The organism is Pandoraea sp. CB10b_02 (assembly GCF_002216225.1).
GTDB classification, from domain to species: Bacteria; Pseudomonadota; Gammaproteobacteria; order Burkholderiales; family Burkholderiaceae; genus Pandoraea; species Pandoraea nosoerga.
Map to the genome: position 1 here is coordinate 169,637 of NZ_NJGW02000004.1, position 56,226 is coordinate 225,862.

Sequence of the window (56,226 nt, forward strand, 5' to 3'; positions counted from 1 at the left end):
TTACCGGCTGGGTCGACGTCGACCTGACCGAAAAGGGGGTTTCCGAAGCCCGCGAGGCCGGCAAGCTGCTCGCCGAAGCCGGCTACCGGTTCGACCTGGCGTACACGTCGGTTCTCAAGCGCGCGATCCGCACGCTGTGGCACGTGCAGGACGCCATGGACCTGATGTGGATCCCCGTGGTGCATAGCTGGCGTCTGAACGAGCGTCACTACGGCGCGCTCGCCGGCCTGAACAAGGCCGAGACCGCCGCGAAGTACGGCGACGAGCAGGTGCACGTCTGGCGCCGCAGCTACGACACGCCACCGCCGCCGCTGGCCGCCGATGACGAGCGCAGTGCGTTCAACGACCCGCGCTACGCCAAGCTCAAGCGCGAGGAGATTCCGCTCACCGAGTGTCTCAAGGACACGGTGGCACGCGTGCTGCCGCTCTGGAACGAGTCGATCGCCCCGGCGGTGCGCGCCGGCAAGCAGGTGCTCGTGGCCGCGCACGGCAACTCGCTGCGTGCGCTCATCAAGCATCTGGACAATATCTCGGACGACGACATCGCCGGCCTGAACATTCCGAACGGCACGCCGCTCGTGTACGAACTCGACGCCGACCTCAGGCCGATCCGTCATTACTACCTCGGCGACCAGGAGAAAATCGCCGGCGCACTGGCCGCCGTGGCCGCGCAAGGCAAGTCGAAGTAATATCCGCAAATATCCGCAGGCGGCGCCGGCCGGCGCCGCCCGGAAGCGCATCGGGATACCGCGCCATACCGGCATACCGCGATGTGCCCGCTCCGTCGCGTGCATCGCGGCGCTCACACTCTTATCGTCCTCGCCGCACCTTCCGTCCCGGCGAAGGGTGGCGCAGGGCAACGAATAGCGACGGGGGGCGCGCGACGTGTAAGGCAACGCATAAGGCGACGTATAAGGCGACGTATAAGAGGCGGCCCATAAAACCGTCTATGCGCCGACGCAAAGGAGGCGACGCCGAAAGAGGTGACGTAAAAGGCGCATCGGATGGCACTTTTCGGCGAACCACTCGGGAAAAGTCTCTGTCGAATGGGCAATGTCCGCCCCGCGGGCAAACGGTTATACTTCGCCAAAGTGCGCGCGCCCGTTGGCGGGCGCCCCGAAAAATCCGGAATTTCCACGCCTATATGCGCCAAACCCTCAAACACATTGGCCTGATCGTGCTGGGCCTCGCGACCGGTGCGGCTGCCACCCTCGCGTTCTCGCAGGCTTCCGCGCAAAGCGCTACCACGCCGCTGCCGCTCGAACAGCTCCGGCTGCTGGCCGAAGTGTTCGGTCAGATCAAGCGCGAGTACGTGCAGCCGGTCGACGACAAGAAGCTGCTCACCGCCGCGATCAAGGGCATGGTGTCCAGCCTCGATCCGCACTCGTCCTATCTCGACAAGGACGAGTACAAGGAACTGCAGGAGCAGACGCGGGGCCGCTTCGCGGGTCTGGGCATCGAGATCTCGCAGGAAGACGGTCTCGTGAAGGTGATCTCGCCGATCGAGGACAGCCCCGCGTTCAAGGCCGGCCTGAAGCCGGGCGATCTCATCACGCGCATCGACGACAAGCCGGTGCGCGGCATGACGCTCGATCAGGCGGTCAAGCGCATGCGCGGCGCGCCGGGCAGCAAGGTTACGCTGACGATCTTCCGCAAGTCCGACGAGCGCACCTTCCCCGTGTCGATCGTGCGCGCGGAGATTCGCGTCCAGAGCGTGAAGGGCAAGATGCTCGAGCCGGGCATTGCATACGTGCGCATCACCAGCTTCCAGGAACGCACCGTGCCGGACCTGGCCAAGAAGCTGCAGGAGCTGTCGAAAGACGCCCCGCTCAAGGGTCTCGTGCTCGATCTGCGCAACAACGGCGGCGGCATTCTGCAATCGGCCGTGGGCGTGTCCGCAGCCTTCCTGAAGGAAGGCGCCACGGTGGTCACCACGAACGGCCAGATCGAAGACGCCAAGCAGAAGTACACGGCCACGTTCGACAACTACCGTCTGTCCGCGAGCCCGGAAGACCCCCTCAAGGGCGAGGCCGCGTTCTGGAAGACGGTGCCGATGGTGGTGCTCGTGAACGCCTACTCGGCGTCGGCCTCGGAGATCGTGGCCGGTGCGCTGCAAGACTCGAAGCGCGCGCTGATCATGGGCAAGACCACGTTCGGCAAAGGCTCGGTGCAGACGGTGCGTCAGCTTTCGCCGGACACCGCGCTGCGCCTGACCACGGCGTACTACTACACGCCGAGCGGCCGCTCGATCCAGTCCATCGGCATCAAGCCGGATGTGCCGGTCGACCAGAATCCGAAGGGCGATCCGGACGACGTGCTGGTCACGCGCGAGATCGATTACCAGAACCATCTGCACAACACGCAAACGCCTGACGAGCAGAAGGAAATCGACGCCCGCGAAGCGCGCCGCCTGGAAGAGTTGCGCCGCCTCGAGGAAGAGAACGCGAAGAAGACGCCGGAAGAGCGCAAGAAGGAACGCGAAGAACGCCTGCCGGACCTGGGCAGCGCCGACGACTTCATGCTCCAGCAGGCGATCCATCAGCTCAAGGGCGAGCCGGTGCAGCGCACCAAGTCGCGCCTGGAGGCCAATGCCGGCCCGCTGCCGAAGGACGCCGCGAAGGCTGCAACGCCCGCCGCCGGCGCCAAGACCGATCCCAAGACCGATACGGTCGTGCCGGCCAAGCCGTCGGACAAGAAATAAGCAACGGCTTTACACTACGAACCGTGCCCGCGAAAGCCGGCACGGTTTTTTTATTCCTTACGTGTTGCGATGAACGACGATCAGCTCCTGCGTTACTCCCGTCATATCCTGCTCGACGAACTCGGCATCGAGGGTCAGGAGCGTCTGCTTGCGTCGCATGCCGTGATCGTGGGGGCCGGCGGCCTGGGCTCGCCCGCCGCGCTCTATCTGGCGGCCTCGGGCGTCGGGCGCATCACGCTGATCGACGATGACGACGTCGATCTCACGAACCTGCAGCGTCAGATCCTTCACGACACGCAAAGCGTGGGGCAGCCCAAGGTGGTGTCGGGCCGGCAGCGCATCGCGCAGATCAATCCGGGCGTGGTGGTCGATACGATCAACGAGCGCGTGGACGAAGCGCGTCTTTCCGCACTCGCGCGCAACGCCACCGTGGTGCTCGATGGCTCGGACAATTTCACCACGCGTCATGCGGTGAACCGCGCCTGCGTGGCCGCCGGCGTACCGCTGGTGTCCGGCGCCGCGCTGCGCTTGGACGGGCAGATCAGCGTGTTCGATGTGCGCGATGCGGCGTCGCCGTGCTATGAGTGCATTTTTCCGGCCGACGAGCCGTTCCCGGAGCAGGCGTGCGCGACGATGGGCGTGCTTGCCCCGCTCGTGGGCATCATCGGCAGCATGCAGGCGGCAGAGGCGATCAAGCTGATCGCCGGCGTCGGCACGCCGCTGGTCGGCCGTCTGCTGATGCTCGACGGGCGCAGGATGAGCTGGCACACCATGCATTGCGCCCGTAACCCGGAGTGCAAGGTCTGCGGGCAGCGGCATTGACGCCCTGCGTCATGCCGCGCTGAGGCGCCACCGGCACTTGCCTGCCCCGGCCACCGCACGCGGCCTCGATGTCAGGCCACCGCCAGCCTCGCCAGTGCAGCCTGCATCTCTTCGGGCTCGGTCGCCGCGAGCAGTTCCTGGACGGGGCGCTCCAGATCGGGCAGATGCGCCCGCAGAATCTCCTGCTTGACCTGCAGCAACTGGCTGGGATGCATCGAGAACTCCCGCAACCCCATGCCGAGCAGCAAACGCGTCGCCGTCGGGTCTCCGGCCATCTCGCCGCAGACGGCCACCGGTACGCCGAACGCATGTGCCTCGCGGATCGTCATGGCGATCAGGCGCAGCACGGCCGGGTGCAGCGGATCGTAGAGATGGGCGACCGCGTTGTCCGCGCGGTCGATCGCCAGCGTGTACTGGATGAGATCGTTCGTGCCGATCGAGAGGAAGTCGAGCCGTTTGAGGAACATCGGCACGGTGAGCGCCGCGGCCGGCACCTCGATCATCGCGCCGAGCTTCACGCCGGGATCGTAGAGCAGGCCGGCCGCATCGAGCTGCGACTTGGCTTCGCGCACGAGCTCGAGCGTCTGATCGATTTCCTGCGCGTGCGCGAGCATCGGGAACAGAATCCGCACCTGCCCGAACGCCGACGCGCGCAGTATCGCCCGCAACTGCGTGAGGAACATGCGCGGCTCCGACAGGCTCCAGCGAATCGCCCGCAGTCCGAGCGCGGGGTTCGGCGCGGTCTCGTAAGTCTCGTGGCTGTCGAGCGGCTTGTCGGCCCCGACGTCGATCGTGCGGATGGTAAGCGGCAGCCCATGCATTGCCTCCACGGCACGCTTGTAGGCCTCGAACTGCGCTTCCTCCTCCGGCGCCTCCTCCTCGTTCATGAAGAGGAACTCGGTGCGGAACAGCCCCACGCCAACGGCGCCCGCTTCCACGGCCGCCTTGGCGTCTTCCGGCAATTCGATGTTGGCGAGCAGCTCGATGGGGGTGCCGTCGATGGTCTGCGCCGGCGAGTGCTTCAGCCGCTGCAGGCGACGCTCTTCGAGCGCGCGCTCGCTTTGGCGGTAGCTGTACTCCTCGAGCACGATCGGCGCCGGATCGACGATGACGATGCCGTGATCGCCGTCGATGATGATCACGTCGTCCTGCTTGACGAGCAGGCTGGCCTGCGCCACGCCGACCGCGGCCGGAATGCCCAGGCTGCGCGCCACGATGGCCGTGTGCGACGTCTTGCCGCCGAGATCGGTGACGAACCCCTTGAACGTCTGCGACTTGAACTGCAGCATGTCGGCCGGCGCGATGTCGCGCGCCACGACGATCATGTCGTCGCGCGGGGTCTGCGCCACCACGTGACGAATGCCGGGTGCGCCGGCGAGCGCCTTGAGCACGCGCTCGGTCACCTGCTCGATGTCCGCGCGGCGCTCGCGCAGATATTCGTCGTCGATGTCTTCGAAGCGGGCGACGAGCACCTCGAGTTGCGTGGTCAGCGCCCATTCCGCGTTGTAGCGACGCTCGCGAATCAGCTTGATGACGGCGTCGGCGAGCAGCGTGTCGTTCAGTATCAGCGAGTGAACGTCGAGAAACGCGCCCATCTCGCCCGGCGCATCGTGCGGCAGTTCGGCCTTGAGCGTGTCCAGTTCGTGCTGGACGGTCGCCTGAGCGCCGTGAAAACGTGCGATTTCGTCGTCGATCTGCGAAGGATCGAGCAGATAGTGCGGCACATCGAGGGCGGCGGGCGCGAGCAAATAGGCGCGTCCGATGGCGATGCCGCGAGAGACGGGAATGCCGTGCAGGGTGAAAGACAAGTGAGTCTCCCGGTTCAGAGGCGAATGTTGCGGCCTGAATCTACGTTCGGGGCGGTGAGCTGCGGAGCGTCGGTGACGCTATCTCGATGACGTCATCCTTGCGATCCGCCCGTCGCAGCACGCCTGCAAAGCGCTGCCGGGCACCGCGTCGCCGTCTTTTATTCCCCTTCGCCGAACTTGTTGGCGATGAGGGCCAGAATCTCGTTCATGGCTTGTTCTTCGTCAGGGCCTTCGGTTTCCACCTCGACCTTGGAACCGATCCCGGCGGCCAGCATCATGACGCCCATGATGCTCTTGGCATTGATACGCCGACCGTTCCGGGTCAGCCAGACCTCACTCTGAAATTTTGCCGCGAGCTGTGTGAGCTTTGCCGATGCCCGGGCGTGCAAGCCCAACTTGTTTACGATCGTCGTTTCTTGTTGAAGCATGTTTCAGTGTGACGTAGTGTGTGTGGTCGCCGGCGCACCCGCGCCGACTTCGAGAATACCTTTAGATCCGCCCGAAAGCACTTTCTCCGTCAACGTTTCCAGCGGCACGGAGCGATAGCACACCGCCTTGATGAGCATTGACAGGTTCACCCCGGCCACCACCCTCACCCTCGGTGCGACGAGCTGCGCCGCGACGTTCGATGGTGTCGCGCCAAACAGGTCGGTGAGCACGAGCACGCCGTTCTCCTCCTGCAACTGGGCAACGCGCTCGCGCGCGCTTTCGACGAGAGCCGCCGTGTCCTGGTCGGGAACGACGTCGATCGCGCCGATACGCGAAGGACAGCCGCCGTAGATATGCGAAACACACTCGCGAAGGGCCGATGCGAGCGGTGCGTGGGCAATGATCAGAATTCCAGCCATGATGCTAGGCACGCCGAGCGCCGCGAGTGTCCGGGATACGAACACAACGACGAACGCGAGCCTGTCGATTTTGGGATTCTTATTTTAGCAGGCGCGCAAAAACCCCGAATTTTCATCAAGTTAGAGGCAGTCCTCAGGGGAATTCAGACGCTTCTCCCGCCGCCCCGCCCCTGCCGCCTGCTCAGACCGCCAGTTCCAGCGCGTCGATGAACATCTTCGGCACGTCGAAGCCGGTTTGCTCGGTGATTTCCTGGAAACACGTCGGGCTGGTGACGTTCACTTCAGTGAGGTAATCGCCGATGACGTCCAGCCCCACGAGCAGCAGACCGCGCTGCCAGAGGATCGGCGCGAGCGTCTCGGCGATCTGGCGATCGCGCGCCGACAGGTCGCGCGCTTGCCCGAGGCCGCCGGCGGCCAGGTTGCCGCGCACTTCGTTGCCCTGTGGAATCCGCGCGAGCGAGTGCGGCACCACCTTGCCGCCGATCACGAGCACGCGTTTGTCGCCGAGCTTGATGTCCGGGATGAAGCGTTGCGCCATCACCGAACGCGCGCCGTTCTCGCCGAGCATCTCGATGACCGAGCCGAGGTTGCGGCCGTCTGGCCCGATACGAAACACGCCGGTGCCGCCCATGCCGTCGAGCGGCTTGTAGATCACGTCGCCATGCTCGGCATGAAAGGCGCGCAGTCGCGCGGCGTCGCGCGTGACCAGCGTCGGCGCGACAAACTGTCCGAACTCGGCAATCGCGAGTTTCTCGGAGTGGTCGCGAATTGCGCTGGGCTTGTTGAACACTCGTGCGCCGGCGCGCTCGGCGATTTCGAGCAGCCACGTCGAGTTGATGTACTCGATGTCGAACGGCGGGTCTTTGCGCATGAGCACGGCGTCGAACTCCGTGAGCGCGGCAATGCGCGTGTCGACGACCTCGTACCAGGCCTGCGCGTCACCGGTCAGGCGGATCTCCCGCACGCGCGCGTCGACCGTCGCGCCATGCCAGGCCATTTCATGGGGCTCGCACGCAAAGAGGCGGTGGCCGCGGCGCGCGGCTTCGCGCATCATCGAGAACGTGGTGTCCTTGTAGATCTTGAAGTGGTCGAGCGGGTCGGCGATAAAGAGAATCTGCATCGATCGGCGGGAAATCTTTGGGGTTCGGATGCACACACCGCATGCTGCGGCAACAGGCGTCTATTCTAGCCGAGGCGCCGCGCTGCCGCTCTGGACGGCTCCGCGCGGCTCCGGACGCGCCACCACGGTCGCCGCTCCGCGCAAACCCGCCAGCAGCGCCGCGTCGCGCACGGGGTCCAGACGCGCGCGCATGAGCGCCAGATGCGTCTTGAGCGTCTGCACCCCGATGGCGCACGCCTCGCGGGTCTGCGCGCGCGACTGCCCCGCCAGCAGGCGCATGGCGATCTCGCGCTGAACTGGCGTGAGCGCCGTCTCCCACAGACGTTGCAGCAAGCGCAGCGCAGGGGGCACGGCCAGATGCAGGACAATGCGCGCGCGGTCGGTGACGCCGCCGCCCATGCCGCACAGGTGCGTCGCATGCAGATGCAGCGTGCCGCCGGGTACGGGAACGCTCGCGAACGCCTGCGCACCGGGGGCGCCCGCGCCGGCCGTGCGCACCGCCAGCTCGTCGGCGAGCGCCTGACAGGCCTGCAGAACCACACAAGCATCCGGCCAGGCCCCGCCCGGCGTGAGGCGCCAGACCCGGCGCACGAGCGTGAGCGCCGCCGGATCGGCCCACTGCGGCTGCCGTCCATGCCAGACCAGCATGCCCGCCGCGTTGCCGCCGGACATTGGCGCGTCGTCTTGGCCTAGCACGGGGATCGGCGCGCAGCACGCCGCAGGCGCCGGAAGGCATGGGCGTGCGGGAAGCGAGGTGAACTCGGCCGCGGCGTCCTCGAACGCCGAGACTTCGCGGGTGCTAAAGCGTGGCCGGTCCCCGCGGCGCGCCACGAGCAGCCGCAGCGCCTCGACGGGCGCAGCGCGGGCGCCGGGCTCGCCATCCTGCGCGCCGGCGACCGACGTTGCGTCGCGTCTGGCCGGCAGCAGGCAGACATCGAGCAAATCGCCGCCGGGAAAGCAACGCTCGAGCTCCGGCGGCCGCCCGAGCAACGCCCCCGTCCCATGCGCGTTCCCGTGCGCGCGTCTGGCGTGGCCGCAAGCAAGACCGCAGTGCGCCAGCGTGCGTTGCAGGTCCGCCACCGGGGGCAGCGTCCAGCCGCTCGCGGCGAGCCGCTCGCACGCCGCGAACGGGGCCTGCGGCGCATAACAGCAAGTGAGGTCGGGCGTCTCGCCCGCGCCATCCGGCGCATGACGCCAGAGCGCGGCCACGCTGTCGGCGTCGAGCCCGACGCGCAGCGTCTCGAGCCAAAGCGGCAGGTAGCCGAGTATCGGCACCGGCAGCTGATGTAGTTGGCGAAGGCAGGTGCGCAAGTCCCGCGGCATCCCTGGATGTCTCCCTGTCGGCAAATTCGCAAGGAAATTTCCTATTCCATGCAAACATCTGCGGACATCCCCCATTTGGGGGATGTCCGGTGCGCCGAACGCCCGCATCATCGCCCCATGGCTGATGCGAACCGCACGACGGACCGGCACGGTACACGATCCGAACAGTGCAGGGGAGGCTCAGAAAACCCGTTTGCGGGGAGGCCCGTCAGGGAGTCCCCGATTTCCGGTCGTTGCATGAGGCGACCGGCAAATGTGACGCCCGGCTAGTCGGGGGGCCGGCCGGGCGTCTTTTTCTTTCCTTCTTCCGTTGTCTCGCTTCTCGCGCCAGCTCGTCGGACGCATCGCAGACAGCAGCCAATCGCCCGCGGGCGCACTCCAAATCCGGAAACTTCCCAAAGCAACGCGGAAACCGATAACGCGGTGAACCCATCGCCCTCGCTGGCCCGCTGCCCCGACGTCAATACGTTTCCGGATCCGGATCGGTGCGCTCGAGTTCAACCGACGCCGCAAGCAGGGCAAGGCGCGCCACCACACCGTACATGTAGAACCGGTTCGGCGGCGCAGCCCCGGGCTTGGCGTGGACGTCGGGCAGTGCGGTGTGCTCGAAGGCGAGCGGCACGAAGTGCATGCCGGGCGCGTTCAGGTTCTCGTCGGTGCCGCGTCCGGTATGCACCCGATAGAAACCACCGACCACGTAACGGTCGATCATGTAGACCACGGGCTCGGCCACAGCCTCATTGATGCGCTCGAACGTATAGACGCCCTCCTGCACGATTACGTCGTGCACTTCGAGCCCTTCCTTCACCACACTCATCTTGGTGCGTTCGCGCCGGTTCAGGTTTTTGATCTCGGCGGCGTCATGCACCATCATCACGCCCATGCCGTAAGTCCCGGCATCGGCCTTGATCACGACGAACGGCTTGTCGGTGATGCCGTATTCGCGGTACTTCTTGTTGATCTTCTTGAGCACGGCATCGACGGTGTCGGCAAGTTTCTCCTCACCGACGCGCTCGTCGAAGTCGATCCCTTCGCACTTCGCGAAATACGGATTGAGCATCCACTGATCGACGTCGATCATCTTGGCGAACTTCTTGACGATGTCGTCGTATGCCGAGAAGTGCTGGCTCTTGCGACGCACGGCCCAGCCCGCATGCAGCGGCGGCAGCAGGTACTGTTCGTGCAGTCCCTCCAGAATCGGTGGAATGCCGGCGGACAAGTCGTTGTTGAGCAGGATCGAGCACGGATCGAAGTTCTTGAGGCCGAGCCGGCGCGGCGAACGCTCCAGCGGCTCGATCACCACGTGCTGGCCGTCGGGCAACTCGATGGTCGTCGGCTCGGTGATGTCGTCCGACAGGCTGCCCAGACGAACGTTGAGCCCGGCATGGCGCATAATCGTCGACAGCCGCGCGATGTTCTGCAGGTAGAACGAATTGCGCGTATGCCGTTCGGGAATCAGCAACAGATTCTTGGCGTCCGGGCAAATCTTCTCGATGGCGGCCATGGCGGCCTGCACGGCGAGCGGCAGCACTTCGGGCGCCAGATTGTTGAAGCCGCCGGGAAACAGATTGGTGTCGACGGGAGCGAGCTTGAAGCCGGCGTTGCGCAGGTCGACCGAACAGTAGAACGGCGGCGTGTGTTCCTGCCATTCGAGCCGGAACCAGCGCTCGATGGCGGGCGTCGCATCGAGAATCTTCTTTTCCAGGTCGAGCAGCGGGCCCTTCAGGGCCGTGACGAGATGCGGAACCATGCTTCTCTCATATCCAGATGGAATATCGATTGTAGAGCATCCGCCCGGCGCCCCCGCCGTTTGCCATGCCCTGCGAAGGGGCACAAGGAGCGCCAGAGACGCAGGAGACGCGGCCGGCGCGCCGTGCGGCCGCGCACCGGGGTTTCCCGCGCCGACCGGCGATCGATGGGGGCGCGGCGCAATGCCGCGATGAGAAAAGATGGGGATGGCGCCGCCGTTCGCAAGCCATGTGTGCGGAAAACCGGCGCAGGCCAGGGCAAACCGGCGAAAACCAGTGCAACGCCGCGGCAACCGACGAAGCACCGGCACCGGGCCGGGCCACGCCCGGGGCAAAAAAACGGGCACCCGCAGGGTGCCCGCACAATGCCGGGCCGGCTGTCCGACCGGTAACCGGCAACTCCTCTCGCTCGGACGGCAAACCGTCAGGGGTTCGCCGCCAAGTCATGACCGCCGGGCTCCTCCATCGTTTCCGAACGTCGCGGGGACTTCGGAGGCCGGCTAAACGAAGCAATGAGACCGATGCAAGCGTGAGGTTCGTCCGTCGTCAGTGGCGTCGTCAATTGTGATAGGCCGATTCGCCGTGCGAGGTAATGTCCAGACCCTCGCGCTCCTCGTCTTCCGGCACGCGCAGGCCGAGCACGATATCGGCAATCTTGAAGGCGATGAACGCCACCACGCCCGACCACACCAGCGTGGTAATCACGCCCTGGAACTGAATCCAGACCTGAGCGGCGATCGAGTAGTCCGGCGCGACCTTGTTGGCGACGTAGTCGTAGATGCCCGTGCCGCCAAGCGACGGCGCGGCGAACACCCCCGTCAGAATCGCGCCGAGCATACCGCCCACGCCGTGCACGCCGAATACGTCGAGCGCATCATCGGCCTTGAGCAGGCGCTTCAGACCATTCACGCCCCACAGGCACACCAGCCCCGCGATCAGACCGAGCACGATCGAGCCCATCGGGCCGACGAAACCGGCCGCCGGCGTGACCGCCACCAGGCCGGCCACCGCGCCCGAGGCGCCGCCGAGCATCGACGGCTTGCCCTTCGCGATCCATTCCCCCGAGGTCCACGACAGCGTGGCCGCGGCGGTCGCGAGCAGCGTGTTGACGAAAGCCAGTGCAGCGCCGCCGTTGGCTTCGAGGCCCGAGCCGGCGTTGAAGCCGAACCAGCCGAACCACAGCAGCGAGGCGCCGATCATGGTCATGGTGAGCGAGTGCGGCTTGAACGCCTCCTTGCCGAAACCAACGCGCTTGCCGACCATGTACGCACCGACCAGACCCGCAATCGCGGCATTGATGTGCACCACCGTGCCGCCCGCGTAATCGAGCGCGCCCTTCTGGAACAGCCAGCCGGCGTGTGCCGTGGCGGCGTCCGCGGCGGCCTGATCGGTATAGGCGTCCGGACCCGGCCAGAACCACACCATGTGCGCCATCGGCAGATACGAGAACGTGAACCAGATCACGGTAAAGAGCAGTACCGCCGAGAACCTGGCGCGTTCGGCAAAGGCGCCGACGATCAGCGCACAGGTGATCGCGGCGAACGCGGCCTGGAACGCCATGTACGCGTACTCCGGCACGTTCACGCCCTTGCTGAAGGTGGCGGCGACCGAGTCAGGCGTCATTCCCTTGAGGAACAAACGATCGAAGCCGCCGAAGAACGCCCCGCCCTCGGTAAACGCGATGCTGTAACCGTAGATCGACCAGAGCACCACCACCAGCGAGAAGATGATGAAGCACTGCATCAGCACCGAGAGCATGTTCTTCGAGCGGACCAGACCGCCGTAGAACAGGCCCAGACCGGGCAGTGTCATGAGAATCACAAAGGCGGTGCAGGTGAGCAGCCAGGCGGTGTCGCCCTTGTTGGGCGGCACGGGCGCAGCGGCGGCAGCGGCAGGCGCTGCGGCGGCCGGCGCGGGTGCAGCCGCCGGGGTGGCCGGGGTGGCAGCCGGCGCCGCGGCAGGTGAAGCCGCGTCGGAAGCGGCGGCCGGCGCCGAGGCGTCCTGAGCGAACGCCGCCGTCGAAGCGAGGCCGGCGGTTCCCGCGACGCCCAGCAAGGCCGCGGCAAGCAGGAGTTTGGCAAGCAGTGTTTTCATGATTGTTGTCTCTTATGGATGACCTTTTACAGCGCGTCTTCGCCGGTCTCTCCCGTCCGGATACGAACCACGTGCTCGACGTTGGACACGAAAATCTTGCCGTCGCCGATCTTGCCGGTGCGGGCGGCCTGCTCGATGGCGTCGATCGCCTGGTCGAGCAGGGCGTCGCCGATTACCGCCTCGATCTTCACCTTCGGCAGAAAATCGACGACATACTCTGCCCCGCGGTACAGCTCGGTGTGGCCTTTCTGGCGACCGAAGCCCTTGACTTCGGTCACCGTGATCCCCGCCACGCCGATGTTCGAGAGGGCTTCGCGCACCTCGTCGAGCTTGAAGGGTTTCACAATTGCGGTAATCAGCTTCATGGTGAGTCGCTCCTTAGAATGTCTTCGACAACCCTACGACGACCGTCGCCTTGGAAAGCACTTTGCCGGAGTTGGCGGCCGTGTAGTACTTTTCGTCGGCGTTCGTATCGACATAGGAGACCGACACGGTGAAGTTCTTGCCGAGGTCCTTGGACAGGCCGATCTTCCAGTCGGTGTAGCTTGCGGCGCTGAAGTTGTGTACCCACTGATGGCCCACATGACCCACGGCCGAGATGCCCCAGAAGCCGGTGTCATAGGTGGCCGTCAGGTCGAGGTAGCCGCTGTTGGACGTATCCTGGCCGTCCGGACTCACGAGACCGAACAGACGCGTCATCGCATGCGAGTACTTCAGCGATACGGTTTTCCAGCCCACGGCGGCATACAGCTCGAACGTGTGCGGGCGCGGGAAATAGGTGCCCGACGGATAGCTGCCAGGGTAGTAGTACTGCAGGCCGCCGATGTCGATCGTCCAGTCGGGAATGATTTCCTTCTTCCAGCCGCCGTAGAAGTCCATCTCGATAGGCGCGCTCACGGCGGAATTGCCGTCGGAAATCCAGCTGATGTTCGACGCCCACACGCCTGCGTAGAGGCCCGATTCGTGGGCGACGTCGAAGCCGCCCTGCACCGCCGGACGCTTCGCCGTCTGCGAAATGCCGCGGAAGCGGTAGTCCGAGAACAGGCCGATGTTGGCGGTGACGGTAAACGGCTCGGCGGCCGCTGCGGCAGCAGGCGCGGCGGATGCGGCAGGCTCCGCGGCTTGCGCGAACGCACCGGCCGAGACGGTCATCGCCCCAAAAAGCACACAGCCTGCCATCGCGGTTGACACTTTGTTCATCACTTTCCCCTGAGTTGTAGTCGAGTCTTGGTACAGCGTGCGGCAGCTTCCGGGACTGGTAGAGCAACTCCCGTGCCAGGCGCGCGTGACGCATCCGCTGCGAGGCGCACGATACGAATTTCGGGATAAAAAATGAGCAAAATTGCAGGTGTGCCGGGACGGGCCGACAGCGCGGCGAGGCCGCCCCCGGGTGCGGACGAATGCAGGACGGCGATGTCAAAGCCTTGCCGGACAAGGAAAGGCCGATGGCGCCACGGGCGCCCGCGCTGGCTGGACGCAGGAAACGGTGATAGAGTTGCGCCAACATTGCGGTCCGCACCCGATGCACCAGCTTGCGACGGCCAGACCGGCGCGAGGAAGCACGCTGACGGTGCAAGCACCACGTTGGTGCGATGAAACGAGAGAGGAAGGCTTATGAAACCGAACGAGATCCTGCAAGACATGCAAGCCAAGGTGAGCGAGCTGCTCAAGCAATCGCCCGCCAAGGATATCGAGCGCAACGTCAAAAGCCTGCTCAACTCGGGCTTCAACCGGCTCGACCTGGTAACGCGCGAGGAATTCGACGTTCAGGCCCAGGTGCTCGCGCGCACGCGCGAGAAGCTAGAAGCACTGGAAAAGCGCGTGGCCGAACTCGAAGGCCTGCGCAGCGAAGCGCAGGACTGACGAAAGCAAAAGGGGCGCTGCGGCGCCCCTTGTCATTAATGGCGAACGTTCGTAATGCCGCGCCTCGCTGGCGCGCCGCCTCGCCGCCCGCCTCCCTTTGAAGGCTCGGGGCCCGGCGCCTCCTCCCTCCATCGCGCGCTCTGTCCTATCCGCCCATCGGAATCTGCTTAGGCCCGGGCGGACGACGCCGAAAACGCCGCGCCGCGAATCCGAAATTCGCGCGTTTCTCCCGATAGGCTGTTGCGCACAAGCGTCTGCCGCGACGAAGATAAATCGCAAGCACGCCCCGCCAGGTGCCGCCGCACGAGAAGGAGGAATCACATGTCATTGGCCACCGTCAGCAGCCGCGCGCTCACCGGAGTGAGCGCACGGGCCGTTACCGTCGAGGTGCACCTCGCGAACGGGCTGCCCGGCCTGTCGCTCGTCGGGTTGCCGGACACCGAGGTGAAGGAAAGCCGGGAACGCGTGCGCTGCGCGCTGCAGAACAGCCGGTTCGAATTTCCTGCACGGCGCATCACGATCAATCTGGCGCCGGCCGACCTGCCAAAGGCGTCGGGGTGCTTCGATCTGCCCATTGCGCTCGGCATTCTTGCGGCGAGCGGGCAGTTGCCCGAGGCGGGGCTGCGCAAGCACGAGTTCGCGGGCGAGTTGTCGCTCACGGGCGAACTCCGTCCCATACGCGGCGGCCTCGCGATGGCGGCCGCCATCGCGGCCGAACCGTCCGAACGCGCGCTGGTGCTTCCCCTCGCCTGCGCGAGCGAAGCGGCGCTCGTGGAGAACGCGACGGTGTATGGTGCGCGCACGTTGCTCGATGTATGTGCGCACCTCGCCGAACCCGACGTTGCCGTACCGCTGTCGCGCGCTGCCGCCCCGCATGCGGCACGCGCCCGCCCGCGATCCTCGTCCTGCGCTTCCCGCTCGTTCGACGACGAAGCGCCGGAAGAAACGCGCGAGGCATCCGACATGCCCGACATGCCCGACATGCTCGACATCAAGGGGCAGGAGCCCGCCAAACGGGCGCTGGAAGTTGCGGCCGCCGGCGGACACCATGTGCTGTTCTACGGCCCGCCCGGCACCGGCAAGTCAATGCTCGCCACGCGGCTCGCCGGCCTGTTGCCCGACCTGAGCCCGGCACACGCGGTGGAAGTCGCCACACTGGCGAGTCTGAGCCCGCATGGCTTCGATATGCGTCAATGGGGGCTGCGCCCGTTCCGCGCGCCGCATCATACGGCCTCGGCCGCGGCGCTCGTCGGCGGCGGGACCGTACCGCGTCCGGGCGAAATCAGTCTCGCGCATCGCGGTGTGCTGTTTCTGGACGAGCTGCCGGAATTCCAGCGCCGCGTGCTTGAAGTGCTGCGCGAGCCGCTGGAACTGGGGCATGTCACGATCTCGCGCGCCGGCGGGCAGGCGACATTCCCCGCCGCGTTCCAACTGGTCGCCGCCATGAATCCGTGCCCTTGCGGTGACCTCGGCCATCCGTCGCGCACTTGCCGATGCACGGGAGAGGCAGTGGCGCGCTATCGCAACCGTCTCTCGGGGCCGCTGCTCGACCGCATCGACTTGCATGTGGAAGTGCCGGCTCAGGCGGCCGAGACCTTTGCGGCGCCGGCCGGTGGCGAATGCAGCAATGTCATCGCGCAGCGGGTGCGGCGCGCGCGTGAGCGCCAGCTATCGCGCCAGGGGCGGCTCAATTGCGGTTTGGCGAGCCGCGCACTGGAGTCGACGTGCGCGTTGCACGCCGCGGCGCGCGACATGTTGCATGTCGCAGTCAATCAGCACCATTGGTCGGCGCGAACCTATCACCGTGTGCTGCGCGTGGCGCGCACCGTTGCCGATCTTGCCGACAGCGACATGATCGGCGCCGAACACGTCGCCGAAGCCGTGCAGTATCGGGAGGCCCCGCTGGCATGAAGAAGAGTGATGAGTCGAATGACCGGGGCGATGATGGAGCCGAATGATGGGGCCGAATGATGGAGCCAAATGATGGCGTGCCGCGGGCGCCGCGGCTGCGCGTGGCATGCGGACATCCGCGACATGCGGGACATGCCCAACCTACGCCGCACGCGAGAGAGCTCGCGCGCGAAGCCGCGTCACTCCAGCGTAAACGAATCGAGGAACTGATCGACCTGATCCTTTGGAGGCGCCTGCGTCGCGAGCACGACGACCTGATAGACGTGATTGCCTCGGCCCACGAAGCGAGCGGCAACGTATCGCTCGGTCTTGTCGCTCACGGTCCCATGAGCGGAGACGGCGAGCCCGGGGACGGCGGGAGCGTCGCCCGCCTGGCGCACCATGACCTGCGCTGGCGCTGCGGCCGCATCGCTCACGTTGGCGAGCAGGCCGAGCCGCAGTTCGTCGAGGACTGTCTGGCGCAGCGTGGCGTCATCGTGAGGCAGCGTAACCACGCCGACGGCGAACAGCGCGGCGTCGACGCGCGCCGCTTGCATCCGCATGGGCAGCGGCCCCGAGGCGAACTTGACGTCGCGTGCCTCCTGCGTCGGTTTCGCCGGATAGGTCACGGCATAGGCGCCGTCCTTGTCGTGCACCTCGCGCCAGTCGTAGCGGGGAGAGCAGGCCGCGAGCACCAGCGTCGCGGCAAACAGGAGGCAGACACGGACAACGCGAGTCATGGACGGGCAAGAATGGAAAACAGGGAAGCGATCATTATCCGCCATGTGTTGCGCCATGGAAAACGCGCCGACGCGGTTCCCGGTATCATCGACGCCATATGATGAAGCGTCCCTCCGTCCTCTCGTCGCCCCCGCCGGCGGCCATCGCGCTTCGCCCGCGAGGGCGATGGGCGCGCCAATGGCCGCGCGCCGGCAAATTTGCCGCAGCGGCGACGCTCGGCGTCGCCCGGACTGCCATCCTCACGCGCGCGCTGATCACCCGCCTTGCCGCAGTCTTCGCGGCCCCGGCCTGCCTTGCTACCGCCCTTGCTACCGCCCTTACTGCTACCCTCACTGCCACCCTCAATGCCACCCTTACCGCTGCCCTTGCCGCAACCCTGACCGTGGGTTTTACCGCGGTTGCCGCGGCCGCGCCCGCCGTCTCGGGGCCCGCCGAGCGCAAGACTGGCGCGTGGCGGCAGGCCGCCATCCCGCTCGCCACAGACTTTGCGGCGCACGCCCGCCGCGCGTCCGCGCTCGACGCGCCGCTCATCGTGCTCGTCTCGCTGCGCGACTGCGTCTACTGCGGCCCGATCCGTCAACGCGAGCTCGCACCGCTCGTGCGTAGCGGCAAGTATGAAGTGCGCGAGATCGGCATGGACAGCAGCGCCGCGGTGCGCGACTTCGACGGCGGCGTGACGACCGGCGCCGCCTGGGCGCGCGCCCACGGCGTCAAGGTTTCACCGACGGTTTTGTTCCTCGATACCAACGGGCGCCCCGTCGCGGACCCTTTGATCGGCGCGGGCCTCCCGGATTTTTACGGCGCATACCTCGACGAGGCCATCGCCCGCGGGCGCGCGCGTTTGCACGCCGGGAGCAGCGCCACCGCGCGCGGAGATTCAGAGTAGAATCGTCGTCACGAACTGAACCACACTCCCCTCACGGCTGTGTCATGAGCGCATCGACTTCCCGTAAATCGCCTCTGAGCAAGATTCTCGCCGCCGCGATCATTGCGGCCGTGGCGGTCGCCGCCTACTTCACGTTCGCCGGACAGAAACGCGCCCCCGAGGCGACATTTACGCTGCTCTCCGGTCAGAAGCTCGCCCCTGCCGATCTGAAGGGCAAGGTGTACCTGGTCAACTTCTGGGCGACGAGCTGCACCACGTGCATGAAAGAAATGCCGACGATGGTGAAGACTTACGAGAAATACAAGGGGCAGGGCCTGGAATTCGTGGCGGTCGCAATGAGCTACGACCCGCCCATGTACGTGATGAACTACGCGCAGTCGCGTCAACTGCCGTTCAGGGTCGCGATGGATTCCGACGGCAGCGTCGCCAGGCAGTACGGCAACGTGCAGCTCACGCCGACGACGTTCGTGGTGGATCGCGACGGCAAGGTGCTCAAGCAGTACGTCGGCGAGCCGGAGTACGCCGAGCTCGACAAGCTCATCGAGAAAGCGCTGGCGAAGCAGGCCTGACGCCCTTCCCGTCAGCGCCGACCATCAGTACCCTTCGATTAGCGCCCTTCGGGGCGCTTCGTGCTTCTAACGCGCCTCCTGCACTTCCTGCACTTCCTGCACTTCCTGCACTTCCTGCACTTCCTGCATTTCCCGCGCTCCCCTCGCTTCCCGCGGGCGCCGATCAGCGGCCGCCCTCCGCCCCGTCGCCATGCCCTCGCGTATGCAAGCCATAGCGCTTGAGTTTTTCGTAGAGCGTAGCCTTGGGCACGTGCAGCGCCTCGGCCGTGGCGGCCACGTTGCCCTTGCTGTGCTCGAGCGCTTCTTGCAGCACCGCGCGCTCGAAACGCTCGACCTGCTCCTTGAGCGGCAGCGGCGCGACTGATTCGCCGTCGGGCGCACTCGCCACCCCGAGCACCAGACGGTCGGCCGCATTGCGCAGCTCGCGCACGTTGCCCGGCCAGTCGGCCTGCATCAGCTCCTGACGCAGGCGATCGGACACCACCGGCGCCGGACGCCCGTAGCGCACCGCCGCATCGAGCATGAAATGCTCGAACAGGGGCAGGATGTCCTCGCGACGCTCACGCAGCGGCGGCAAGGCGAGCGTCACCACATTCAGGCGGTAATACAGGTCGCGGCGGAACGTGCCCTCGCGCACCAGCGCCTCCAGGTCGCCCTTGGCCGCGGCCACCACGCGGCAATCCACCCGAATCGACTGGTTCGACCCCAGACGCTCGAGCACGCCGTCCTGCAACACGCGCAGCAGCTTTACCTGCAGCGCCGCCGGCATGCTCTCGATCTCGTCGAGGAAAAGCGTCCCGCCCGAGGCATGCTCGAGCTTGCCGATGCGGCGCTTGGCCGCGCCCGTGAACGCGCCGACTTCGTGACCGAACATCTCGCTCTCGAAGATCGTTTCGGGCAGCGCGCCGCAGTTCAGCGCGACGAACGGCGCGTCGCGGCGGCGCGAGAGCTCATGCAGGCTGCGCGCCACCAGTTCCTTGCCGGTGCCGGTGTCGCCGTTGATCAGCACCGGCGCGTCGGTCATCGCAACGTTGGCGATGAGCGTGCGCAGCGTCTCCATCGACGGGCTGCGGCCAATGATGCGCGACGCGCGTCCGCCCTGTTCCGCCAGCTCGCGCCGCAGCGCCTGGTTCTCGAGCATGAGCTTACGTGTCTCGAGCGCGCGCTTGGCCGACTCGATCAGGCGATCCGGCGCGAAAGGCTTTTCGATGAAATCGTAGGCGCCGTCGCGAATCGCCTGCACGGCCATCGAAATATCGCCGTGACCGGTCACGAGAATGACGGGCACCTCCGGCGCATGCTGACGCAGATGAGCGAGCAGTTCCAGCCCGCTCATGCCCACGAGGCGAATATCGGACACGACGATACCCGGGAAGTCCGGCGTGATGCGCTCGCGCGCGGCTTCGGCCGAGGCGAGCCCGAAGGCGTCCAGGCCAGCGAGTTGCAGGCTTTGCAGCGTCGCGCGCCGCACGAGTTCGTCGTCTTCGACGAAGAGGATCTGGAGGTTCTTGTACATCATGCGATTGTCGCGCCGGCGTGTTGCACGCGGCGCAGCGTCACGAGAAATTCCGCACCACCGCCGGGAACGTTGCGGGCCACGAGTTGCCCGCCGTTCTCCTGCGCGATGGACGACGAGATGGCCAGTCCGAGCCCCATGCCCTGACCGCCCTCCTTGGTACTGAAAAACGGCTCGAACAGGCGCGGCATGTGCGCCTGCGCGATGCCCGGCCCGTTATCGCGCACGTAGATGCGCACCCACGCCTCGCTGGCGTCCACGTCGATCCATATCGACGGCGACGCCGGCGCGCCGGCGCCGCTCGAGACCGCGTCGATGGCGTTGCCAACCAGGTTGATCAGCACCTGTTCGAGCCGCAGCCCTTCGCAGGCGACCTGCACCTCTTCCAGGCCGTCGGCGAACGTGGTCGTCAGCTGGATGCCCTCCAGGCGTGCGCGCAGCAGCATCGTCGTATTGTCGAGCGCGCGTCGCACCGACGCCTCCATGTCGCCGCGCCGCGAGCGTCCCGCAAAGAGCCGCAACTGGCCGGTGATCTTGCCCATGCGGTCGGTGAGCGAGGCAATCGCTTCGAGATTTTCGCGCGCCGCCGCGTACTCGCCGCGCTCGAGCAGCACGCGCGTATTGTCGGAGAACGTGCGCAGCGCCGAGAGCGGCTGATTGAGTTCATGCGTGATGCCCGCGGCCATCTGGCCGAGCGCCACGAGTTTGGACGCCTGAACAAGCTCGCTTTGCGTCTCGCGCAGCTCGTGCTCGGTACGCGCACGTTCCTGCACTTCCGTTTGCAAACGCTCGTTGGCCGCCTGCAGATCCGCGGTGCGCTCGGCCACGCGCTCGCCCAGTTCGGCATACGCCGCCTGCAGCAGTTCGCGGCTCTTGAGCATATCGCGCACGCGCTGTCGACGCTGGTTCCATGCAATGCCGAGCAGGCACGTAAAGGCCGCCAGACATGCCGCCGCCACGGCCGCGATGCGCGCGTTCGCGATGACCTGATCGAGCGGCGCGAAGTACATGAGCGTCCAGTCGGGCTCGCCCAGCTTGCGCTGCACGGCGAGAAAGCGCCGGGTCCTGCCCGCGCCGCGTCCGTCGCGCACGGTCACGACTTCGCCGTCGGCGTCGAGCCGCTCGTCCTCGGTCCAGGCGAGCGGTGTGATGTGCTGGTTGTAGTACTGGCGCGTGCTCTCGAGCGCAGCCTTCACGTCGGGCGCGAGCGGCGCGAGCGAGCGATATTGCCAGCGCGGCTCGGACGACAGGAACACCACGCCATGATCGTCTGCCACGACGACCGGCTCGGAGGCGTCCGCGCCCGCGCGCTGGAACCATTCGAGATTCAGTTTGACGACCACCACCCCGAGAATCTGACCGTCCACCACGATCGGCTGCGAGACGAAATACCCCGGCTCGCCGGAAGTGGTTCCCACGCCGTAGAAGCGGCCGAGCGCCCCCTTCATGGCGTCGATGAAATACGGGCGGAAGCGGTATTCCTGGCCGACGAAAGTGGCCTTTTCGCGCCAGTTGCTGGCGGCCAGCGCAAGCCCGGTCGCGTCGATGACATACGCGGCCGAAGCCTTGGCGCGCTGATTCACGTCGAACAGATAATCGTTGGCCCGCTGCACGACGGCGCGATCGGCCGGATGCCGCAGCAGATCATGGACATACGGATGCAGTGAGAGCAGGTACGGCAGGAATTCGTAGCGATCGACGGTGCTGCGCAGGCTGCCCGCGTAGCGCTCGACGCGCGCGCCGGCGTTCACGCGCAGGTCGGCCACACCGCGCTGCCAGCTCAGGGCGTATGTCAACCAGCAAAACAGGATGCTCGCCACCAGCATGGCGGCGATCCATGACCCACGGCGCATCGGCAAAGTCCTTTCGAGATCGAGGGGGACTCCGTCGCGCCGGCGGGCCGCACCGCTCGCGTAGGCGGGCGCAGCACCTTCCGGTGCGTCGCGCTGGCGAGGGCGGATCGAGTTGTCTTGCAGCGTGGCCATGGCGTCACAACACCCATCACGACGTCAAAAGGCCACCGGGCGGCGAAGCTCAGGCGCTATTGTGCCTGTGCCGCGCCGCCCGGTGGCGAACGTAATGCGTGCGAACACGCCGGGGGTCCGGCGCGTTCGCCCCGCCCCGGCGGCCGCGACATGCCTTCGTGCCGCACGCGCCGGGGCGGGCCGGGGCATCGGCCGGGCGTCGCCGTGCGTTCCCGCCACGACACCGCTCCGATGTCCCGCAGGCCGTCAGGCCAGTTCCGGTTCCCGCTTGCTCGACATGGCCTCGGCCAGTTTCTTGCGGTCCAGCTCCTTTTCCCAGGCCGACACGACGATCGTGGCAACGCCGTTGCCGCAGATGTTCGTGAGTGCACGGCACTCGCTCATGAAGCGGTCGATACCGAGGATCAGCACCATCCCGGCTACCGGAATGGTCGGGATCACGGCCAGCGTGGCGGCCAGCGTGATGAAGCCCGCGCCGGTCACGCCCGAAGCGCCCTTCGAGGTGAGCATCGCCACGGCGAGCAGCGTGAGCTGCTGGCCCCAGGTCAGGTCGATGTTGGTCGCCTGCGCGATGAACAGCACGGCCATCGTCATGTAGATGTTCGTGCCGTCGAGGTTGAACGAGTAGCCGGTCGGGATCACCAGACCCACCACCGACTTCGAGCAACCGGCCTTCTCCATCTTCTCCATCAGATGCGGCAGCGCGGCCTCCGACGAGCTCGTGCCGAGCACGATCAGCAGCTCTTCCTTGATGTAGGCGAGGAAGCGGAAGATCGAGAAGCCGGTGAATTTGGCGATGAGCCCGAGCACGACGATCACGAACAGGAACGACGTCAGGTAGAACGTGCCCATGAGCTTGGCCAGTGGCACGAGCGAGGCAATGCCGTACTTGCCGATCGTGAACGCCATCGCACCGAAGGCGCCGAGCGGGGCCACCTTGGTGATGATATGCACCACGCGAAAGAGCACGCCCGAGACGCTGTCGATCCAGCTCGTCACCACGCGGCCGCGATCGCCGATCGCGCTCAGCGCGGCGCCGAACAGGATGGCGATCACGAGGATCTGCAGAATCTCACCCTTGGCGAACGCGTCGGTGATCGTGTTCGGAATCAGGTGCAGCAGGAAGTCGACGAACGTATCGCCGTGCGCCGCCTTCTCGGCGTAGCCGGCGATCGCCTTCGGATCGAGCGAGTTGATGTCGACGTTGAAGCCGGCGCCCGGCTTCAGGATGTGCGTCGCGAACAGACCGATGATGAGCGCGAGCGTCGACACGATTTCGAAGTAGATGAGGGCCTTGCCGCCGACGCGGCCGACCTTCTTCATGTCCTCCATGCCGGCGATGCCGGTCACCACCGTACAGAAGATCACCGGGCCGATGATCATCTTGATCAGCTTGATGAACGCATCGCCGAGCGGCTTCATCTGCACCGCGAGGTCGGGCTTGAAGTGCCCGAGCAGCACGCCGATGATGATGGCGATCAGCACCTGCACGTACAGAATGCGATAAAAGGGGGTCTTGGTCTTGGTTTGCATGTTGTTTCCTCTTCAGACGGTGGGGCAAGCCACCGCCCTCGTTGTCAATCCGCGGTGACGCCGCGAATCTCGCTTTGCGCAAAGCGCATTTGCTCCTCCATCACCATCTGGGCCAGCTCCTTCTTCAATTCGTTGAATTCGCTGCCGGCCGTGTCGCGCGGACGAGGCAGTTCGATGGCGACATCCCGCTTGACCGTGCCCGGCCGGTACGTCATCACGACGACCCGGTCGGCCAGATAGATCGACTCCTCGATGCTGTGGGTGACGAAAATGATCGTCTTCCTGAATTCCTCCCAGATACGCAGCAACTCGTCCTGCAGCGTGCGTCGCGTGAGTGCGTCGAGCGCGCCGAACGGCTCGTCCATGAGCATGATCGGGCTGTCGAGCGCGAGCACGCGCGCGATCGCCACGCGCTGGCGCATGCCGCCCGAGAGGTCGCGCGGGAAGCGATCGCGAAACTCGCGCAGGTTGAGCTTGCCGAGCAGCAGATCCACGCGCTCGTTGATCTGCGCGCGTTTCATGCCCTTGATTTCCAGGCCGAACGCAATGTTCTGCGCCACCGTCATCCACGGGAACAGCGCGTACTCCTGGAACACCATGCCGCGATCCGGGCCCGGCTCGGCGGCCGCGTCCGCCCGGCCGTCGATGCGGATTTCGCCCGAGCTCGGCTGCACGAAGCCCGCCAGCGCATTGAGCAGCGTGGACTTGCCGCAGCCCGACGGGCCGAGCAGGCACACGAACTCGCCGGTGCGAATGTTCAGATCGATGTTCTTGAGCGCGTCGATCGTGCCCCCGGGAATGGCGAACTGTTTGTTGACGTTTTGAATTTCGATCAGCATGTCGTTCGCCTCACTTCGTTTCGAGACCACGATGCCACTTGAGCAGGTGGCTGTTGAGGCGGTCCATGCCCAGGTCGATGATCAGTCCGAGCAGACCGATGGTCAGCATGCCGGCGATGATCTTGTCCGACCACATGTACTCGCGCGCTTCCAGAATGCGGTAGCCCAGGCCATTGTTCACGGCAATCATCTCGGCCACGATCACGACGATGAACGCCGTGCCGATGCCGATCCGGATGCCCGAGAGGATGTAGGGCGTGGCGGCCGGCATGATCACGCGGCGAAAGATCGTGAACTGGCTCGCGCCGAGGTTGCGCGCCGCGCGCAGGTAGATGCCGTCGACGTGGCGCACGCCGGCGATGGTGTTCATCAGCACGGGAAAGAACGCCCCGAGCGCGATAAGGAAGAACGCCGGCGGGTTGCCCAGCCCGAACCACAGGATGGCGAGCGGAATGTAGGCGATCGGCGGGATCGGGCGCACGACCTGCACCAGCGGGTTGAAGAGCCCGTAGACGCGCGTGCTCGTGCCCATGAGCAGGCCGAGCGGCAGCGCGATGACGGTGCCGACGAGAAAGCCCATGATCACGCGATAGAGGCTGTTGGCCGCGTCGGTGAGCAGTTCGCTCGAATGCAGCCACGCGCCGAAGCCGTCGGCCATGGCGGCCGTCGGCTTGAGGTACTGCCACCACTTGGTGATGACGGCGAGCGGCGACGGAAGAATGATCGGGTTGATCCACCCGAGGCCCGTGACGATCTGCCAGATCGCCACGACCGCGAGCGGAATCAACACGCCGCGCAGCACGCGCGAGGAGCGCGTGCCGGAAGAAGCGAGCACTGCGGCCATCCGGATGCCCCGCTTACTTGACGTTCAGCTTGGTCTTGGCCTTGGCGAGCAGGTCGAGCTTGACCCAGTCGTCGGCCTTCGGCACCGGATCCTGCAGCTTGCCCACGCCATACTTCTTCATGAGGTCGGTCGTGAGCTGCACGTGCGAGGTGCTCAGGTCGTAGCTGTACGGCGAGTTGCCGATCGCGTCGGTGAAATCCTGCGTGGTGATCTGGTTCTTGAACATGTCCTCACGCACGTACTTCTCGGCCGCCTGCGGGTTCTTGATGAAGTAGTCGGTCGCTTCGACGAACGCGTACATCAGGCGCTGCGCCACGTCCGGCTTCTCCTTGTAGAGCTTCTCGGTGATCACGAGCGCGCGCACCGGCTCGCCGATCGGGGTGTCGTAGGGCTTGAGCACTTCCACGCCGAAACCCTTGTTGATGGCCTGCGAGGCCTGCGGCTCCGACTGGCACATCGCGTCGATGCTGCCGGCGGCGAGCGCCTGGTTCAGATCGGCGAAGGCCATGAACATGATCTGCACATCCTTGCCCGGCTGGTCCGACCACGTCAGGCCGGCCTTGGCCAGCTCAGCGTAGAGAATGAGCTCCTGCGCGCCGCCACGGGCCACGCCCACCTTCTTGCCCTTGAGGTCGGCGACCTTCACGATCGGCAGCCCTTTCTTCGCGACAAGACGCACGCCGCCCTTGGCAAACCCGGCCACGGCGTAGATCGGCGCGCCCTGCGCGCGCCCCGCGATGGCGGCGTCGAGCGCGCTGGCCGACACGTCGATCTGGCCGGCTACGATCGCCGGCATGATGTCCACGCCCTTGGCGAACATCCGCTCTTCGATCTTCAGGCCGTACTTCGGCCCGATCACCTTCATGTACGAGACCGCGCCGTAGTGCGCGAACTTCAGATTCCCCAGACGCACGAGGTCGTCGGCAAACGCGTGCAGCGAAGCCGCACACAGCGCTGCGGCGGCAAGGCATTGCTTGAACATAAGGTCTCCTTTCTCTCTTATTGGAATGGCCCGCCGGAAACGTCGGAAATCTCGGAAACGTCGGATTTTCAGACGCCGCGGTAGCACGCGCGTTAGAAAGCAATACTTATGCCAGACGAACAAGCCTTTGATTTTATTAAGTGAAATTGAGGAAAACCCGATAGTCGGGTATACGGAATTCCGGAAAACTCTCGCACGATCTTTCTGGAATTCCAGAAAACCTGCGAGTCCCGGACAACGGCGAGGTGGGCGGCGGGGTCGCCGGGCAGCCGAGGTTGGGGACTGGATACGCCGACTGCAGGGGTTCCGCGGGTCGCGGATTGAGCGGCGCGGGCGGTGGAGGCTCGAGAGTGCAGGGACAGGCGTTGTTGCGCCGACCCGGCACCGACGCGTGAGGCGAAAGCCGTTGGCCGATGCCGCCGGCACCGGCCAGCATGACCTCAGGCGGACAGCGCCTCGGGCACGGGCGGCTGGTAGCCCAGCGCAGCCGAGATCTCGGCCGCGCACGCCGACAGCCGCGACGAGATGTCGGGCAACAGCGCGCGTGTCATGCGCGATGACGGCCCCGACGCCGAGAGCGATGCGATCACCTCGCCCGAGGCGTCGCGCACCGGCACGGCGACCGAGACGGCTTCCGGCGCCAGTTCGCCAAAGCTCACCGCAACGTCCTGGCGGCGCACGTTGAGCAATTCGGCGGCGAGTTCGTCGCGCTCGATGAGTGTGCCGGCGGTAAAGCGCTTGCGGGGGCGGCCCAGCACTTGCGCACGCACGTCGTCCGAGGCGAATGCGAGCAGCACGCGGCCCGACGCGCCCACGTACAGCGGCCGACGGTTGCCGACCACGCCGTGCACGCGCAACTCGTGCGTGGATTCGACGCGCGCCACGCACAGCGACTCGAGGCCGTCGCGCACGCGAAGTTGAATGTTCTCGTTGAGCGCGCGGTTGAGCGCCTGGAGATGGCGATGCGCCACCTTCACGAGATTGACCTGCTCGTGGCCGGCCACGCCGAGCACCAGCGCCTGGGCGCCGAGCACGTAGGTCACCGGACTGCCTTCGCGCACCACCCAGCGGTGTCGCTCGAGCGTGGCCAGCAGACGAAACGCACGCGACTTGTTCAGGCCCGCGCGCTGCGCCAGTTCCGTCACACCCAGGCCGGGGCACTCCCCGACCAGCGACAGCAGCGTAAGTGCCGTGTCGACCGAAGCGACTGTGTAGTCCATCAAACTTCCTCGCTATGTTGTTCGGCATAGGCGGCGAGCGCCGCCGCGAATTGCCCCAGTTGCGATTGCAGCGTCGAGAAGCCGTCATGCTTTTCGCCGCGCGCCTCATTCAGGTAAAGCGCCTGGTTCAGCTCGATCTGTACGCTGTGGCGCCGCTGCGCAGGCCGTCCGAAGTGGCGCACGATGTCGCCGCCGCGATACGGCGTGTTGTAGGCCACGCGAAACCCCAGCCGCGTGAGCTCCGCGATGATCCAGCGCGAGAACGCCGGATCCGCGCTCGTGCCGTCGGCGTCGCTCACGATCGCGTCCGGGCGCGGCATGCCGGCATCCGGATCGAGCGCGCCGCCGCGCGCGCGCATCGAATGGCAGTCCAGATGCCAGACCGCGCCGTGCCGCCGCCACGCGGTGTCGAGCGCATCGCGCAGCGCCTGGCGGTATGGCAGGTAGTAGTCGTGAATGCGCCGCTCGACTTCGGCGACCGTGAGACGCCGGTCGTAGAGCGGCACATTGGGCGCCGCAAAGCGATGCAGCAGTCCCACGCCACGCTCGCTGTACGCCTGCGGGCGCGCATCGTGCGGCCACAGGCTCGCGAGCAGTTCGGGATCGATGTCGTACACGGCACGATTCGGATCGATGTAAGCGCGCGGGAAGAGCGCGGCGATGAGCGTCGCGCCGTGGTGCGTGGCCGCGAGCCAGAGTTCGTCGACATAGGCGTCGCCGCACGCGAGAATCGCCGCCGTGGGCGCAATGGTGTCGAAATCCGGCGGGAGCACGTGGCCGCTGTGGGGCACGTCGATCACCAGGGGCAAACGTCTGCCCGAGCCACCCCTGCCCTCTTGTGGCCCTTCCACAAAAAATCGGCCCTCGGTGACCTGGCGGGACATGCAGTCTCCTCACGCGCTTCCGGCACTCTCGCTCGCCGTTGGCAAGCCCTCCGTTTTGAACAGCAAAACAGGGTTTCAATATTCTGAAACAACGGTTCGGCGCCGACAAGGCGAGGCGTGTTACAACATATTTCCCGGCGCACGACGCCGCGCTCGGCGACGGTGTGACGAAGTTAGGCGAAGATGCATGAAGTTGCCGGTGCGTTTATCAGCACTTGCCGCCCGCATGCGGGAGCACAAAGGCGTCTCGCGCAACGAACCCGGTGCACGGGCTGTGATGACTCGTAATGGTTTCCTGGCGGCGATCGCCGCGGCGGCGGCCACGCGTCGCGTTTGCTGATGCGTTCTCACAAACAAAAACGCGGACCGTCTTTCGACGGCCCGCGCCTTGTCGTTCTCCGGCGCCCGGGGCGCCTGCGCTCAGATCGCGTCGGCCACACCCGCTTCGTGCGCCTGCACGTCGGCGTGATAGCTCGAGCGCACCATCGCGCCCACGGCGGCGTGCGTGAAGCCCATCTCGTAGGCTTGTGCTTCGAACATCTTGAACGTCTCCGGCGTCACGTAGCGGCGCACCGGCAGATGGTGCTCCGAGGGCTGCAGATACTGGCCGATGGTGAGCATGTCGACGTTGTGTGCGCGCAGATCGCGCATGACCTGCAGAATTTCCTCGTCCGTCTCGCCCAGACCGACCATCAGGCCCGATTTGGTGGCGACGTCCGGGTGCTTCGCCTTGAATTCCTTGAGCAGCGTGAGCGAGTGCTGGTAGTCCGAGCCCGGGCGCGCTTCCTTGTACAGACGCGGCACCGTCTCGAGGTTGTGGTTCATCACGTCCGGCGGGGCGGCGTTCAGGATGCCGAGGGCGCGATCCAGGCGCGCGCGGAAATCCGGCGTGAGGATCTCGATGCGGGTCTGCGGGGAAAGCTCGCGCACATGGCGAATGCAATCGACGAAGTGCTGGGCGCCGCCGTCACGCAGGTCGTCGCGGTCCACGCTCGTGATCACCACGTACTTCAGGCGCATTGCCGCGATGGTCTTCGCGAGATTGAGCGGCTCGTTCGCGTCGAGCGGATCCGGGCGGCCGTGCCCCACGTCGCAGAACGGGCAGCGCCGCGTGCACTTGTCGCCCATGATCATGAAGGTCGCCGTGCCCTTGCCGAAGCACTCGCCGATGTTCGGGCAGCTCGCCTCTTCGCACACCGTGTGCAGGTTGTGCTCGCGCAGGATCTGCTTGATTTCGTAGAAGCGCGACGTATGGGTGGCTGCCTTCACGCGGATCCAGTCCGGCTTCTTCAAACGCTCGACCGGCACGATCTTGATCGGAATACGCGCGGTCTTGGCCTGCGACTTTTGCTTGGCGGTGGCGTCGTAGTCGCCGTCGATCGTGCGAACTTCCTTGCTCGCGGTGTCGTTCTGGGTCACGGTGGTGGTCATGATGGGGCTTTCCAGGCGTCCGTTCAGGCAGCGGCGTTGGCCGCATCAGCCGTATGGGTCGAAGGCGCGGCGTGTGCCGACGCGGTGTGCTGTTCGAGGTGACGGCCGAGTTGCTGCGCCAGTCGCGCGGCCACTTCGTCCCAGCGGGCGGCCACGCCGAGCGTGGCCATGTCTATGGTTTGCAGGCCGGCGTAGCCGCACGGATTGATCCAGTCGAACGGCCGCAGATCCATGGCGACGTTCAGCGATACGCCGTGATAGCTGCATCCGTTGCGGATCTTCAATCCGAGCGCGGCAATCTTCGCGCCGGCATGCGCCGCGGCGGGGCCGCCCGGACTCACATAGATGCCCGGCGCGCCGGCCCGGCGCTCAACGTCGAGATTATACGCTCCAAGGGTGTCGATCACCGCCTGCTCGATCAGCCGCACCATTTCGCGCACGCCAAGCTTGCGGCGGCGCAGGTCCACGAGCAGATAGATCACCACCTGGCCGGGGCCGTGATACGTGATCTGGCCGCCGCGGTCGACCTTGACAAGCGGAATGCCGGTGTCGGCAACGAGCAGATGGGCGGGATCGCCGGCCAATCCCAGCGTATAGACGGGCGGATGCTGGACGATCCAGAGCTGATCCGGGGCGTGCGGGCCACGCGCATCGGTGTACGCGCGCATGGCGTCGAACGATGTGGCGTAGTCTTCGGTGCCGCGCCAGCACACTTCGATCGGGGAGGTCATGAGCGCGATTTTAACGAAAGCCGCGCAGTCTTGCTGACGCCCGCGTGCCTGGGCGGCGCACGACGCGCGCGCCCCCCGGCCGCCGGCGCGAGCCGCAGGCGTACCCCGCGCCGCCGGATCGCAATCATCCCATCATGGGATAGTTTGGCGTCAGGCGCGGCGAGTGGGGTCGGTGGGCGTGACCGGCTTGGCGGCCCCGGCGCCGAGCCCCCTGGCGTACCCGCCGGCGGCCGCAAGGATCATCGCGGCGCCGAGCCATTGCGTCGGGTGCAGCACAATGCCAAAGGCCAGGAAATCGACCGCGACCGCCACCACGGGATAGACGAAACCGAACACGGCAAGGCTCGACGTGGACGCTTTCTGGAACGCGCCATACAGCAGCAGATACATGAACGTCGTATGGAACAACCCCAGCGTGACGATGGCGCCGACCTCGTGCGGGGTCGTGGGCAGTCGGCCAAAATCCGCCATCCACACGAACACCACCGCGCCAATGATCATGTGCAGCGCGGCAATGATCTCTGGCCGGAGCGTGCCCGCGAGTTTCTTCGTGAAAAGCGTGGTCGCGGCATACAGCGATGCGGCCGCGAGCGCGCTCGCAACGCCGAGCAGATAGCGCTCGCCGTGCACGCCGCCCGGCTCGGCCAGGATGACCAGCCCGGCAAACGCCACGCCCAGACAGCCGAGCGTGGCGAGCGACGGGCGCTCGCGCGTGATGACCGCGCTCGCGAGCACCAGCAGGAACGGCTGCACGTTGTAGACGACCGTGGTGATGCCCACCGAGGTCATCCGGTAGGCCGTGAACAGGAAATACCAGTTGCAGACGAGCGTGATCGCCCCCAGGGCGACGTTGACGACCTGCCAGCGCGCCAGGCGCAGCCCGCGCCAGTAGCCGCGATACGCGCACCAGGCGCAGAGGCTCGCCGCGCCGATCAGGCAGCGCCAGAAGACCACGTTGAGCGCCGGTTGCCCCGACATCAACACGAAATAGCCAATCGTGCCGGAGATCACCATCGCGGCAATCATCAACAGACGGCCGAGCCGCTCTTCGGCCTGGGTGTGGCGCAATGGCGCGGGATCGGGAAGGGAAGCCGGGGGGCAAGCTTGGGTCATCGGGGACTTCTCTGGTTTCGTCGCGTTATCGAGCTTTTTCAGACGCGATTATTGCGCGCCTTGTTGTGAATTTCATTGACACATTGACGGTCCCTTGAGCGCGCCTCGGGCGTGCCCCCACGATGCCGGAACGCATCACGCGCCCGCCCGCCGACACCAGGCGTGGAGCGCGCGGTTCCCGCCACGGCAAAGCGGCGTACCGTTAGGCCGCCGCAGTGCACGAGTTCGCTTCGCGTGCCGCGCGCCGCCCGGCGAGCCACTGACGCAGCGCGCGAGCGAGCGTGAAACGATGCGCCACATCGCGCTCGAGCTGCGCCTCGGCGCCCTCGTCCGACGACACCCAGTAACGGCGTCCCGGCTCGACGGCAAGGCGCTGCCCCGGCATCAGCCAGTAGTCGCGCGGATCACCGGCCCGCGTCACCCAGACTGCCGCACCGCGTGCGACCAGCGTATGCTCGTGGTGGAGGTCGAGCGTGACGACTTCGCCCGGACGAATACCGTAGAAGTACTGAACCTTTGTCAAATTGTTTTGCATTTTACGACCCCCACTCAGTGCGAGACAATGACTGAATCATAGGGACTGGCAGGCGCCGCACCAAACGACATATTTTCACGGCCTTGCAAATAAAGCTCACATGGATCTTCGGAGACTTCCCAACCTTAGCGCCTTGCGCGCGTTCGAGGCGGCCGCCCGCCTGGAGAGCTTCTCGCGCGCGGCGGAGGAGTTGTTCGTCACGCACGGCGCGATCAGCCACCAGATTCGCGCGCTCGAACAGGAACTGGGCACGACGCTGTTCGCGCGCAACGGCAAGCGCATCAGCATCACGCCGGCCGGCCGCCAATACGCGCTGTCGATCCGCGCCGCGCTCGGCGACATTGCGCAGGCCACGCGCAAACTGCAGGCCGGCACGCGCAGCGAGCGCCGCCTCGTGCTCACGACAATGCCGTCGTTCGCGAGCCGCTGGCTCACGCCGCGCATCGGCCGCTTCATCGATCGTCATCCGGAACTGGAAGTGGAATTGCGCTGCAGCGCCGAGCTCGTCGACTTCGAGCGTGACGACGTGGACGTCGCACTGCGCATGGGCAAGGGAAACTGGCCCGGCCTGCACATCGAAAAGGTGCTGGAGGACGTTTTCTTCCCCGCCTGCAGCCCCACGTACAACAACGGACGGCTACCGAGAACCGCCGAGGAATTTCGTCGCAGCACGCTGCTGCGTTCGGAGGGCGAACCGTGGGCCCCATGGTTCGCGGCTGCCGGGTTCGATCTGCCCGAACCGTCGCAGGGCATGATGTACCAGGATTCCGGCATGCTTTCGCAAGCGGCCATCGTCGGCCAGGGGGTGGCGCTCGTGCGGCGCTCGCTCGCGGTGGGCGACATCATGGCCGGGCGCCTCGTGCGGCTCTCCGACGTCGACACGCCCTGCGAATGGGACTATTACTTCGTGTGCCCGCCGGGCGTGCTCGAGACGCAGCGCGTGCAGGCGTTCAGGACATGGTTTCTGGAAGAGCTGGCGGCATTCGAGTCGGTCAAGCACATGCAGCGGCGCCCGACTCGCCCGAGCCCTGCAGCGCTCGCCGCGGGCATGGCCGCGACTGCCGGCGAGATGGCCACGGACGCTCAGCTGGGGCTCGATCCGGTCGCGCCGATCGACGACGACGGCGCTCCGACACACGCGTGAAGCGCGGCCGTCATGCGCCGGCGCCATCTTGCCGTTACAGCACGACCTTGACCATCGGATGGCCGGTGAGAGCGCGATAGATGTCGTCGAGATGCGCTTTCGAATGCGCGCGCACGGTAACGGTCAGCCCGAGATATTTGCCCGAGCTCGATGGGCGCATCTCCACGGTCGCCGCATCGAATTCGGAATCGAATTCGCGCAGCAGCGCCACGATGGCGTCGGCAAAACCGTCCTGCGTCGCGCCCATTACCTTGATGGGAAAGTCACACGGAAACTCGAGCAGGCTCTCCTTCCTTTCCGTCGTCATAGGGCCTCCTTGGCGCGTTGATAGGCCGCGTACAGCGCCCGAAAGACGGGGCCCGGCCTGCCGTCGCCCACGGGCTTGCCGTCGAGCGTGACAACGGCGAGCACTTCCTTCGTGGCGGACGTGATGAGCAGTTCGTCGGCGCTGCGCACCTCGGCCTCGGTAACCGGGCGCTCCTCGAAGCGAATGCCGCATTCGCGCGCGAGATCGGCCAGCACGCCGTAGCGAATGCCTTCCAGAATCCGATTATCGCGCTGCGGCGCGAACATTTCACCGCCCTTGATCACCCACACGTTGCTCGACGACGCCTCGCTCAGGTAGCCGTCGCGGAACTGGATCGTCTCCTGCACGTCGTGATCGGCCGCGTACTGGGCCATCAGCACGTTGCCCAGAAGCGAGGTCGATTTGATGTGGCAATTCAGCCAGCGGCGATCTTCGTGCGTGACAGCGCCCACGCCGTGCTCGACCTTCTCGCGGTTGGGCAGCGAGAGCGGCGTGGCGATGCCGAACACGGTCGGCGCGACACCCTTCGGGAAGGTATGCTGGCGCGGCGCCACGCCGCGCGTGACCTGCACGTAGACGCTGTGCGGATCGGCGGCGCACGTCGCCGACAGGCGCGCGAAAAGCGCTTCCCATTCGGCGCGCGTGTACGGATTGGCGATGCGGATCTCCGCTAGGCTTCGCTCCAGCCGGTCGAGGTGCTGTGCCAGACGGAACGGCTTGCCGCGATAGACCGGCACGACTTCGTAGACGCCGTCGCCAAAGAGAAAACCGCGATCGAGAACGGAGATCTTCGCGTCGCTGAGCGGAATCAATTCGCCATTGAGCCAGACAGTGGGGTTGTCCATGTTTGCAAGGTGCGCGTCGAGCGCACGACGAAAGGAAAAAACGCGCCCCACGGGAGCGCGCCTTGCACCGGCGGGCTCGCATGCGAGCCCCGCCGGCAGGTTCGGCCATGCTACGCGCTTTGCGAGCGCGCGTCCCGCCGAAGCGGGAACGTCGCCGGCCGGCGTTACTTCTTCACGAACATCAGGCGCAGCGCGTCCCAGGCGCGGCCGATGAAGCTCGCCTGCGGCACGTCGGCCAGCGCGACGACCGGGAACTCGGCCAGTTGCTTGCCGTCGGCCATCACCTTGACCGTACCGACCTGCGCGCCGTTGGCGATCGGGGCGATCAGCGGTTCGCGCAGTTCGAGCTGCGGCTTGATCTTGTCGGCCATGCCCTTGGGCACGGTGATGAAGGTGTCCTTCTTCACGCCGATCTTCAGCTCGCTTTCCTTGCCCTTCCACACCTTGGGCGTGGCCACGACCTGATTGGCGCCGTACACGCGCAGCGTGTCGAAGTTCTGGTAGCCGTAGTTCAGCGCCGAGAGGCTGTCCTGCACGCGGGCGCGCTCGGTGGGCTCGCCCACCACCACCGAGAGCACACGGCGGTTCACGCCCGGGGCGCCCGGCAGCGGACGCGAGGCCGTCGACACCAGGCAGTAGCCCGCTTCCTTCGTGTGGCCGGTCTTCAGGCCGTCGACCGTCGGATCGAGATACAGCAGGCGGTTGCGGTTCGGCTGGCGGATGTTGTTGTACGTGAAGCTCTTCTCCGAGTAGATCTTGTAGTACTCGGGGAAGTCCTGAATCATCAGCGTCGAGAGCCTGGCGATGTCGGCGACCGTGGTGTAGTGCTGCGGGTCGGTCAGTCCGTCGACGTTCGTGTAGTGCGTGTTCTTCAGCCCCATGCGCTGGGCCGCACGGTTCATCAGTTCGACGAAACCGGCTTGCGAGCCGCCGACGAGTTCGGCGAGGGCGATGGACGCGTCGTTGCCCGATTGGATGATCATGCCATACACGAGGTCGTGCACGGTGACCGGCTTGCCCGCTTCGATGAACGTGCGCGATTCGTCTCGGCCCACCTTGCGAACCGACTCGCCCGGGATGACGGTCTGCTCCATCGAAATGCGCTTGTCGCGCAGCGCTTCGAAGATCAGGTACGAGGTCATGATCTTCGTGAGCGAGGCGGGCTCCACGCGTGCGTCCGGATCGCCGGCGGCGAGCACCTGACCGCTGGTGACGTCGACGATCGTCCACGCCTTGGCCGTCATCGGCGGCGGCGGAATCTGTTGAGCACGTGCGGGAAGCGTTGCGAGCGAGCCGCAAGCGACGAGCGCCGCGGCGACGGCGGCACGGGACAGCGAAGCGTTGAATGTCATTGGCGAAGAGAAAAACGAAGTGAGACTCAGGGGCATCTGCGCTAGATGGAACACCGCGCGACTCGCGCCTCGCGGGCGCGGCACGGTGAAAAAGACAGCGGCACCGGCAGCGCCGGGCCATGTCTGCCGGGTACATAGACCCGGCTCGACCGGACAAGGTTCAGGAGCGGATTATACCCGCGGCCATTTCACGTTCCTGGCCCGCCGGGCCCGCGCCGCCGAAATTGCCGGGATTTCGTGCGGGATGTGTCAATGGCGCCACGCGTCGACCACGATCTGTTTCAGCAGGGGCAACAGGCCGTGGAAAAAGTGTTCGCCGCCCGGGATCACCACGACGGGAAGCTTCTGCGGCCGCGCCCAGTCGAGCACCGATTGCAGCGGCACGGTATCATCCTGCTCGCCGTGAATGACAAGCGTGTCGGCCGGCACCGGGGCCACTTCCCAGTTGCTCGCGGCCGTCCCCACGAAGACCAGGCGTTGTGCCGGCGTGCCCGCCGCTTCGAGCGACTTCGCCACGTGCGAGAGCACGAACGTGCCGAACGAGAAGCCGGCAAGCGCGAGCGGCAGCGTCTCCCAGCCCGGTTGCCGGCGCATCCAGGCGATCACGGCGAGCAGATCGTCACGCTCGCCGATGCCCTTGTCGTGCTCGCCCTCGGACTTGCCCACGCCGCGGAAATTCGGACGCACCACGGCGTAGCCGAGTTGCACGAAGGCGCGAGCGAGCGTCTGTGCGACCTTGTTGTCGAGCGTGCCGCCGAACAGCGGGTGCGGATGCGCGACAAGCGTGATTCCGCGCGGCTCGCCGGCCGGACGGTCGATGGCGATTTCGACGGCGCCGACCGGGCCGTCGATGGTGAAGCGTTCAGTCTGAGCGTTCATGAGCGATGTGAAGCGGCAAGGCGCCGACGCCCGCGCGCCGGCACGTGTTCAGCGAAGGGCTGGCGGTGTTGGATCAGTCGATGAGCAGCCGCTCGACGACTTCGCCGCCCGCCAGGTGCTTCTCGACGATCTCGTCGATGTCGGATTCGTCGAAATACGTGTACCAGGTGCCTTCCGGGTAGACGACCAACGTCGGCCCCAGCTCGCAGCGATCGAGGCATCCCGCCTTGTTGATGCGAACCTTGCCCGGCCCGGCCAAGCCGAGCGCCTTGACCTTCTTCTTGGCGTATTCCTGCATCGACTGCGCGTTGCAGTTCGCACACGAAGGGCGATCGGCGCCCGGCTCGCGCTGGTTCAGGCAGAAAAACACGTGGTGTTGGTAGTACTGCGACGGGGTGGCCATGTCGATGTTTTGAAGAAGTGGCGACGTATGACGTATTGACGTACTGCGGGCCATTCTAACCGACCTGCCCGGCCGGTGCGGGCGGTCGCCACGGCTCGGCGCGGCCATGCCCGACGCGGCGAAAGGAAACGCAGATTCCGGGACGCGCCGGTCGCGGGGCGGTACGCCGGCCCCTGCCGGAACGGCGGATGGCGGGCGGCGGATCAGCCGAGGCGGCGTTGCATCGCCATGAAAAGCGCGCAGAAAGCGGCCAGGCAGGCGAAGCCGAAGAACACGTTCACGCAGGAGAGCACGAGCGCCTGCTGCGACGCGAGGCTGCCCACCCACGCCGAGGCCATGTGCGCGGCCGTCGCCGGGTCCACGCTCGCGCCGAACGCCTGCTGCGCCTGCGACACCGCGGCGTTGTACGCGGGATTGAGCGGCGTCATCGACGGTGTGAGCTGATGCATGAATACGGCCTGCCGGTCCTGCATCAACACCGCCATCGCCGACACGGACAGGGAGCTCACCAACTGGCGCACGATGTTCTTCGTCTGATAACCATGCTGGAAGACGTACTCGTCCATGCCGCGGAACGTGAGTTCCGCGATGGGAATCATGGCGAACACCCCGCCCAGACCGCTCAGCACCATCGGCAGGATTAGCCATTCGCTCGACACGCCCTGATAGCTTCGCGAGAGCAGGAAGGCGTAGCCGAGCAGGCACAGGTAGCCTGCCAGCACGAAGGGCTTGAGGCGGGTGAAGCGCGGGCGCGCCAGCGTGTACATCACGGCGACCGCGAGGCTCGTGACCGACGCCACGGCCTGCAGATAGCCGGTATGTTCCACGCTCCAGTTCAACCCCTGCTGCATGTAGATCGGGAACAGGTACGAGGTCGAATACGAGAAGAAGTAGTACACCGCGTAGCCGCCGAGACCGAGGACATAGGCCGGATTGCGCACTAGCACGCGAAAATCGATCAGCGGCTTGCGATGCGAATACTGGTGCCACATGTAACCGATGGCGCACACGGCGCCGACCAGGCACAGTTCGAGCAGATGCAGCGGGTTCGAGAAGAAGTCGAAGCGTGAGCGCTGCATCATGATTTCGACGAACAGCACGCCGGCGGCGAAGAACACGATGCCGCGCATCTCGAACTCGCCCTCGTCGCGCAGCCGCCCCCGAAAGTCCGGAATCACGAGCCACGAGGCCAGCGCGCCCGCCAGCGCAATCGGCACCACGGCAAAGAACACCGACGACCACTGGAAGTGATCGACGAGGTAGCTCGCGAGCAGCGGGGCCGTGATCTGCCCGCCGAAAAAGCCGTAGGTGAAGAACAGCAGCGCACGCAAGCGCAGTTCGGGAGCGAAGCACAGGTTGATGAGAATCCGGCTCGCCGTGAAGAGCGACCCGGCCCCGAGGCCGAGAATGAAACGTGCGAGCGCCAGTTGGAACGGGTTGTGTGCCATGCCGCAAAGCCAGGCGCCGAACGCCATGAGCGTCAGCGCCCCCGCGAGGAACGTGCGATAGCCCAGGCGCGAGGCGAGCCAGCGTTGCTTGAGAATGACCAGGATGCCGGCAACGGCGTACAACGTGGAGACGAACGCGTATTCCTCGGGCGCGGCGCCCACGCCGCCGGCAATATGCGACGACGCGAACACGAACATGCCGTTTTCCAGCATTTCGATGCCCGTGGCTGCGGCGATGACCGCCATCAGCACACGCTGCCGCGTCTTGTGCGCAAACACCAATCCCCAGGTACTCATCGACTCCTCACGAATGCGAAACGCCCGGGATCTGCCTGCAGATGCCGGGCGGTCACGGCACGCTGAGTGTCAGCGTGCCTTACATGAGAGTGTAGGTTTTTCGGGGCGCCGGACCAACAGGACGGCAACCAATACGCTATTTCCGAATTGGAAACAATGTCCTGCCCGACCCTGCCCGATCCTGCCAGCCGCGGCCCGCTCCCTCCCGTCCTGCCTCGCCGACGGGGCAATGCGTCAGCCGGGCTTGCCGGCGCTGCGAGCGGGCCCGCGATGGCTCGGGTCGAACATGGCGAGCAGATAGATCAGCACGAGGTACGGCCAGGTCCAGGCAAGCCAGCGCGCGAGCACGTTGAAGTGTACGTAACGGCCCTGCCGCCACGACTGGAGCGCGGCCTCGTAGTATGGGTTCGCGGGCAGCAGATTCACGAGAACGAGAAGCACGATCAGCGCGGCGAGCGCGACCGCGCCGCGCAACGCGCGCGGGCCGCGCCCCGCCACGAGCAGCACCAGCGCGCCGATGATGAGCCCGTAAATTGCGCCGACCGTCACCCAGTCGAACGCCTGCGCCGGCGAGAACTGCCATGCGGCGGCCATCGCCTTGATCGCGAATGCGCTCACGAACATCGCGCACAGCAGCGGCGTGCGCGGCGCCGAGCGGCGCATCGCCAGGGTGGCGAGCAAGCCGGCCAGCACCGTACCGCAGGCCGTCACGATCGTCTCCCACAGCGCGTGGCTGGCCACGGCGTCGAGCGCCGAGAGATAGTCCTGCAACTGGCCGAGCCGCGGCACCCAATCGAGCACGAGATCGGTCACGTCGGGGTCCTGCCAGAGCCAGATCTGGCGCACGAGGTCGCCGTCGCCGAAGAGAAACTGCTGCGGGTACGCCTGCGCCCACGGCCACAGCGCGAGCAACACGAGCAGCACGCTGGCGTGACGCTCGAACCAGGCGAAGCGCAGGTGTCGCAGCCAGCCGCGATCGAGCAGCGGGCTGGTGAGCGGCACGGCGATGGCGCCGCCGATCAACGCGCCCAGGGCGTTCGTCGCCAGATCGACGTTCGAGGCAACGCGCGTGGGCAGATAGGTTTGCAGCGCCTCCATGCCGCACGAGAGCACGGCACCGAGCGCCAGCGCGGCGAACACGGCCCGCGCCCCTCGCCACACCGGGTGCAGCGCCAGCACCGTCAACATGCCCAGCGGCAGATACCCGATCACGTTGGTCACCACGTCGAACGTCGTCATCCAGCGCGGCAAGGGTGCGAACAGATAGTCAAACGGCCCGACGGCGGCGCGCTGGAACTCGAACGGATACAGGCTCGCGTATGCGACCAGCAGGATCAGGCACAGCAGGGCCTGACGCGTGAGCGGGGACGCGCGTCGTTGCCAGGGTTTGACATCCAGCTCCGGCATCGGTGGGACCGCCCCTCGGGGCCTAACGCGCCTGCGCCGGCGACGCCGATGACGACGCCGGCACAGCGCGAGACTGCGCCGGCGCACGGGTCGTCGCCGACGGGGCGGGCACGCGGCCTGCCAGCCATTGGATCAGTTGCGTCTGCACGGCGTCGCTCGCTGCGGCGAGCGCGCGTGCGCCGCCCGCCGCGTCGGCGCTTGCGGCAGGCGCCTGTGCGCGCAGCGTCGTTTGCGCGAGCAGCTTCGGTCCATCGAACAGCGTCGCCCGCACCTGCACCACGCCGTGGCTTGCCGACGCGCTGTCGAAATACTGCGAGAACTCTTCGAGCTCCACGCGCAGCGCAGGCGCCGCGGTGGGGTCGCCGGCGGCGAGCACGGCGCGCTCAACGGACAACGCGGCACGCAAACGGTCGCCGAACAACCGTGCCGGCGACGCGAGCCAGCGGCTGTTCGCATACGCGCGCGCCTGATCGCCCTCACTTGACGGCAGCCGATAATAGATTACGTCGGAATCGAGCCAGTTCGGCGCGTTGACCACCACCTTGAGCGGCGACAGGCTCGGAGTGTCCGGGCTCCGTGACGGTCCCGACACTCCCGAGGCCGCCACGTCCGAGGCGGCCGCCGCCGTGGCCGCATGCCCGGTCACTGCAGCAGTCGCCGCCGCGGGAGCCGTCGGCGGTCCGAGGTCGAAGCGCGCGAGGGAGCCTGGCGGCGTCGAACTCGCACACCCGGCCACGAGCACGCTCACACCGGCATAAAACCACCACGCCGCAAGTCTGCGCGCAGCCGTGGCGCCGTAGCGGACCGGCTGCGTCTCGATCGGTTCGGTCATCTCCATTTCCCCTTGCATGACGTTGTCGCACCTCATCGGCCTGCGCCCGCGGGCCACGAAAAGCCCGACTCACCCGGTCCGGGCGGCGGCGGCGAGGTGCCGAAGAGCAACGCTCGCGGATTGCGATTGATGGTCTGCGCGGCCTGGCCAACGGCTTGCGCCGTAAAACGAAGATCGTCGGAGAGCGTGTTGAGTCGCGGCAACGCTTCTTGCTGCAGCGAGCCCTCGAAGGTGTGCATGGTGCCCTCGAACGCCGCGAGACTCGACGCCGCCTGGTCGGCCGCCCGCCCGACGCTGTCCAGGTTGCGCACCAGCGGCCCCTGCGGGTCGGACAATTGCTGGGTCAGACGATGCGTGCCGGCGAGCGTGCCATTGAGTTCGCGCACCGTGTCAGGCAGTTGTTTGGTGACCGGCTCGAGCTGCTGCGCCACGCGATTTACGCTCTGCGCCGCCGTCTTCACGCTGTTGATCGAATCCATCACCGCCTGCCGGTTCTCCGGCGAGAGCAGCTGGTTGACCGACGAGCTCGCTTCCTCGAGCTGACGGACCAGGCTGTTGCCGCGGCGCTGCAACTCGTCGATGAAGCTGGGGCGCAAGCGCAGTTGCGCGACATGCGCCTCGCTCGACGGCAGCAGGGTGCGGTCATGGCCGTCATCGTCGAGCTGCACGAAGGCCAGTCCCGTCACGCCCTGATAGCTGAGCGTGGCAAACGTCGATTTCGTCATCGGCGTGCCTTCGTTGACCAGAATACGGATCAGTATCTGGCCCGGCGTGCGCGGATCGAACTTGATGGAGTCGACCTTGCCCACGGCCAGCCCACGATAGCGCACCACGGATTCCGGGTTCAGGCCGTTCACGTTGGTGTGCGACACGAGCTCGTAAGGCACGCGCACGCGGTTGTCCCGGTTGAACCAGTACACCGCCGCGGCGACGGCCGCGAGCAACACCAGCGTGAACAGGCCCGCCATGAAAGCGTGCGATTTATTTTCCATCGTCGAGTAACTCCGAAATCCTGGCGCGGCGCGCGGCGGGCAAGGCCAGCAACGCGCGTCTGCCGCGCTCACCGAGGAAAAAGCTGTGGATGAACGGGTGATCGACCCGCACCACCTCTTCGACGGGCGCATTGACGAGTACCTTGCGATCGGCAAGCACCGCCACCCGCGTGGCGAGCATCATCACCGTATCGAGGTCGTGCGTGACCATCACCACGGTCAGGCCGAGCGAATGGTGCAGGCCGCGAATCATGTCGACGAACTCGTCGGACGCCTGCGGGTCGAGCCCGGCCGTCGGCTCGTCGAGAAAGAGCAGTTCGGGTTCGAGGGCAATGGCGCGCGCGATGCCCACGCGCTTGATCATCCCGCCGGACAGCTCCGACGGCATGCGGTTGGCCATGCGCCCCGACAGCCCGACCATTTCGAGCTTGTACATCACGACATCGCGAATCAGATCTTCGGACAACGTGTGCAGTTCGCGCAGCGGCTGCGCGATGTTGTCGAACACGGTCATGGCCGAGAACAATGCGCCGCGCTGGAACAGCATGCCCGAGCGGCGTCGCAGCAAATGCGCCGTGCGCCGGTCGATCATCGTGATGTCGTGACCGAAGATGCTGATGTGCCCGTTCGTGGGCGCCTCCAGACCGATGATCTGGCGAATCAGCGTGGTCTTGCCCGAGCCCGATCCGCCCACGAGCGCGATGATTTCGCTTTGCCGCACGGTGAGATCGAGATGGTCATGGATCGTGTGCGTGCCGTAGCATTTGGTCAGGTCGCGCACCTCGATCACGGGCTGCGCCTCTCCGGGCAGCGTCGACGACACCGGCGGGCAACCGGCGGCCGACGCGCGCACGTCGTCACGCAGCGATGCCGCGGAATCCGAGGCGGTCATCGACTCGGGCGAGTGGGGCGCCGTGGACTCGCGCATCAGCCGATCCCCACGTTGCGGAACAGAATCGCGAAGACGGCGTCGGCCAGAATCACCACCGTGATGGCCGTGACGACCGATTGCGTCGTCCCTTCGCCCAGACTCTGCGTGTTCGGCTTGACGCGCATGCCGAAGTGACACGCCACAAGCGCGATCAGCATGCCGAACACGACGCCCTTGCCGAGCCCGATCCATAGGTTGGCGATGCGCACCGCATTGGGCAACGTGGTGAAGAAGTAGTGCAGCCCGATGCCGAGCTCGTACTTCGCGGCGAGCGCACCACCGAGCAGCGCGACGATGTTCGTCCACATCACCAGCAGCGGCATGGCGACGGCCAGCGCGATGACCTTCGGCAGCACGAGCCGCAGCCCGTGCGGGATGTCCATCACGCGCATCGCGTCGAGCTCTTCGGTCACGCGCATGACACCCAGTTGCGCCGTGATTGCCGAGCCCGAACGGCCCGCCACGAGAATGGCCGAAAGCACGGGCCCCAGCTCGCGGATGACGGCCAGTCCGAGGATGTTCACGATGAACGTGCTTGCGCCATACAGCTTCAACTGCTGCGCCGACAGATACGACAGCACGATGCCGATCAGAAACGCGACGAGTGCCGTGATGCCCAGGGCCTTCGTGCCGGCGCTATAGACGGTGGCGGAGATTTCCAGCCACGGCGCGCGCACCGGATGTCGCACGACGCGGCCGAGATCGATGACGAAGCGCCCGAACATCGTAATGCCGTCGCGCAAGTGGCCGCACAGCGAGAACAGCGAATAGCCCAACTGACTGATCGGGTCGACGCGGCGCTTGGGCACGGGGCTTTGCCGCGAACGATCGAATTCCGCGAGGTGATCGAACAAGGCGCGCTGCGTGGGGGTCAGCGCCACACGCTGCGGAAACTTGCGGTTCCAGTAGCGCCACAGCGCTTGCGCACCCACGTGATCGAGGCGCTCGACGCAGGTGAGGTCCCACGCGAGCTCACCGCGTGGCAGCGCGTGCACCAGACGCAGCAGCGTTTTCTTGCGCTGCGAGAGCGCCAGCGCCGTCCACAGGCCGCGCAGCATGACCACCGGGCCTTGCGGCGAGGTGGTGAGCTCCAGAGTGGGCACGGCATCGAGGTCCAAAACAGACGATCTCCTGACAACAAACCCGCCGGAAAATGCGGCGAAATACAGCAAAATACGGCGAAGCGCTGCGCGACGCGGTCATTGTACGGTACAGGTGCGACCCCACGGTGGCAACCCGGCAACGGCTGAAAACGCCCCGGAATCGGCTTAGCGCGCCCTCGGATCATGCCGAAAAGCCGGCATTGACGCAGGGCAGACCGGCGCAGCCTCTGCCTCGCCGCTACAATAGCAGCCATGAATATCGCCTCGCCTTCCTCTCCCATTGCGTCGCCCATTGCGTCGTCCACCGAGCCGGCACACGACACGCCGGCGCGCCGCCTCGACGGTGACCGGATTCGCGCGCGCCTGGCGTCTGCCTGCCGTGGCTGGCAGATCGAAGTCGTCGAGTCCACCGGCTCTACGAACGTCGATCTGCTCGCGCGGCTTCGCGAAGACGCCGCGTGCGCGCCGATCGTGCGCGCCGCCATGATCCAGACGGCGGGACGAGGTCAGCGCGGGCGCGCATGGCAAAGCTCGCCGGGCGACAGTCTCACGTTCTCGCTGGCGTATGTAATGCGCGGCGGTCCCGCAGAACTGGCCGGGCTGTCGCTCGCCACCGGCGTCGCCGTCGTCGAAGGACTCTCCGATTTGCCACTGTCGGCGCCGCAGGCGCTCGGCCTCAAGTGGCCCAACGACGTCCTGCTGCGCGGCGGCAAACTGGCCGGCATTCTCATCGAGACGGTGCCTGCCGGGCCGGGCCGTATCGGAGTCGTGATCGGCATCGGGCTCAACCTGCGCCAAGCCGCGGACGTCGCCACCCGCATCGACCGTGCGGTAGCCGGGACCTGCGCAGTGTCGGTGGGCGAGGCCGCTGCTGCCGTTCCGGCAACGCCGCCCGCCGCCCTGGAATCCGTGTTGCCGGCGCCCGATATGTCCTCCGTGCTCATCGCGCTGGTACAGCGTCTGGCCGATATGCTCGCGCGTTTCGCCGAACACGGCTTCGGGGCGTTTCGCGAAGACTGGGAAGCGATGCATGCCTACCGCGATGCGCCGATTCGGCTGATCGAACACGGACGCGATCTGTTGCACGGCGTTGCACTGGGTGTCGACGAGAGAGGGTTCCTGCGCGTCGCCACGACGGACGGCGAGCGCACGATCGCCAGCGGCGAGGTCTCCGTGCGTTTGCTGGATTCGCCCGCGCGCGACGCATCGGGACCGCGCCAATGACGGCCCGACGGACAACGCCGAACCCTCGGGCGTCCGCGTTGCCGGACGGCAGCGGCGACAGCGCCAGGGCCGCTTCGCTAGCCGCCGGAAACGTGGCAGGCAGCACCAACGGTGCGCCGTGGCTGCTCGTCGACGCGGGCAACAGCCGGATCAAATGGGCGTTGGCGCCGGCCACACGCCCGGCAAATTGGCGGGCGGCGGCGCCGGCATTTCTCGCCAGCGGCGCCGTCGATCACGCCGAGTGGCGCACCCTCGCCACACAGATTCGCGCAGGCTGGGCGGCGATGGCCGCAGGCTCGGGCGGCGACGCACACTTCGCACCCAACACAACACCGCTTGCGCTAGGGCACGGCACTCAGGAGCCTCGGGACGGCGGCTTCGTCTGCCCGGCTCCTGCGGGCGTCTGGCTCACGAACGTGGCCGGCGATGCCGCGGAGCAGGCCGTGCGCATGACGCTGCAGACCCTGTGGGGTATGGCATCGGCCGACTGGTTGCAAGTACTGCGTGCGAGCGACGCGCGCTCGGGCGTGCGCAACGGCTACCGGGAGCCGACGCAGCTCGGCAGCGATCGCTGGGCGAGCCTGATCGGCGCGCATGCGGCCTGGCCCGGCGAGCATCTGCTCATCGTCACCCTGGGCACGGCGACGACCGTCGAAGCGCTGCGCGGCGATGGCGAGTATCTCGGCGGCCTCATCGCGCCGGGCCCCGCATTGATGCTCCAGTCCCTCGCGCAAGGCACGGCGCAGTTGCCCACGCTCGACGCCGCAATGCCATCGGGAGGACAGGACTTCGCGCGCAGCACGTCGGACGCGATTCTGCGCGGCTGCGCGGCCGCACAGGCCGGACTCGTCGAACGCAGCCATGCGCAGTTGCAAGCGCAACTCGGCGCGACGGTGCGCTGCGTGCTCGCCGGCGGCGCCCGCCATGCGCTCGCGCAAACGCTCGCGCTGCCCTTCACCGAACACGATCAGTTGGTGCCCGCCGGACTGTATGAAGTGGCGCTTGGCGCGGGCAGCGCACCTATTGGAACGGCGCCCGCTGCGGGCACCTCGACGCGGGAATTCCACGATGGCGGCCAAGCCCGGGGAGACGCCTGAGATGCTGCGCGCCCTATTGCTGCTGATGTTCATCGCGGCCAACGCAGCACTGGCGGCCGTGCAGTTCGGCTGGTTGAAATGGCGCGACGTGCTGCCCGCCACGGGACGTGAACCGGCGCGGCTCGCAACGCAACTCGAGCCCGGCCGAATCCGGCTGACGGGCGCAGAACTGAGCGCGCCGGAACTGGCGAGCGGGGCTGCCACCACGCCCGACGCGGCCGGAGGTGCAAGCCGGGGCGCGGTTGAGCCGAACAACGCGCCGCCGTCTCCCGCCTCGGCAGCCGCCGCGGCGGCGAGCCAAGCCGTCGCCGCGGCGACGCCGAGCTCGAGCTCCGGCGAAGCGGCGGCAAACCCGTCGGCGTCGCAGCCCGCAGCGGCGACAGCGGCGGCGACAGCGGCGGCGATAGCGACAGCGACAGCCGCGTCGACCTGCCTCGACGTCGGGCCGTTCGCATCGAACGATGCCGCGCAGGCGCGTGGCCTCCTGCTCGCCGCACTCCCGGCCGGCCAAGGCGATATCCAATCCGTCGCACTCGACAAGCGATACTGGGTGCATCTCGATCCGGTGCCCAGCAAGGCCGCCGCGGACAAACAGGTGGCGCAGCTACGCGCGGCCGGTGTCACCGAGTACTTCCTGCTCAATGGCGACGGGCCGAGTCTCGTCGTGTCGCTAGGCCTGTTCAGCGATCGCGAAAGGGCCGCGCGATTGATGTCCACGGCGCAGAAAAAAGGCCTCACGCCGCAATTGAGCGAGAGGCCGAATGCCAGGAGCCGGATCATTTACCGCATTGCCGGCATCAACGCGAACGCGGCGACGCAGGTGCGCGGCGTGGTGTCGCAGCAATGGTCCGCGAGCCTTGTCAGGACATGCCCGGCGCCGGCGGGCAGTCCGCCGGCAGGCGCTCACTGAGCCGCGCCGGACTTGGCGCAGCCCCCGGCTTCCGGGTTGTCAGCCCACGCGTTTGAGCTCGACCACCGGACGCACGACGCCCGTATGGACGCCGCGTGCATTCTTGACGGTGGGCAGCGCCCACGGGGCCAAACCCGTCGTTTCCGGGGATTCGACGAGGCCGAGCGCCTTTAGCACGGCAACGGCAGCGGTATAGAGCGCCCGCATGTTGCCGTCGACGACCTTGATCGCAATCCCGATCCCGGCCGAGCGCACACCGATGGTCTGCACGCCGTCCGCGCCAATCTTGGCCACCCAGTCGCCCGGCGCCATGCGCATGAAGGCGAGATCGTTGCGCGCCGTGCCGGAGACCATCTCGGGTTGCTGCGTCATGGCAGCAAAAAGCGTCGAGAGGGCCGCATCGTCGCTTGCGGCCAATCGTGCATAAGCGCCAGCGAGCTTCTCGAGCGGCAGCGCATAGTTCGGCGCCGAGCAGCCGTCGATACCGAGCGGCAGCGCGTCGCCGGGCACGCCGACCACATCGCCCACACGCGCGCGAATCGCCTGCTGCAGCGCATGCGCGGGATCGAGGTAAGTGTCGAGCGGCAAGCCGTGCTGCGCGCAATACGCGAGAAAGCCGGCGTGCTTGCCGGAACAGTTGTGATGCAGCGCCGTCGGCTTCAGATCCGCCGGCGCGCGCTTGCCCGTCGCCGAATAGAACGTGGGCGTATGGCAGCCGCATTGCAGGTGATGCTCGTCGCATCCTGCCTTACTTAGCAAGCGCTTGACGCCATCGACGTGAAAAGGCTCTCCCGAGTGACTGGCGCACAACAACGCCAGCTCGCCCTGGGTGAGACCAAAGTGCGCAACACCGCCGCCTTCGACAAAGGGCAACGCCTGGAAGGGCTTGAGTGTGGAGCGCGAAAACGTAAGGAACGACGGATCGCCGGCGGCATAGCGCAGCCGCCCTTGCGCGTCGACCACGGCTACCGAGCCGTAATGCACGCATTCGACGGTCTCGATGCCGTTCGCCCCGCGGGTGACTTCGACAAGCGGTGCGAGGTTCATGATTGGGCCCGCACTTTCTTGAGGAGCGACGTCGTCGAGCGTTGATGCTCGAACGGAATCGCCAGCGCCTTGCCGCCCCAGCTGCGCACGAGCGCCGACTCCGGCAGCTTGTCCATGTCGTAGTCGCCGCCCTTGACGAGAATGTCCGGGCGCACTGCGGCGATCAGCGCCTCGGGCGTCGATTCACCGAATTTCACGACGTAGTCCACGCTCTGGAGCGCCGCGAGCAGTGCGGCACGGTCGTCTTCGTTATTGATGGGACGGTCGTCTCCCTTGCCGAGGGTGCGCACCGACGCGTCGGTGTTCACCGCCACGACGAGGCATGCGCCGAGCGTGCGCGCCTGCGCGAGATAGGTGACGTGGCCGCGATGCAGGATGTCGAACACGCCGTTGGTGAACACGAGCGGGCGCGGCAGCGTCGGGGCCAGCGTCACGAGGTCGTCGCGCGAGAGCACCTTGGCCTCGAAATCGGGGGGAGGAATGACTTGGGAAGAGGACATAACGATCAGTCGAAGTGAACGCGCTATTGTCCCACGCGACGCGGCGCGCGCCAAAATCCGTTGGCGGCGGCAAGACAAAAGGGGCCGAAGCCCCTTTTGTCTCTGTTCGCGTCACCGCGCGCCGCTCGCGCCCCTGCGCGTCCTTGGCGTTCTTCGCGTCAGTATGCGGTTCGGTGCGAACCCTCGCGTCGGAGGCCGGCGTATTACGACGACGTTGCAACCGCCGGCGAAGCCACAGCCGCCAGACGGCCGGTGATTTCCTTGCGGTAGCGATTGAGGTCCTGCGCGGTGGCGAACGTGCGCTCGAACAGCAGCGACATGTTGTGCAGAATGCGCTCGACCACCTTCTTCTCCCAGCTGTCGTCGAACTTGATCTGCTCGTCGAGCCAGTGCTCGAGCCACTCCGGCTCCGGCAAACGCGACTGCACCGTATCGTTGGGGAACAGATCCTTGTTCACGTGCAGGTTGGTCGGGTGCAGCGGCTTTTCCGTGCGGCGCGCCGACGCCATCAGCACGCCGATCTTGGCGAACGCGGCGCGTGCGTTGTCGCCAAAGCTCGTGAGCGCCTTCTTCATGTAGCGCAGGTAGGCGCCGCCATGACGCGCTTCGTCGCGCGAGATGATTTCGTAGATGGCCTTGATCACCGGCTCGGTGTGCCATTCGGCGGCACGGCGATACCAGTGGTTCAGGCGGATTTCGCCGCAGAAGTGCAGCATCAGCGTCTCGAGCGGCGGCGCCGGGTCGAACGGGAAGCGCACCGCGTGCAGCTCGGCTTCGGTGGGCACCAGTTCCGGGCGGAAGCGCCGCAGGTATTCCATGAGCACCAGCGAATGCTTCTGCTCTTCGAAAAACCACACACTCATGAACGCCGAGAAATCGCTGTCGTCACGGTTATCACGCAGGAACATCTCGGTAGCCGGCAGCGCCGCCCATTCCGTGATGGCATTCATCTTGATGGTGCGTGCCTGATCGTCGGTCAGTTGGCTGGCGTCGAACTTATCCCACGGAATGTCCTTCTCCATGTTCCAACGCACTGCCTCCAGCGACTTGTACAACTCGGGATACAACATTTCGTTCATTTCAATTACCCCCAAGGTCGCGAGACCTTACACCAGGACTCAAGATAGTATTGTGAAAGTTTACGCCGAATTTCGACAGACAAAACAGTGAGCGCGACGCGGACGGCCCCCGCCGTCCGGCTTCACGTCTTGAACCCTGTCGTCGCAGAAGGACGACGAATTTAACGCCTCGAAACTTAACGCTTCGAATTTAACGCCTGTCACGTGGCCGCATCCTGGCGATCTGGCTTAGAGCGACCCCACTAAAATATGGGCAAACTCTTGAATCATAACATAAAAGCCTTTAAAAACCGCGAACGCTGACAGCCACGTGACGGTAATGCGTCGTAACGTTGACGATAGTCAATTTGTCACGCAAAGCGCCTAAGCTCAAGGGGGACGGGCTCCCCGGCATGCCCCGCCGGCACTGCGTCCCAGCGCCGCTGCAACCGCCTTCCACGAGCCTTCGCGCGGGGCGGCCTGGGCAGCGCGTCAGGGTATTTCCTTGTACGACGGGCCTGCCGGACGGCGTCCGATGGTCTACGCTCAAACCAGTCGTTCCGTGACTGCGATGCGCCACCCGATGCGGGCGCCCGGCGACGTGATGTCGTTCACCTCGTCTTGAGGATAGTTCTCAGTCGCAATTACGCAACAAGTTATTCCGGCGGGCGCCATGGACGAACGACCCGCGCGCCGCCAACGAGCCTACCAACTCGACGGAATCCTTGACCGATAAGGAGCCGATAAGGAGCCGATAAGGAACCGATAAGGAACCGATAAGGAACCGATAAGGAGCCGAGCATGGCCACTCGTCCCGCAATCGCCCCCGCCAGTCCCTCTGCTGGCCTCTGCACCGGTCCCTCCGCCACGCCGGGCGCCTGCGGCTCGCCCGGCGCGTTTGCTCTGGCCGCCCGGCTCGCCGCCGGCCTGCGCCTTTTCTGCGTCCTGGCCGCCGTATGCGCCTCGTCGGCCGCACTGGCATTCGACGCCGGTCAACTCGCGTCGCGGGAAATCCCCGCCGCACACCTGATCGGCCAGGGATCGTTCACGCGCATGGGCTTTCACCTGTACGACGCCGCCCTCTTCTCCGGCAGCGAGCGCATCGGCGCGAACTGGAGCGCTCACCCGCTGGTCCTCGATTTGCGCTACGCGCGCAGTTTCAAATCGCACACGCTCGTGCAGCGCACCCTCGTCGAGATGACGAAGCTGCAAGTCGCAACCGACGCAGAACGCCAGCACTGGGCGGAGCAGCTCTCGCGCATCCTGCCGGACGTATCGGCAGGCCAGCACCTCACCGGCGTATTCCTGCCGGGCGACGGCACGCGCTTCTTCTCGGATGGCAAGCTCATCGGCCAGATCGCGGGCGACGCCTTCGGGCGGGCGTTCTTCGCCATCTGGCTCGACCCGCGCACCAGCGCGCCCGACCTACGCGCGGAACTCGTCAGCAACTCGCGCTGACGCACGGGCGCCCCAGCCGCTGCCCGGGCGTCGCGAGCGACAGGAGACCGGCGCCGGCGATACGGTGTCGCGTGCGCGCCACGCGCTGCCCCGGCGCGGTGCATGCACCACGCCCGGCTGGTAAGTTACGAAAAACCGCAGCGCTGCCGCGCTCACGAGGCGTGCCGGCGTCACCCTATCGAGGACCGCACCGAGGACCGCACCGAGGACCGCACCGACGACCGAATCGCTCCGCCCATCGACCCGCGCTGCCACAGCGCCCACGCGAACGTGCCTATGGAAATCGACCATGCTGCCGCGCTCACGCGCCTGACGCGTTACTTCGAAACGCTCACCCGGCAAAGCGTCGGGAATCTGGGGGAGTTCTACGCGCCCAACGTCTATCTGAAGACGCCGCTCCACGAGGTACGCAGCGCGGCCGAGGTCGCCGCGCTGCTCACGCACCTGTTCGAACGCGTCGACGTACCACGCTTCGAGATCACCGCGACACTGTCGCAGCACAACCAGGCGTTGCTCGTCTGGAATCTCCATTTCCATCTGAAGCGCTGGCTTGAGGACGAGCAGGTCGTCCATGGCGCGTCGCATCTGCGGCTGGCCGTCGACGGACGCGTGGCCTATCAACGCGATTACTGGGACGCCACCGAAGACCTGTACCTCAAGCTGCCTGTCGTGGGCCGGCTCCTGCGCTGGGCGCGGCAACGCTTTCTGCCCTGAGCCGCCCATCCGCTGTCTCTTCGCCGCCACTTCGGCGTCACTTCGCCGCCACTTCGCCGCCACTCCGCCGCCACTTCGCCATCACTTCCTCACTTCGCGGTGCGCCACCGATTCGCATTCTGGCGACGGCCCGAAACCATCATTCGCGAGAGGGCAGTTTTCTTCAATACGCGGCGCCCGCCGCGCTCTACAGTCGGAACCTCGCATTACCGTCATTTCGCACTGAGGATTCCGATGACTCTGTCCTATTCGATGGCCGCGTTTGCGCTGGCCGCTTCGATCACCCCTGGCCCGGTCAACGTCGTGGCGTTGGGCGCGGGCGCGCGCTACGGGCTCGTGCCCAGCCTGCGTCATGTGACGGGCGCGACGGTGGCGTTCGTCCTGCTGCTCGTGGCGGTCGGCTTCGGGCTTTACGAACTGCTGCAACGCGCGCCCGTGCTGATGCACGCGATTCAGTGGTTCGGCGTGGCCTTCCTGCTCTACATGGCGTACAAGCTCGCGCGTGACGATGGCGAAATCGGCGACGCTGCCGTGCAACGCGGCCCCTCGGTCGTGCATGGCGCCATCATGCAGTGGCTCAATCCGAAGGCATGGCTCGCAGCGTTCGCCGGCATGGGCTTGTACACGGCCGGGGAGCCGGTGCGCATCTGGCAGTTCGCTGCGATTTACTTCGTGGTCTGCTGGCTATCGGTTGGCTGCTGGGCGGCCGCAGGCGCGATGATGCGGCGCCAGATGCGCAGCGCAAAGCGCGTTCGGCGCCTGAACCGCGTCATGGCGGCACTGCTCGCCGCCAGCGCCGTGTATCTGGCGGCCACCCTGTAGGCGGGGCACATGCGGCTCGGTATGGCGAGCGGCGCGGTCCCGAGCGCGCGCCGCTCGATGCGCAACACCCTGAATCGCCGTCCGGGCGTGGCCGTGCGTCAGATGGCGCGTCAAGCGATGAGTCAGGTGGCGAGTCAGGCAGCGCGGGACTCCCGATAGTGCCCCGGTGTGGCCGCGAGCAGTTGTTTGAACGTGCGCTGGAAATGGGCCTGATCCGCAAAGCCGGCGTCGAGCGCCACTTCGGCAATGGCATGGCCGCGCCGCAGCCGTGCGCGCGCGTATTGGATCCGCTGGTTCATCAGGAACGCGTGCGGTGTGAGGCCGTAATGCGCACGAAACGCACGCGTCAGGTACGACGCCGACAACCCGGCCGCGGCGCAAATCTGCGCCAGCGTCAGCGATTCCCGGCAGTGCGCCCGGATGAAGTCGGCGGCGTCGGCAAGCTTTCTGTGCTTGTGCGGATCGTCGCGCACCGGTCGCGGTGCCGGATTGAGCCGCTCGTGCACGTCGATGAAACACTGTTGCACGGCGCTCTCGCGCTCGAGCCTGTCACGCGAGGCATCCGTGCAAATGTCGTAGAGCCGGTTGATGCCTGCGTAGAGTACCGGGTCGCGCGAGGACAACGGATCGAACATGTGCAGGTCCTGCCCATGGCCGAAGCCGATCTCGCGCTGAAAATCGCGCAACCACACCGTGTCGACGAACAGCATGCGGTAGGCCCACGCCTGCTCGCCGATCGGGTTGCAGGCGTGAACGGCGTCGGGGTTCATCACGACGACGCTGCCTGCGCCGACCGTCTCTCTCGCGCGCCCGTTCAGATAAGTGCTGCGCCCGCCCGTCACCACGCCGATGGAAAACGTCTCGTGGCTGTGCAGCGCGTAGCATACGCGACGGCCGTCCACCACTTCCCGCGCCTCGAGAAACGGCAGCGCCGGATCGCGCCAGAAGGTCGACGGATATGGACAGGCCGCCGAGGGTTTCGCGGACTTCACGCGAGCGACGGGCGCCGGTTTCACGGATTGGGAAGATGGGGATCGCATCATGAGGCTCAGGCGGCGTCGCCGCCAACGGCGGGTTTGCTGCCCTCGGCAGCCACGGCTTGTTCGGCATGCGGCGCGCGCGCGGCCAGCGCGGAGTTGGCCGGGAGGTCGTCGCCGCCCACGGCGCCGGCCTCCACGTGCTCGAGTGGGCTGGTGCCGTCGGCTTCGGCGACGAGCCATGCCGCGATGGCGTCGCGCTGCGCATAGGCGTCCGCCTCGCCCAGCGCGATGAGCTCCTGCGTGTAGGACGACTCGAACAGCAGGTAGCTCGCGAACGCCGCGCCGCGCGCCTCGTCGGCACCGATCGCGCCGAGCATGGTGCGCACCGCGCGCGGCATCTGTTGCAGATGCCGCGCCGCAATCGGCTCGAGGCGCTGGCTCGGTGAAATGACGAGTGTCTCAATGGGTTTCCATCCACTCGATTCGCGATCGGCCTCGGACACATGCCGCAGCACGTTGTTGATGTGCTGCAAACGCTCCAGATCCGCCGACAGGCCGTCGATGAACACGCTGGCGAGCGCCTGCCCGCCGATTTGCGCGAGGCTGGGGTAGCCGCCGATGCGCTCGCCGCTGCTGTCCACGCCGTACTGGGCATGCGAGGCGCCCACGATCAGAATGCGCGTCGCGCCCAGGTGAATCGGCGGGCTGAGCGGCGCGATCTGACGCATCGAGCCGTCGCCGAAATACTCGGACTGCCCGTCGAGGTCGAGTTCGACGGCCGGAAAGAGAAACGGTATCGCGCTCGACGCCAGCAGATGGTCGACCGTAAGCGGCACCGCGCGCGCGAGCCGCAGCGAGCGCTTCCAGGCCTGGATCGGCTCGGCGCTCTGGTAGAAGGTGACATGCTTGCCCGACGAGTAGGACAGCGCGGTCACCGACAACGCCGAAAGCGCGCCTGCGGCGAAGACGTCCGGCAGGCGATCCAGGCGGATTGCGTTGCGCAGCATGTCGGCAAGCGGCGACCAGTCGAACAGCGATTTCGGCGAGCGGCGCAGCGCCCAGCCCAGCGAGAGCGCCGCCAGCCAGCGCGCCCCGGTGCCGGCCATGCCGAGCGAGTCGGCGCGAAACACCTGCCCTGCGTGGAATTGCCGCCAGACGGCGTCGAGCTTCATCACGCCGTGCTGGAAGTCGTCGGCGTGAGAGGCCAGCGCTGCCGCGTTGATCGCCCCGGCGGACGTGCCGCAGACGATGGGAAACGGAATCGCGCGCCGCGACGGCAGCACTTCGCGTTGAATCGCCGCAATCGCCGAGAGCACGCCCACTTGATACGCGGCGCGAGCGCCGCCGCCCATCAGGACGAGGCCGGTGCGTTCGCCTGAGATCATGGGCCCCTCCTGTCGTTGCTGCCGTTGTTCTGAGTGCCGATGCGCTCGGCGCTATCGTGTTCCTACCACTTCCATGCTGCTTGCTTGCCGGCGGGTTTGCCCGCCGGCCCGGCCGCCGTGGAGGCTTTGGTTGATGCCCGGGTCGATGCTTTCGTGGCGCTCTTCGCGGGCGCCTTCTTCGCGGCGGGCGAACGCTTGCTCGCGGTCCCGGCCGCTGTCGCCTCCTCGGCCCCGCGCTTTGCCGTCTTGCCGGGCTCGCCGGAGGCCTTGCCGGCGCGCTTGCCTGCCGGCTTGCCGGACGCCTTTGCCGCGGACTTCCGTGCGGACTTCTCTGTGGACTTGGTCGGCGCGGCGGCGGCCTGCGCCGCCTTGGCCGCCGCATCGGACATCTGTGCCGCCGCCGCCTCGGTCATCTGCGCGGCCGAGACGCCGGCGGCCTGCGCCGCTGCCGCGATCTGATCAAACTGCGCGCGCATGGCGTTGAACCACAGCGAGGGATCGAGCGCGGCGTAGGCGTTGCTCGCCTGCGCGAAGGGAGACGGCTTCTCGTCGCTGTCCGGCGGCGCGTCCCCCGCGGCGGCCCCTTCCTGATCCGGACCGGGCTCGGGCTGCGCGCCGGTCGCCGACGCCTCCCGCGCCTCTGACGCGCCCGCGTGCGGCTCCACGTCCTGCGCCGGTTCCGGGGCAGCGAACGGCGAGCGCCAGAAGGTCGCACCGCCGGCGCTCTCCTCGGATGCCGGCGACGCCTGTGCCGTGCTCGCCTCGCCCGCGCCGCTGCCCGCGCCAAAACCTCCGCTGCCGAAGGCGCGCAGCGTCGCATAGGTCGCGCGCTGCACTTCGAAGGCCTGGATGGTCGAGCGCAGCACATTCAGGTTGAGCGTGAGCCACTGCTCGACCGCGCGCATCTCGGCGATGCGGTTTTCGATCTCGTCCGGATCGAGCAACGGCGCCGCGCTCTGCATCAGTTGCGTGAGCGGCGAAGTGAACGTCGCCGGCGGGCTGAAGGCTTCCCACATCTTCTTGAGAATGTCGAAGCCGTTTGGCATGGCACTCGTCGAATCGCTC

At 66.4% G+C, this 56,226-nt stretch carries 53 protein-coding genes and 1 pseudogene (2 of these 54 only partly in view); 15 read left to right on the forward strand and 39 right to left on the reverse strand.

Going from position 1 to position 56,226, the window contains the following annotated elements:
- The 3 genes from gpmA to CDN36_RS05925 form a co-directional block, all read left to right on the forward strand.
- Positions 1 to 689, forward strand: the 3' portion of a protein-coding gene (gpmA, locus tag CDN36_RS05915; protein WP_150553898.1) for a 2,3-diphosphoglycerate-dependent phosphoglycerate mutase. Its footprint begins 58 nt before the window's first position; only the last 689 of its 747 coding nucleotides appear in the window; its start codon lies beyond the left edge, outside the window; the stop codon is at positions 687 to 689.
- A gap of 455 nt (positions 690 to 1,144) precedes the next feature.
- Positions 1,145 to 2,701 carry a S41 family peptidase gene (locus tag CDN36_RS05920; RefSeq protein WP_150553899.1) on the forward strand — a complete coding sequence of 519 codons (1,557 nt, stop codon included), beginning with the start codon at positions 1,145 to 1,147 and terminating at the stop codon, positions 2,699 to 2,701.
- Between the two features lie 69 nt (positions 2,702 to 2,770).
- Positions 2,771 to 3,523, forward strand: a complete 753-nt coding sequence (locus CDN36_RS05925; protein ID WP_150553900.1) for a HesA/MoeB/ThiF family protein — start codon at positions 2,771 to 2,773, stop codon at positions 3,521 to 3,523.
- 71 nt (positions 3,524 to 3,594) lie between these two features.
- Here CDN36_RS05925 and ptsP read toward each other — a convergent pair whose 3' ends face one another.
- The 9 genes from ptsP to CDN36_RS05970 all read right to left on the reverse strand — a co-directional run bounded on the left by ptsP (position 3,595) and on the right by CDN36_RS05970 (position 13,664).
- Entirely contained in the window at positions 3,595 to 5,331 is a 1,737-nt protein-coding gene (gene ptsP, locus CDN36_RS05930; RefSeq protein ID WP_502920341.1) for a phosphoenolpyruvate--protein phosphotransferase, read from the reverse strand.
- Between the two features lie 158 nt (positions 5,332 to 5,489).
- Positions 5,490 to 5,759: an HPr family phosphocarrier protein gene (locus CDN36_RS05935; RefSeq protein ID WP_039407769.1), complete on the reverse strand. Its 270-nt coding sequence runs from the start codon at positions 5,757 to 5,759 to the stop codon at positions 5,490 to 5,492.
- Between the two features lie 3 nt (positions 5,760 to 5,762).
- Entirely contained in the window at positions 5,763 to 6,179 is a 417-nt protein-coding gene (locus CDN36_RS05940) for a PTS sugar transporter subunit IIA (RefSeq protein ID WP_150553902.1), read from the reverse strand.
- Positions 6,180 to 6,360: 181 nt separating this feature from the next.
- Positions 6,361 to 7,299 (reverse strand): glutathione synthase, encoded by a 939-nt coding sequence (gene gshB, locus CDN36_RS05945; RefSeq protein WP_287496230.1) that lies wholly within the window; start codon positions 7,297 to 7,299, stop codon positions 6,361 to 6,363.
- Positions 7,300 to 7,359: 60 nt separating this feature from the next.
- The gene (locus CDN36_RS05950) at positions 7,360 to 8,622 is read right to left on the reverse strand and encodes a helix-turn-helix transcriptional regulator (protein ID WP_287496231.1); all 1,263 of its coding nucleotides are present in this window, start codon (positions 8,620 to 8,622) and stop codon (positions 7,360 to 7,362) included.
- 460 nt (positions 8,623 to 9,082) lie between these two features.
- Positions 9,083 to 10,372, reverse strand: coding sequence for a glutamate--cysteine ligase (gshA, locus tag CDN36_RS05955; protein ID WP_150553905.1), 1,290 nt, complete (start codon positions 10,370 to 10,372; stop codon positions 9,083 to 9,085).
- Between the two features lie 556 nt (positions 10,373 to 10,928).
- A complete protein-coding gene (gene amt / locus CDN36_RS05960; RefSeq protein ID WP_287496232.1) occupies positions 10,929 to 12,464 on the reverse strand; it encodes an ammonium transporter in 1,536 nt (511 codons plus the stop codon).
- Between the two features lie 26 nt (positions 12,465 to 12,490).
- A complete protein-coding gene (locus tag CDN36_RS05965) occupies positions 12,491 to 12,829 on the reverse strand; it encodes a P-II family nitrogen regulator (RefSeq protein WP_010804740.1) in 339 nt (112 codons plus the stop codon).
- A 13-nt stretch (positions 12,830 to 12,842) separates the two neighbouring features.
- The gene (locus CDN36_RS05970) at positions 12,843 to 13,664 is read right to left on the reverse strand and encodes a TorF family putative porin (protein WP_150553907.1); all 822 of its coding nucleotides are present in this window, start codon (positions 13,662 to 13,664) and stop codon (positions 12,843 to 12,845) included.
- A gap of 414 nt (positions 13,665 to 14,078) precedes the next feature.
- On the opposite strand from CDN36_RS05970, the gene CDN36_RS05975 reads away from it, so the two are divergent.
- Positions 14,079 to 14,327: an accessory factor UbiK family protein gene (locus tag CDN36_RS05975; protein WP_039407751.1), complete on the forward strand. Its 249-nt coding sequence runs from the start codon at positions 14,079 to 14,081 to the stop codon at positions 14,325 to 14,327.
- 321 nt (positions 14,328 to 14,648) lie between these two features.
- Complete coding sequence (locus tag CDN36_RS05980) at positions 14,649 to 16,238, forward strand: YifB family Mg chelatase-like AAA ATPase (RefSeq protein ID WP_287496233.1); 1,590 nt, start codon at positions 14,649 to 14,651, stop codon at positions 16,236 to 16,238.
- Between the two features lie 179 nt (positions 16,239 to 16,417).
- On the opposite strand, the gene CDN36_RS05985 is transcribed toward CDN36_RS05980, so the two are convergent.
- Entirely contained in the window at positions 16,418 to 16,957 is a 540-nt protein-coding gene (locus CDN36_RS05985) for a hypothetical protein (protein ID WP_150553910.1), read from the reverse strand.
- Between the two features lie 98 nt (positions 16,958 to 17,055).
- Between CDN36_RS05985 and CDN36_RS05990 the strand changes: the two genes are divergently transcribed.
- On the forward strand, positions 17,056 to 17,844 hold the full coding sequence (locus CDN36_RS05990; protein WP_287496234.1) for a thioredoxin domain-containing protein: 789 nt from the start codon (positions 17,056 to 17,058) through the stop codon (positions 17,842 to 17,844).
- A gap of 44 nt (positions 17,845 to 17,888) precedes the next feature.
- Entirely contained in the window at positions 17,889 to 18,413 is a 525-nt protein-coding gene (locus CDN36_RS05995) for a TlpA family protein disulfide reductase (protein ID WP_150553912.1), read from the forward strand.
- A 163-nt stretch (positions 18,414 to 18,576) separates the two neighbouring features.
- Here CDN36_RS05995 and CDN36_RS06000 read toward each other — a convergent pair whose 3' ends face one another.
- The 8 genes from CDN36_RS06000 to CDN36_RS06035 form a co-directional block, all read right to left on the reverse strand.
- Positions 18,577 to 19,929 (reverse strand): sigma-54-dependent transcriptional regulator, encoded by a 1,353-nt coding sequence (locus CDN36_RS06000; RefSeq protein ID WP_150554162.1) that lies wholly within the window; start codon positions 19,927 to 19,929, stop codon positions 18,577 to 18,579.
- Positions 19,929 to 21,914, reverse strand: a complete 1,986-nt coding sequence (locus tag CDN36_RS06005; protein ID WP_150553913.1) for a sensor histidine kinase — start codon at positions 21,912 to 21,914, stop codon at positions 19,929 to 19,931. The genes CDN36_RS06000 and CDN36_RS06005 overlap by 1 nt, the downstream gene beginning before the upstream one ends.
- Positions 21,915 to 22,160: 246 nt before the next feature.
- Positions 22,161 to 23,447 (reverse strand): dicarboxylate/amino acid:cation symporter, encoded by a 1,287-nt coding sequence (locus CDN36_RS06010; protein ID WP_150553914.1) that lies wholly within the window; start codon positions 23,445 to 23,447, stop codon positions 22,161 to 22,163.
- Positions 23,448 to 23,491: 44 nt separating this feature from the next.
- Positions 23,492 to 24,286 carry an ABC transporter ATP-binding protein gene (locus tag CDN36_RS06015; protein ID WP_150553915.1) on the reverse strand — a complete coding sequence of 265 codons (795 nt, stop codon included), beginning with the start codon at positions 24,284 to 24,286 and terminating at the stop codon, positions 23,492 to 23,494.
- Positions 24,287 to 24,296: 10 nt separating this feature from the next.
- Positions 24,297 to 25,130, reverse strand: coding sequence for an ABC transporter permease (locus tag CDN36_RS06020; protein WP_150553916.1), 834 nt, complete (start codon positions 25,128 to 25,130; stop codon positions 24,297 to 24,299).
- A gap of 13 nt (positions 25,131 to 25,143) precedes the next feature.
- Positions 25,144 to 26,112 carry an ABC transporter substrate-binding protein gene (locus CDN36_RS06025; RefSeq protein WP_150553917.1) on the reverse strand — a complete coding sequence of 323 codons (969 nt, stop codon included), beginning with the start codon at positions 26,110 to 26,112 and terminating at the stop codon, positions 25,144 to 25,146.
- A 440-nt stretch (positions 26,113 to 26,552) separates the two neighbouring features.
- Positions 26,553 to 27,332, reverse strand: a complete 780-nt coding sequence (locus CDN36_RS06030) for an IclR family transcriptional regulator (protein ID WP_150553918.1) — start codon at positions 27,330 to 27,332, stop codon at positions 26,553 to 26,555.
- Positions 27,332 to 28,216: an N-formylglutamate amidohydrolase gene (locus CDN36_RS06035; protein ID WP_150553919.1), complete on the reverse strand. Its 885-nt coding sequence runs from the start codon at positions 28,214 to 28,216 to the stop codon at positions 27,332 to 27,334. Before CDN36_RS06035 ends, CDN36_RS06030 begins: the two co-directional genes overlap by 1 nt.
- A gap of 187 nt (positions 28,217 to 28,403) precedes the next feature.
- Here CDN36_RS06035 and CDN36_RS06040 point away from each other — a divergent pair, with 187 nt between their 5' ends.
- Positions 28,404 to 28,556, forward strand: coding sequence for a hypothetical protein (locus CDN36_RS06040; RefSeq protein ID WP_287496235.1), 153 nt, complete (start codon positions 28,404 to 28,406; stop codon positions 28,554 to 28,556).
- A gap of 80 nt (positions 28,557 to 28,636) precedes the next feature.
- On the opposite strand, the gene lipA is transcribed toward CDN36_RS06040, so the two are convergent.
- The 4 genes from lipA to CDN36_RS06060 form a co-directional block, all read right to left on the reverse strand.
- A complete protein-coding gene (lipA, locus tag CDN36_RS06045) occupies positions 28,637 to 29,647 on the reverse strand; it encodes a lipoyl synthase (protein WP_241013712.1) in 1,011 nt (336 codons plus the stop codon).
- Positions 29,648 to 29,670: 23 nt separating this feature from the next.
- Positions 29,671 to 30,378, reverse strand: coding sequence for a lipoyl(octanoyl) transferase LipB (gene lipB, locus CDN36_RS06050; protein WP_287496236.1), 708 nt, complete (start codon positions 30,376 to 30,378; stop codon positions 29,671 to 29,673).
- 150 nt (positions 30,379 to 30,528) lie between these two features.
- Positions 30,529 to 31,491 (reverse strand): DMT family transporter, encoded by a 963-nt coding sequence (locus tag CDN36_RS06055; RefSeq protein ID WP_287496237.1) that lies wholly within the window; start codon positions 31,489 to 31,491, stop codon positions 30,529 to 30,531.
- 202 nt (positions 31,492 to 31,693) lie between these two features.
- On the reverse strand, positions 31,694 to 32,014 hold the full coding sequence (locus CDN36_RS06060) for a DUF2917 domain-containing protein (protein ID WP_174966234.1): 321 nt from the start codon (positions 32,012 to 32,014) through the stop codon (positions 31,694 to 31,696).
- 112 nt (positions 32,015 to 32,126) lie between these two features.
- Between CDN36_RS06060 and CDN36_RS06065 the strand changes: the two genes are divergently transcribed.
- Entirely contained in the window at positions 32,127 to 33,170 is a 1,044-nt protein-coding gene (locus CDN36_RS06065) for a transcriptional regulator GcvA (protein ID WP_287496238.1), read from the forward strand.
- Positions 33,171 to 33,204: 34 nt separating this feature from the next.
- On the opposite strand, the gene CDN36_RS06070 is transcribed toward CDN36_RS06065, so the two are convergent.
- The 11 genes from CDN36_RS06070 to CDN36_RS06120 form a co-directional block, all read right to left on the reverse strand.
- Positions 33,205 to 33,477, reverse strand: coding sequence for a DUF493 family protein (locus tag CDN36_RS06070; RefSeq protein WP_150553924.1), 273 nt, complete (start codon positions 33,475 to 33,477; stop codon positions 33,205 to 33,207).
- Positions 33,474 to 34,322: a D-amino acid aminotransferase gene (locus tag CDN36_RS06075; protein WP_287496239.1), complete on the reverse strand. Its 849-nt coding sequence runs from the start codon at positions 34,320 to 34,322 to the stop codon at positions 33,474 to 33,476. The genes CDN36_RS06070 and CDN36_RS06075 overlap by 4 nt, the downstream gene beginning before the upstream one ends.
- 164 nt (positions 34,323 to 34,486) lie before the next feature.
- Entirely contained in the window at positions 34,487 to 35,710 is a 1,224-nt protein-coding gene (locus tag CDN36_RS06080) for a D-alanyl-D-alanine carboxypeptidase family protein (protein ID WP_370749634.1), read from the reverse strand.
- Positions 35,711 to 35,923: 213 nt separating this feature from the next.
- Complete coding sequence (locus CDN36_RS06085; protein WP_150553927.1) at positions 35,924 to 36,553, reverse strand: alpha/beta hydrolase; 630 nt, start codon at positions 36,551 to 36,553, stop codon at positions 35,924 to 35,926.
- A 73-nt stretch (positions 36,554 to 36,626) separates the two neighbouring features.
- Positions 36,627 to 36,956 carry a (2Fe-2S) ferredoxin domain-containing protein gene (locus tag CDN36_RS06090; protein WP_150553928.1) on the reverse strand — a complete coding sequence of 110 codons (330 nt, stop codon included), beginning with the start codon at positions 36,954 to 36,956 and terminating at the stop codon, positions 36,627 to 36,629.
- Positions 36,957 to 37,159: 203 nt separating this feature from the next.
- A complete protein-coding gene (locus CDN36_RS06095; RefSeq protein ID WP_287496240.1) occupies positions 37,160 to 38,701 on the reverse strand; it encodes an MFS transporter in 1,542 nt (513 codons plus the stop codon).
- Positions 38,702 to 38,935: 234 nt separating this feature from the next.
- Entirely contained in the window at positions 38,936 to 40,108 is a 1,173-nt protein-coding gene (locus CDN36_RS06100; protein WP_306345228.1) for a VanZ family protein, read from the reverse strand.
- Between the two features lie 22 nt (positions 40,109 to 40,130).
- Positions 40,131 to 40,940: an ABC-type transport auxiliary lipoprotein family protein gene (locus CDN36_RS06105; RefSeq protein ID WP_287496241.1), complete on the reverse strand. Its 810-nt coding sequence runs from the start codon at positions 40,938 to 40,940 to the stop codon at positions 40,131 to 40,133.
- Between the two features lie 32 nt (positions 40,941 to 40,972).
- Positions 40,973 to 41,932: an MlaD family protein gene (locus CDN36_RS06110; RefSeq protein ID WP_150553931.1), complete on the reverse strand. Its 960-nt coding sequence runs from the start codon at positions 41,930 to 41,932 to the stop codon at positions 40,973 to 40,975.
- Positions 41,922 to 42,824, reverse strand: a complete 903-nt coding sequence (locus tag CDN36_RS06115) for an ABC transporter ATP-binding protein (protein ID WP_287496309.1) — start codon at positions 42,822 to 42,824, stop codon at positions 41,922 to 41,924. The genes CDN36_RS06110 and CDN36_RS06115 overlap by 11 nt, the downstream gene beginning before the upstream one ends.
- Positions 42,825 to 42,859: 35 nt before the next feature.
- The gene (locus CDN36_RS06120; RefSeq protein WP_502920342.1) at positions 42,860 to 43,981 is read right to left on the reverse strand and encodes an MlaE family ABC transporter permease; all 1,122 of its coding nucleotides are present in this window, start codon (positions 43,979 to 43,981) and stop codon (positions 42,860 to 42,862) included.
- Positions 43,982 to 44,218: 237 nt separating this feature from the next.
- Here CDN36_RS06120 and CDN36_RS06125 point away from each other — a divergent pair, with 237 nt between their 5' ends.
- From CDN36_RS06125 to CDN36_RS06135, 3 genes and pseudogenes are all read left to right on the forward strand, one after another.
- Positions 44,219 to 45,190: a biotin--[acetyl-CoA-carboxylase] ligase gene (locus CDN36_RS06125; protein WP_287496242.1), complete on the forward strand. Its 972-nt coding sequence runs from the start codon at positions 44,219 to 44,221 to the stop codon at positions 45,188 to 45,190.
- 92 nt (positions 45,191 to 45,282) lie between these two features.
- A pseudogene (locus CDN36_RS06130) lies at positions 45,283 to 46,191 on the forward strand (type III pantothenate kinase); the annotation flags it as partial.
- 67 nt (positions 46,192 to 46,258) lie between these two features.
- Positions 46,259 to 47,197: an SPOR domain-containing protein gene (locus CDN36_RS06135; RefSeq protein WP_287496244.1), complete on the forward strand. Its 939-nt coding sequence runs from the start codon at positions 46,259 to 46,261 to the stop codon at positions 47,195 to 47,197.
- 39 nt (positions 47,198 to 47,236) lie between these two features.
- Here CDN36_RS06135 and CDN36_RS06140 read toward each other — a convergent pair whose 3' ends face one another.
- From CDN36_RS06140 to CDN36_RS06150, 3 genes are all read right to left on the reverse strand, one after another.
- On the reverse strand, positions 47,237 to 48,244 hold the full coding sequence (locus CDN36_RS06140; RefSeq protein ID WP_150553935.1) for an asparaginase: 1,008 nt from the start codon (positions 48,242 to 48,244) through the stop codon (positions 47,237 to 47,239).
- Positions 48,241 to 48,744: a D-glycero-beta-D-manno-heptose 1-phosphate adenylyltransferase gene (gene rfaE2, locus CDN36_RS06145; protein ID WP_287496245.1), complete on the reverse strand. Its 504-nt coding sequence runs from the start codon at positions 48,742 to 48,744 to the stop codon at positions 48,241 to 48,243. Before rfaE2 ends, CDN36_RS06140 begins: the two co-directional genes overlap by 4 nt.
- 203 nt (positions 48,745 to 48,947) lie before the next feature.
- Positions 48,948 to 49,814 carry a ferritin family protein gene (locus CDN36_RS06150; RefSeq protein ID WP_174966251.1) on the reverse strand — a complete coding sequence of 289 codons (867 nt, stop codon included), beginning with the start codon at positions 49,812 to 49,814 and terminating at the stop codon, positions 48,948 to 48,950.
- Positions 49,815 to 50,603: 789 nt separating this feature from the next.
- Here CDN36_RS06150 and CDN36_RS06155 point away from each other — a divergent pair.
- From CDN36_RS06155 to CDN36_RS06165, 3 genes are all read left to right on the forward strand, one after another.
- Entirely contained in the window at positions 50,604 to 51,260 is a 657-nt protein-coding gene (locus CDN36_RS06155) for a chalcone isomerase family protein (RefSeq protein ID WP_287496246.1), read from the forward strand.
- A gap of 102 nt (positions 51,261 to 51,362) precedes the next feature.
- Positions 51,363 to 51,974 carry a nuclear transport factor 2 family protein gene (locus tag CDN36_RS06160; protein ID WP_287496247.1) on the forward strand — a complete coding sequence of 204 codons (612 nt, stop codon included), beginning with the start codon at positions 51,363 to 51,365 and terminating at the stop codon, positions 51,972 to 51,974.
- Positions 51,975 to 52,208: 234 nt separating this feature from the next.
- A complete protein-coding gene (locus CDN36_RS06165) occupies positions 52,209 to 52,796 on the forward strand; it encodes a LysE family translocator (protein ID WP_150553940.1) in 588 nt (195 codons plus the stop codon).
- A 134-nt stretch (positions 52,797 to 52,930) separates the two neighbouring features.
- On the opposite strand, the gene CDN36_RS06170 is transcribed toward CDN36_RS06165, so the two are convergent.
- The 3 genes from CDN36_RS06170 to CDN36_RS06180 form a co-directional block, all read right to left on the reverse strand.
- Positions 52,931 to 53,836: an AraC family transcriptional regulator gene (locus tag CDN36_RS06170; protein WP_150554167.1), complete on the reverse strand. Its 906-nt coding sequence runs from the start codon at positions 53,834 to 53,836 to the stop codon at positions 52,931 to 52,933.
- Positions 53,837 to 53,844: 8 nt separating this feature from the next.
- The gene (locus CDN36_RS06175) at positions 53,845 to 55,161 is read right to left on the reverse strand and encodes a patatin-like phospholipase family protein (protein WP_241013711.1); all 1,317 of its coding nucleotides are present in this window, start codon (positions 55,159 to 55,161) and stop codon (positions 53,845 to 53,847) included.
- A gap of 62 nt (positions 55,162 to 55,223) precedes the next feature.
- Positions 55,224 to 56,226, reverse strand: the 3' portion of a protein-coding gene (locus CDN36_RS06180) for a PhaM family polyhydroxyalkanoate granule multifunctional regulatory protein (protein WP_287496248.1). 2 nt of this gene lie beyond the right edge of the window; 1,003 of the gene's 1,005 nt are visible here — the last part of the coding sequence; its start codon straddles the right edge of the window (only 1 of its three bases is visible, at position 56,226); it ends in the stop codon at positions 55,224 to 55,226.

Coding starts and splice junctions, on each gene's coding strand:
- CDN36_RS06000 (WP_150554162.1), bottom strand. CDS start 19,929: ATGTACAAGAACCTCCAGATCCTCTTCGTCGAAGACGACGAACTCGTG.
- CDN36_RS06015 (WP_150553915.1), bottom strand. CDS start 24,286: ATGCTGATCGAAATTCAAAACGTCAACAAACAGTTCGCCATTCCCGGG.
- CDN36_RS06105 (WP_287496241.1), bottom strand. CDS start 40,940: ATGACCGAACCGATCGAGACGCAGCCGGTCCGCTACGGCGCCACGGCT.
- CDN36_RS06115 (WP_287496309.1), bottom strand. CDS start 42,824: ATGACCGCCTCGGATTCCGCGGCATCGCTGCGTGACGACGTGCGCGCG.
- CDN36_RS05975 (WP_039407751.1), top strand. CDS start 14,079: ATGAAACCGAACGAGATCCTGCAAGACATGCAAGCCAAGGTGAGCGAG.
- CDN36_RS05950 (WP_287496231.1), bottom strand. CDS start 8,622: ATGCCGCGGGACTTGCGCACCTGCCTTCGCCAACTACATCAGCTGCCG.
- CDN36_RS06070 (WP_150553924.1), bottom strand. CDS start 33,477: ATGACGACGGAAAGGAAGGAGAGCCTGCTCGAGTTTCCGTGTGACTTT.
- CDN36_RS05940 (WP_150553902.1), bottom strand. CDS start 6,179: ATGGCTGGAATTCTGATCATTGCCCACGCACCGCTCGCATCGGCCCTT.
- CDN36_RS06075 (WP_287496239.1), bottom strand. CDS start 34,322: ATGGACAACCCCACTGTCTGGCTCAATGGCGAATTGATTCCGCTCAGC.
- CDN36_RS05965 (WP_010804740.1), bottom strand. CDS start 12,829: ATGAAGCTGATTACCGCAATTGTGAAACCCTTCAAGCTCGACGAGGTG.
- rfaE2 (WP_287496245.1), bottom strand. CDS start 48,744: ATGTCCTCTTCCCAAGTCATTCCTCCCCCCGATTTCGAGGCCAAGGTG.
- CDN36_RS05985 (WP_150553910.1), bottom strand. CDS start 16,957: ATGACTCGCGTTGTCCGTGTCTGCCTCCTGTTTGCCGCGACGCTGGTG.
- CDN36_RS06170 (WP_150554167.1), bottom strand. CDS start 53,836: ATGCGATCCCCATCTTCCCAATCCGTGAAACCGGCGCCCGTCGCTCGC.
- CDN36_RS06040 (WP_287496235.1), top strand. CDS start 28,404: ATGAAGTTGCCGGTGCGTTTATCAGCACTTGCCGCCCGCATGCGGGAG.
- CDN36_RS06110 (WP_150553931.1), bottom strand. CDS start 41,932: ATGGAAAATAAATCGCACGCTTTCATGGCGGGCCTGTTCACGCTGGTG.
- CDN36_RS05935 (WP_039407769.1), bottom strand. CDS start 5,759: ATGCTTCAACAAGAAACGACGATCGTAAACAAGTTGGGCTTGCACGCC.
- CDN36_RS06085 (WP_150553927.1), bottom strand. CDS start 36,553: ATGAACGCTCAGACTGAACGCTTCACCATCGACGGCCCGGTCGGCGCC.
- CDN36_RS06100 (WP_306345228.1), bottom strand. CDS start 40,108: ATGCCGGAGCTGGATGTCAAACCCTGGCAACGACGCGCGTCCCCGCTC.
- CDN36_RS06125 (WP_287496242.1), top strand. CDS start 44,219: ATGAATATCGCCTCGCCTTCCTCTCCCATTGCGTCGCCCATTGCGTCG.
- CDN36_RS06005 (WP_150553913.1), bottom strand. CDS start 21,914: ATGGCCACGCTGCAAGACAACTCGATCCGCCCTCGCCAGCGCGACGCA.
- CDN36_RS05995 (WP_150553912.1), top strand. CDS start 17,889: ATGAGCGCATCGACTTCCCGTAAATCGCCTCTGAGCAAGATTCTCGCC.
- CDN36_RS06175 (WP_241013711.1), bottom strand. CDS start 55,161: ATGATCTCAGGCGAACGCACCGGCCTCGTCCTGATGGGCGGCGGCGCT.
- gshB (WP_287496230.1), bottom strand. CDS start 7,299: ATGCAGATTCTCTTTATCGCCGACCCGCTCGACCACTTCAAGATCTAC.
- CDN36_RS06010 (WP_150553914.1), bottom strand. CDS start 23,447: ATGCAAACCAAGACCAAGACCCCCTTTTATCGCATTCTGTACGTGCAG.
- amt (WP_287496232.1), bottom strand. CDS start 12,464: ATGAAAACACTGCTTGCCAAACTCCTGCTTGCCGCGGCCTTGCTGGGC.
- CDN36_RS06165 (WP_150553940.1), top strand. CDS start 52,209: ATGACTCTGTCCTATTCGATGGCCGCGTTTGCGCTGGCCGCTTCGATC.
- CDN36_RS06030 (WP_150553918.1), bottom strand. CDS start 27,332: ATGGACTACACAGTCGCTTCGGTCGACACGGCACTTACGCTGCTGTCG.
- CDN36_RS06160 (WP_287496247.1), top strand. CDS start 51,363: ATGCACCACGCCCGGCTGGTAAGTTACGAAAAACCGCAGCGCTGCCGC.
- CDN36_RS06020 (WP_150553916.1), bottom strand. CDS start 25,130: ATGGCCGCAGTGCTCGCTTCTTCCGGCACGCGCTCCTCGCGCGTGCTG.
- CDN36_RS05970 (WP_150553907.1), bottom strand. CDS start 13,664: ATGAACAAAGTGTCAACCGCGATGGCAGGCTGTGTGCTTTTTGGGGCG.
- CDN36_RS05920 (WP_150553899.1), top strand. CDS start 1,145: ATGCGCCAAACCCTCAAACACATTGGCCTGATCGTGCTGGGCCTCGCG.
- CDN36_RS06025 (WP_150553917.1), bottom strand. CDS start 26,112: ATGTTCAAGCAATGCCTTGCCGCCGCAGCGCTGTGTGCGGCTTCGCTG.
- gshA (WP_150553905.1), bottom strand. CDS start 10,372: ATGGTTCCGCATCTCGTCACGGCCCTGAAGGGCCCGCTGCTCGACCTG.
- CDN36_RS06065 (WP_287496238.1), top strand. CDS start 32,127: ATGGATCTTCGGAGACTTCCCAACCTTAGCGCCTTGCGCGCGTTCGAG.
- CDN36_RS06035 (WP_150553919.1), bottom strand. CDS start 28,216: ATGTCCCGCCAGGTCACCGAGGGCCGATTTTTTGTGGAAGGGCCACAA.
- CDN36_RS06080 (WP_370749634.1), bottom strand. CDS start 35,710: ATGCCCCTGAGTCTCACTTCGTTTTTCTCTTCGCCAATGACATTCAAC.
- lipB (WP_287496236.1), bottom strand. CDS start 30,378: ATGACCTCCCCGATCGAAGTGTGCTGGCGCGGCACCGAAGACTACGCC.
- CDN36_RS05925 (WP_150553900.1), top strand. CDS start 2,771: ATGAACGACGATCAGCTCCTGCGTTACTCCCGTCATATCCTGCTCGAC.
- CDN36_RS06135 (WP_287496244.1), top strand. CDS start 46,259: ATGGCGGCCAAGCCCGGGGAGACGCCTGAGATGCTGCGCGCCCTATTG.
- CDN36_RS05980 (WP_287496233.1), top strand. CDS start 14,649: ATGTCATTGGCCACCGTCAGCAGCCGCGCGCTCACCGGAGTGAGCGCA.
- CDN36_RS06155 (WP_287496246.1), top strand. CDS start 50,604: ATGGCCACTCGTCCCGCAATCGCCCCCGCCAGTCCCTCTGCTGGCCTC.
- CDN36_RS06090 (WP_150553928.1), bottom strand. CDS start 36,956: ATGGCCACCCCGTCGCAGTACTACCAACACCACGTGTTTTTCTGCCTG.
- CDN36_RS06150 (WP_174966251.1), bottom strand. CDS start 49,814: ATGTTGTATCCCGAGTTGTACAAGTCGCTGGAGGCAGTGCGTTGGAAC.
- CDN36_RS05990 (WP_287496234.1), top strand. CDS start 17,056: ATGATGAAGCGTCCCTCCGTCCTCTCGTCGCCCCCGCCGGCGGCCATC.
- CDN36_RS06095 (WP_287496240.1), bottom strand. CDS start 38,701: ATGAGTACCTGGGGATTGGTGTTTGCGCACAAGACGCGGCAGCGTGTG.
- lipA (WP_241013712.1), bottom strand. CDS start 29,647: ATGACCACCACCGTGACCCAGAACGACACCGCGAGCAAGGAAGTTCGC.
- CDN36_RS06140 (WP_150553935.1), bottom strand. CDS start 48,244: ATGAACCTCGCACCGCTTGTCGAAGTCACCCGCGGGGCGAACGGCATC.
- CDN36_RS06055 (WP_287496237.1), bottom strand. CDS start 31,491: ATGACCCAAGCTTGCCCCCCGGCTTCCCTTCCCGATCCCGCGCCATTG.